This window comes from Afipia sp. GW823-FHT06G09 (genome assembly GCF_058794875.1).
In genome coordinates this window covers 228,827-285,406 of the sequence record NZ_JBXAHF010000005.1, presented here as the reverse complement: position 1 = coordinate 285,406, position 56,580 = coordinate 228,827, and the positions used below count along the sequence as shown (strand labels likewise).

The window sequence follows — 56,580 nt, the reverse complement described above, 5'->3', positions numbered from 1 at the left end:
GGAGACATCGTTCCGGTAGAGCAGTTCGACGCAGGCATCTTTCAGGACGAGAGTTCGTTGCTGCCTGACGGCGGTCGCAAACGCGGCCGCGCCTACGTCAACAACTTCTTCTTCTTCCCATCTGGGAAGGATGGATGGGCGGTTCTATCCAGCTAAACGTTCTCCCACCTTCGTCTGTAGTTCAAGCAACATGCGCTGAAGGCGCCACAATACCGGTTTGGCCGGACAGGATGATCGATGCGTATTGCCATGGTTGGAGCGGGGTATGTCGGCTTAGTTTCGGGAGCATGTTTCGCGGATTTCGGACATCATGTGGTTTGCATCGATAATGATGCAAAGAAAGTGACGGCTCTTGGCCGCGGTGAAATCCCGATTCATGAACCTGGCCTCGCCGAGCTTGTGGCAAGCAACGTCAAGCAGCGCCGTCTGGCCTTCGCTCAAGACATGGCACCGGCAATTGATGGAGCTGACGTCGTTTTCATCGCTGTCGGGACGCCGTCGCGCCGCGGCGACGGTCATGCCGATCTTTCTTACGTCTACGCTGCAGCACGTGAGATTGCTGATGCTCTTTCCGGATTCACGGTGATCGTAACGAAATCGACCGTACCTGTCGGCACAGGCGACGAGGTTGAGCGTATCATCCGGGAACAAAGGCCCGACGCCAAGTTTGCGGTCGTATCGAATCCCGAGTTTCTTCGCGAAGGGGCGGCAATCCGCGACTTCAAACATCCTGATCGCATTGTCATCGGTACCGACGATTCCCAGGCGCGGGACGTCATGGCCGAGGTGTACCGGCCATTGTATCTGAATGCTGCGCCAATGGTTTATACGGACCGCCGCACGGCGGAGCTGACAAAATACGCGGCGAATTCTTTCCTCGCGACCAAGATCGCCTTCATTAACGAGATAGCCGATCTTGCTGAAAAGATTGGTGCGGATGTGCAGGAAGTTGCCCGTGGGATTGGTCTCGATAACCGCATAGGCGCAAAATTCCTTCATGCGGGTCCGGGTTATGGAGGGTCCTGTTTTCCAAAAGACACTCTGGCGTTGATTAAAACGGGACAGGACAACGAGGCGCCGCTACGTATTATCGAGACTGTCGTAGCGGTCAACGATCAGCGCAAGCGCGCAATGGCTCGTAAGGTTGCAAATGCCTTCGGTGGAAACCTGCGCGGAAAATCCGTCGCTGTACTGGGCATGACATTCAAACCGAATACCGACGATATGCGCGATGCGCCTTCCATTCCGCTAATCACCGCGCTCCAGGACATGGGAGCAATTGTGAATGCATTCGACCCGGTGGGGATGGAGCAGGCGAAGAAGGTTCTTGAAGGCGTAATTTTCTGCGACGACGCGTATACATGCGCGAAGGGCGCTCACGCGCTGGTTATCGTTACCGAGTGGGAGCAGTTTCGCGCGCTCGATCTGAAAGAGATGGCGGCGATCATGGCTACTCCCGTCATTGTAGACCTCCGAAATATTTATTCGCCGGACGAGGTCTCACGAAATGGTTTCCTCTATTGCGGGGTCGGGCGGCCGCAGCCGGTGGCATACTGAGTCTTATCGTGCGGAAAGCGGCCTGAGATGCTGTATGCAGTGCAGCATCGGTGATCCACACTCAATCCGACGACGAATTCCGGGCAAACCAACGCTCAACTTGCTAATGTGTGGATGGAGAATCGCGAGCCCTACTCCTGCGGTTGTCACGTTTCCGCGTACCTCGATGGTGTACCCCGCCTTGCAGAAGTAGCCAGTTCACCCTCATCAACAGGTGCGAAATAGATGACAGTCTATAGCGGTCCGGTTTTTGACATGGCGGTGAAGCAGTTCGGTGTCATCGCAGATTATCTGGCGATTCCAACGGACGACCGCGACAGGCTTCTCATGCCGAAGCGTGCGATCGTTATCTCATGTCCCGTTCATCGCGACGATGGATCGACGGCTGTCTTCGAGGGATATCGCGTTCAGCACCATCTGACTCTTGGCCCGACCAAAGGAGGAACGCGGTTCGCTGCAAGCGTTGATCTTGGCGAGGTTGCAGCGCTGGCGATCTGGATGAGCTGGAAGTGCGCACTGGTCGGTTTGCCTTATGGCGGCGCCAAGGGAGGTATCGGAGTTGATCCCTTAAGCCTGTCCGCACGAGAACTGGAATCCCTGTCGCGCCGCTACATGCAGGAGATGATTCCGTTCGTGGGGTCGCATGTTGATGTCATGGCGCCCGACATGGGAACGAACGAGCAGGTGATGGCGTGGTTCATGGATACATATTCGATGTATCAGGGGCGGACCGTCACGGAAATCGTGACTGGAAAGCCAGTCAGTGCCGGCGGCACTCTTGGAAGGCGTGAGGCGACGGGACGCGGAGTTGCTCATCTGGCCAAGCGCGTGATGCTCGAGCGAGCAATCAGCTTGAACAATGCGACGGCCGTGGTTCAGGGTTTCGGAAACGTCGGATCAGTCGCCGCTGCTGAATTGCAGGCGATGGGTGTAACGGTGATCGCGGTCAGTGATCACACCTGCGCCTTGCATCGCGCTGCGGGTTTGGATGTAACCTCCTTGATCCGTCACGTCACCGAGCATGGTTGCCTTCAGGGATACTCCGAGGAGCTGACGTGCGATCCATCTTCGATCCTGACACTTTCTTGCGATGTCCTGGTGCCGGCAGCGACCGAACGCGTTATTGACGCGAATATTGCCGAAAAACTGCAATGCAAGGTTCTCGCCGAAGGGGCGAACGGTCCCACCACACCTGACGCTGATCTCGTGCTTGAAAAGCGGCAGGATGACATTTTCCTGATACCCGACATTCTGTGTAACGCCGGCGGTGTCGTAGTCAGTTATTTCGAATGGGTGCAGGATTTGCAGCAGTTATTCTGGGAGGAAGAGGAGGTCATGCGGCGCGAGTATCAGATTCTCGATCGTGCGTTCGATCAGATGTCTGTACGCGCGAAGCGTGATAAAATCTTCAATCGGACCGCCGCAATGGCCATCGGGGTGGAACGCGTGCGCGCTGCAAAGATGAGGCGCGGGTTGTTTCCATAGGCCGAGGGGATCTACCCACTGTTTCTAATAGCTCTAAATTGGCCTTTGCCCCGTTGAGGACGTGGGGGAGGGGCGTCATAGTCGTGGTTTAGAGCAAGCGGCCTCATGACAAACCTTCACAGCCTGATTATCGAAGATTACCGCATTCTCGATAGCGAGAACCGTCCGGTTGAGGATACGTTTTCCCAAAACATGATCTGGCTGGATAATCCGGGCTGTATTCTTAATCCCGGCGATCTTCACCTTCCGAGCGATCTTCGTACACAGGGGACCATGAAGCCGGGTCTCTATATGACGATCGTGCTTGAAGGCACGGGTGAGAGTTGTGCACGCGATGGCCCGGAAAAAATCCGCTATTCCGAGAACAGGTTATTGGGAATGGCGATACGTGAGCCAACGCCATGCAACGGCGAGGCTCCCAGCGGCGCCATACGCGCTGTCGGCATTGCCTTTCCCCACTCGTCCATCAAGGCGCTTGGTCTCGAACAGGAGTTTCTCGACCTGTTCAAGGCAACAGAGCGGCCTGTTCTGGCGTTTTCGGTGCAGGCCCCGCCGCGAATTCAGGCTATTGCGTCGGAAATCCTGTCACCGGGAATCGACGGTCAGGCGGCAAAGTTGCTCATGAGTGCGCAGGCGACGGAGATATTGGCGAGGGGAATGTTTGCGCTGCGCCACAATGTTGAACTGACCAATCCGGTCGATCACAAGCGTGTGCGCCTCCAGGCCGCGAAGGACATGATGGACGCGGATCTGCGTTATCCTTGGACGATTGCTGAACTGGCGCGCCGGGCGGGATCGAGCCGGCGGTCCTTTAATCTGCGCTTTCGTGCGGCATACGGCATTAGCGCCATTGACTATCTGAGAACAAGACGGCTTGAGGTGGCGCGCGAAGCGCTGGTGTATCAAAATCTGTCAGTGACCGAAGCCGCGGATCTTGCCGGCTATACGAATCCCGCGAATTTCGCGACGGCGTTCCGGAAACACTTTGGCTCGGCCCCCAGGCTCTTCCGCAGCCAGGCCTTGTCCTGAACAGAAAGAAATCGCTGCACAACTGACAGATCAGTGCGTCCTAAGTGCCGCATCGATCAGGCAACGCCGCTACCTTTGAGAGCGTCAACATACGATCAAAGAGTTTTTGCGCATACGCAAAGGCGACCGTACACCAAATCTGCTTTCTCCGTCTGCGGGGGCTGAAAAGCCTAGCAAGATGGGGAGCTTGAGATGGAGCGGCTGCTTTCGAAGGATGTTCTGCGCGTGACAATGCGGAGCGCGTTGGGTATCGCGATTCTAGGGGGTGTTTGTCAGGCCACTCCTTCTTTCGCACAGTCCTCGGAAGCGACGTCCGAGAAACAATCGGCGACGACCCTTCCCGAAGTCCGGGTGGCGGGCCGGCGTGCGCAGCCTCGTCGTGCCCCACGCGTGGCGCCAGCCCCCGCGCTTGCGCAGCCTGTTCCAGCTCCGGTCGGTGAAAGTGGCACAGGACCCGTTATTGGCTATTCCGCTCGGCAAAGCGTGACGGCGACAAAAACCGACACGCCGTTGCTGGAGACGCCTCAGTCCATCTCGGTCGTGACGAAAGACCAGATCAAGGATCAGGGCGCGCAAACAGTCCAGGACGCGCTTCAGTATACGCCCGGCGTTTCGATCCAAGGCTACGGTGCGAATGCCTTCTTCGATGGCTTCAAGATACGAGGATTCGATGCGCCCCAGTATCTGGACGGCCTGCGGCTGCCCAGAGATGGCATTCAATTCGCGATGCCGAAGATCGAAACGTATGGTCTGGAGCGGCTGGAAGTGTTGAAAGGGCCATCTTCCGGTCTTTATGGACAGACCGATCCGGGTGGCTTCATCAACATGATCAGCAAGCGGCCGACCGCGACGCCGCACTATGATGTCGAAGGTACGTTTGGGTCGTTCAATCGCATCCAAGGCGCGTTCGATATCGGTGGCCCCAGCGACAAGAGCGGTGAGTTTCTCTATCGCGTCGTCGGCCTTGCGCGCCAAAGTGATACGCAGACCGACTTCATGCAGGATAACAAGCTGTTCATCGCGCCGAGCCTGACTTGGCGACCAACGATGGATACGAGCTTCACGATCATTTCGCACTATCAGAAGATCGACAACAAGGGTTACCAGCAGTATGTGCCCGGGCAGGTGTCGTTCTTACCCAACCCGAACGGACGCGTCCCGTACGGCCGCTACATTGGTGAGCCTGGTCTGGATGGCTACAAGCTCGAGCAAGCGGCTATCGGCTATGCGTTCGAGCACCGCTTCGACAACAATCTGCAGTTCCGGCAAAACCTTCGTTACATGGAGGTAACGAACGACTTGCAGAGTGTGCGCTCCGAGGGGATGTTTTCGCCGATCTTCCCTCCAACGCCCGCAAGTACGAGCACCTCGCTTGTCAGCCGCAGCTACAACTACGTTAACTCTAAGGCGCAAAACCTTACCTTGGACAATCAGCTTCAGGGCGACTTCCGAACTGGTATCCTGACTCATAAAGTTCTTGTGGGCATGGATTATCTGCGCCAGACGGGGAATTCTGATTATCGATCAACCAGCATCGATCCGATCAACGCATATAATCCCGCTTACGGGGCTTTTGTTCCACCCGCAAGCGCGCTGCCTCCTTTTATGTTGCTGAACAACAAGATCGACCAGGTTGGCTTGTACGCACAGGATCAGATCAAGCTGGATCGCTGGACCTTGTCGCTGACCGGTCGTCAGGATTTTGTGAATACCGAGCTGGTTAGCCTCGCCTCTTATCCGAACCCGGGCACTTATCGTCGTAGCGATGCCGCTCAAACCGGCCGTGTTGGTCTGAACTATCTGTTTGACTTCGGCCTGTCGCCTTACGCCAACTACTCCACATCATTTGTTCCGAATGCCAATGCGAGCCGTAATGGACAGGCATTCAAGCCGACGACAGGCGAGGGCTGGGAGGCTGGAGTTAAGTTTCAGCCTGTTGGCGCTAACTTGATGCTCACGGCTGCTTATTTTGACATCAAGCAGAACGACGTTTTGACAGCGGATCCGGTTAACTTCCTCTTCAACGTTCAGACCGATGCCGTCCGTTCGCGCGGTGTCGAACTTGAGGCGCGGGGCAATATCACGCGGGAGCTCGAAATTATCGCGGGGTACACGCATACGGATGCCAAGGTCACTGCGAGCGCGGTCGGTGCTCAGGGAAAGTATTTAAACGGCGTGCCGATTGATCAAGCTTCGCTGTGGGCCAAGTATACCTGGTTTGATGGGCCGTTGGCGGGCCTGGGCCTCGGTGCCGGCGTCCGCTATGTAGGCGAGAGCTATGGCGATCAATTCAACACCTTCGCTCTTTCCGACTATACGCTGTTCGATGCCAGCGTGAGCTATGACTTTGCTCACGTAAGGCCGGACCTGAAGGGCTGGTCAGCGCAAGTCACCGCGAAGAACCTCACGAACAAGTACTATGTCGCGTCTTGCCTGACGGGCTTGGCTTATTGCGGCCTTGGAACGGCCCGTACGGTTCTCGGAACTCTGAAGTATTCCTGGAACTAAAGGAGCGAGACAGTGGCAAGTAGCAGCAGGTCATTACGCAGGTGGGGCTGGATTCACAAATGGTCCAGCATCATCTGCACCGTGTTCATGTTGATGCTCTGCATCACCGGCTTGCCGTTGATCTTTCATCACGAGATCGACCATCTGCTGCATGACGAAGTGCAGGCCGCGCCGGTCACCGAAGGAACACCGCTCGCCAGTCTCGACCTGATTGTGAAGAACAGCCTGTCGAAAGATCCGGGAATGGTGCCGCATTTCCTGATCTGGGATCCGGATGACGCCAATGCGCTAATGGTGAGCATCGGTAAATCATTGGAGGCCAATCCCTCCGACAATCGGATCGTTCGTGTTGGTGCTCACACCGCGGCATATCTGGATGCGCCGGATGTCACGGGGCGCTTCACCTACATCATGCTCAAGCTGCACACAGACATGTTCGCTGGTCTGCCGGGAAAACTCTTCCTCGGGCTGATGGGTATTCTCTTTTGTGTGGCGATCATTTCCGGCATCGTCGTCTATGCGCCGTCGATGCGGAAGCTGAAATTCGGCACTTATCGGCGTGACAGGGTTCGCGTGGTCAGGTGGCTCGATATTCACAATCTTTCCGGCATCGTGCTTGTGATGTGGATGCTGGTTGTCGGATTCACCGGTGTCATCAATACTTGGGCGGAACTCGTCATCAAGATCTGGCAATTCGGGCAGCTTGCGGAAATGACCGCGCAATACAAAGATAAGCCGCTGCCGTCCCATCCGTCATCGATCGACGCGGCGGTGCAGGTCGCCATCAAGGCGGCGCCGAACATGAAGCCGGCGTTCGTGGCATTCCCGGGCACCATCTTCAGCAGCAAGAGTCACTACGCGGTCTTCATGAAGGGAAATACGCCGCTGACGGCGAAGCTGCTCAAGCCTGCATTGATCGATGCGGAGACGGGAATCTTGACCGACAGTCGGGATCTGCCGTGGTATGTTGCAACGCTTTTGATCTCGCAGCCGCTGCATTTTGGTGATTATGGCGGCATGCCGCTAAAAATCATCTGGGCGATTCTCGATATCATCACCATCGTTGTTTTGATCACCGGACTTTATCTGTGGCTCAGGCGCCGCCAGTCTGGGGCAAGTATCGAGCGAGTTGTCGTCGATGCAGCGGCCTCGGATCATCGCGCAGTCTATACGTCATGATGTATATGTCAGTTCGGCCGCGCCGGCAGACCAACGTTCAGATTTTCGCAGTACCGCTCGTGCTTGGCGTGCTGAGTGTGGTTGGCCTCATATCGGCTCTCGTCGGGGATGGCCTTTGGGATGGCGTGTCGTGGCTAACGCTGACGATTCCGATCCTGTTGTGCGGGTATTTCCTTTTGAAGCGTTGATAAGATTTGGCGTCGGCAAAAATTTCAAAGGCCTTTGCCCGGTATCAGCGGCACCCTCAGACTCGTTTTAACGCGGTTCATCGCGACAAACGTATTGAAGTGCTTCACATTCCGGTTTTCGAGGAATAGGCGGCGGCTGAGCTGTTCGTACTCTTCCATGGTTGACACCGTGAGAACGAGGATGAAGTCCGCAGCACCTGTCACATAGTAGCATTGCTGAACTTCAGGTGCCGCGGCGAACTCACGGCGCGCCGAGTCCATCAGGTCCGCCTGTTCGCTGTCGATCTGTACTTCCACGACAATCGTAATGGGACGCCCAACGCTGGCGGGATCAACAATTGCCACGTTGGATTGAATAACGCGCGCGTCTTCCATCCGCCGGACTCGCCGCTGCACGGCGGCGGCCGACAGGTTGACGGATTTTCCGATTTCCTGAAGCGAGGTGTGGTTGTTGACCTGCAACTCCTCGAGAATGGCGAGGTCGAAGTCGTCCAGCTGGATGCTTTTTGAAGGTGCCATCGAGTTCTCGCAAAATTGTTGCGTCTGGGCCATAAAATCAGGGGCAAAATAGCACGTCAAGTAAGCTAATTTTGCATCTGAAAGAGGTGCAGATATGATTGAACGCAACAAGAGCATCAACCGCGGCAAGCCCCTGCTGGCCTTGGATCAGGAGATGTTTGGACCGGTGGCCGCCGAAAAGGCGCTGGCAATGCTGCGGCTGCACCCGAGTTATCGGCCGTCGCCGCTACGCTCTCTGGGCGAGGTGGCGGCCACGGCGGGCGTGCGATCGGTTCATATCAAGGACGAGAGCGGGCGGTTCGGGCTTGGCAGTTTCAAGTCATTGGGTGGGGCCTATGCCGTTGTCTGCCTCGCGCTTGAAGAAGCTGGCCGCGTGCTCGGCCGCCCCGTGCTTCCCGGCGAATTGCTCGACCCCGACGTGCGCGCCGTTGTGCGCAATATCAATGTCGGCTGTGCGACAGACGGCAATCACGGCCGGTCCGTTGCCGCCGGAGCCAATCTCGCCGGATGCCAGGCGAATATCTTCGTTCATGAAGGCGTCAGTCCTGAGCGGATCGCGGCGATTGCGCGCTTTGGCGCCAATGTTATCGAAGTTGACGGCAACTACGATGACGCGGTCGCCGAAGCAGAACGCGTCTGTCATGCCAACAACTGGATCATTGTATCAGACACGTCGTGGCCGGGTTACGAGCGCATTCCTCGTCTCGTGATGCAGGGCTACACTGCGATGGTCTCCGAGATTCTTGATGAAATCGCGGAACTGCCGACGCATGTATTCTTGCAGGCAGGTGTTGGCGGGTTTGCCGCCGCCATTGCTGCAAATCTCACGCTCCGTAGCGGCGCTTCCCGGCCTAAATTCATCGTTGTCGAGCCCGATCGCGCGGCGTGTCTGCTCGCCAGCAATGAGGCCGACACGCCGGTCAAGATCGCGCCAGTCGAGCCGACTGTGATGGCGATGCTTGAATGTTACGAGCCATCGATGCTGGCCTGGGACATTCTTTCCCGGCTGGCGGAAGCCTACATGACGGTGCGTGATCCCGATGCGATCGCGGCGATGAAACAGCTGGCTAGAGCGGAAAACGGAAGAAGCCGTGTAATTGCTGGTGAAAGCGGTGGTGCCGGGTTGGCCGGTCTGCTCGCTGCGGCGAACGATCCGCAGAGCCGCGCCTTGCTCGGACTGGACGCAAATTCGCGCGTGCTGCTCTTTAATACGGAAGGCGCGACCGATCCTTCGATCTACAAGAGCTTGACCGGCGTCGATCCACGCATTCTTGTCCCGGCCTGACCACAATTCCAGATCAGGCTTTCGCGTCGACCACGCCGTCGATCAGGTTGCAGGTATATAGTGCTTTGATGTTGATGCCTTGCGTTTCGCTCACAGGCCGAATGTCCTGAATGATATTCAGGACATTCTGATGTTCGGCACGGCGGATCGCCTCCGCTTCTTCGCGCGATACAGCCTTGAATCTGACGGTGCGTCCGGCGCCGCGGACACCAAGCAGCGGCAAGTCAGCGGAGATGACGGTAGCGATTTTCGGATAGCCGCCTGTTGTCTGTGCGTCGACCATCAGAACGATGGGAAGCTTTGAGCCGGGCACCTGGATTGATCCGGCTACAATGCCGTCAGAGACGATATTGTAGTCACTCTTGTGTACAAGAGTTGGTCCATCCAGACGAAATCCCATCCGGTCGGATGCCGGCGTGATGGTGTAGGTGCTCGACAGAAATTCGCGGATGGCGTCTTCGGTGAAATAGTCATCCTGCGGGCCGAGCACGACGCGGATCGCCTGATCGAAATGAAGATTGCGCTGTTCGCTCAGAGTGACTTCTTCACGTGCAGAGACGTCTTCGGTTGCTCCATCCAGGACGTCACCGCCTCGAAGCTGCCGTCCGAATAGTCCGCCGAAACCTGCGCGGGTATAGGTCGATCGGCTGCTAAGGCACAGCGGGACATCGAAACCGCCTTCGATCGCCAGATAAGAGCAGAACACATCTCCACCTAAGCGCACCCGCACGATCTCGCCTTTGGTCAGCCGGATGGATTGTCCTGAGCGGATAAGGGGATCTTCGCGCCCAACGATATCGAGCCCGCCGCCGCTGCCAACCAGTGCGAGTCGAACCGACGAACTCACGACCTCCAGCTCCGGACCGGAGCCGATGATTTCCAGGCATGCAGCGTTTTGCTCGTTTCCGACCAGTGCATTGGCTAACATAAAGCCATTGCGGTCGAGAGCACCGGACACCGGTACGCCGACATGCTGAAAGCGCCGCCGCCCCTCGTCTTGTACGGTTGTATGGAAGCCGGGCGCGATGACTTTGAGCACTGAAATCACGCCGCAAGCTCCGTGCTTTCCGGAACATAGTCATTGCGATCAACGGCCTTGCGGATGCGGTCAAATTCTTCGGGCGAGACCGGCTCGAATTTGACGCCATCGCCGGGGCCAAGCAGGGAGCCCTTTGCCGATGCAGCATCAAAAAAACGGACGGGGGAGGTTCCGATCAGATGCCAGCCTCCCGGGCTCTCATACGGGTAAACGGCGGTCATGCTGGTTGCGATCGCCAGCGAGCCGGGCGGAACACGCAGGCGGGGATCCGATCGACGCGGCAGTTGCAGTCTTTCCGGCAGGTCACCCATGTAAGGATAGCCTGGGACAAAACCGATCATGTACACATGATATTGCGTGCCGGCATGGAGTGCGGCGACTTCGGCCGCGGAAAGACCCTTTGTTTTTGCAACGTCTTCGATATCGGGGGCGAATTTCGGATCGTAGCAGGCAGGGATCATCCAGAGCCGCTTGTGATGCGCTGATTGTGCTGGCCGATCCACGAATGATGTAATGGCTTGTTCAAGCTCGCTGCCGGCCGTCGCCAGCGGATCATAGTTCACGCTGAGCGAGCGGAATGTCGCGACCACTTCAGTCACGCCAGGCAACCCGGCTTGTTCCAGCGCTTCAGCCAATGCGAGAACGCGGTCACTGGTTTTGCGGTCGATCGCCGATCCGAACTCAACGACAAGGGCGCTGTCCGCCGCCTTCAAGATCCGGAAATCAGCCATGCTGTCCACACTCATTCAATTGATATTATAGTACTAAAGATAGTATGATTTCGTCAAATCTTCCTTGAATATCTGTGCGGGCAGGTTGAAAATTGAATGCCATCCTTGCTTAGCGAATGGCCGAAGATTCTGGCTTTAGCTCACTGTGCCTTCAGCTAGCGCATTGCTTTGATGTCGGTGTCAGTTATGATCTTCGCTGCGAGTCCCAGATTCCAGAAGAAGTGATAATGTGTCCAGACTGTTAAAGGCATACGACCGCAGCAGAGTGCCCCTGTACATCCAGGTCGCGTCGGTGTTGAGGACGCGGATCCAGTCCGGACAGTGGAGTGCCGGGGACAAGATTTCCACCCTTGAAGAACTCGAGCGCGAGTTCGAGGTGGCGCGCGTCACGGTAAGACAAGCCGTGGATATCCTGCGCGAGGAAGGTCTGCTTCAGGCGCGCCAGGGGCTCGGTACCTTCGTTTCGAAGAAGACCCAGGACCGGCACTGGGTGAAGCTCGCGACCAGTTGGGCCACTTTGATTGAATCGCTCAAGGACAATGTGCCGCGGCGGTTGGCGATCGACGAAGGCGTCGCTCCGCCTGTTTTGGGCGAATCTGACGGCGATTTGGCTTCCAGTTACGTCAAGTTACGCAGCGTGCAGTACCGCAATGAGGATCCATATTCCGTCGTCAATCTTCTTCTGGCGCGGGAAATCTTCGACCTGAACCCCGTGCGGTTCAAGAATGCGGCGGCGCTCGTGGCTATCGATGCCATGGATGAGATTACGCTGTCGGAGGCGCATCAGACGCTGACAATCGGCAGCGCCGATCCTGAAATCGCCGATCTTCTCAAGATTTCGATCGGTGCGCCAACTGTCGAGGCCCATTGCGTGGTTATCGATGACGGCGGTATCGCGATCTATGTCGGCGATATCATTTACCGCAGCGAAAGCATCAAGCTGCAAATGGACCTTCTGGGCACCAAGCCGCTGCGCGAAAAGAAAGCCAGGAACGGGCACAAGGCCGTCAATCTGGCGCGGCGAAAGTCAGGAAAAGCCTAGTTCCAGGGCAGTGCGCGGTCTTTTTCAGCAGCTTTACTTTGTTCCTTAATTCGCATGAACGAGGTCTTGCTATCGTCCTAAAAATAGGATGAATTTGCGCAGGTGGTGTCCCGCCTTCCGTTGAAGGAAATTGACATGGTTGAGCAAGGGGTAGGCGCGCGGCTTCTTCGCAAGGAAGATGACCGTCTGATGCGCGGGCGCGGCGAATTTGTCGGCGATATACGATTACCGGGCATGCGCGATGTTGCTTTTGTCCGGAGCCCTCTGGCTCACGCGCGTATCAAGGGCATACGGATCCCGCCGCAGTATCGGGACAGCGTCTTCGTCGCGGCTGACCTTGAAGGCGTGAAGCCGATCCGGGCGGTATCGGGCCTTCCGGGTTTCAAGGTTTCCGAGCAGCCGATTCTGGCCTTCGAAAAAGTGCGTCAGGTCGGCGAATTGATTGCCATGTGCGTCGCGGACACGCGCGCTGAGGCAGAGGACATCGCTGGCGCCGTTGAGGTGGATTTCGAGGAATTACCTGCCGTTCACGACATGCTGCTGGCGAAGCGTCCGGATTCGGCGCTGCTCCATGAGCACTGGGGAGACAACATCTTCCTGGAGACATTCGTCGATGTGAACATGGAAGCGGCGTACGATGCGCCGATCAAGATCACGCGCGAGATTTCCACGGCGCGCCAGAGCATGGCTCCGATGGAAGGGCGCGGTACGGTTGCCATGTGGCACAAGCGCATGGAGCAACTGGTTCTCTATACCGGAAACCAGCAACCGCACATCGTGCGCAACGGTCTTTCGGAGTGCCTTGGGCTCGAACAGATTCAGGTTCGCATTGTTTCGCCCGATGTCGGTGGTGGCTTTGGCTACAAAGGCATCGTGTTGACGGAAGACATCTGCCTTGGCTGGCTTGCGAAGCGCTGCGGATATCCCGTGCGCTGGATCGAGGATCGCCGTGAGCATCTCACCGCTGGGGCCAATTGCCGCGAGCACCACTATAACATCACCGTCTATGCCGATCGCGACGGCAAGCTGCGTGGCGTAGAGTGCGAAGCGACGGTCGATTCGGGCGCCTATTCCTCTTATCCGTTTTCGGCCTGCCTTGAGGCCGCGCAAGTCGCGAGTATTCTGCCTGGGCCTTACGATTTTCCGTCGTATCGCTGCCGTACGTGGTCGGTCGCGACCAACAAGTGTCCGATCCTGCCGTATCGCGGCGTTGCCCGCACGGGTGTCTGCTTCGCGATCGAGCTGATGATGGACGCCATTGCGCGCGAGACCGGCCTTGAGCCTTATGAAGTTCGGCTGAAAAATCTCGTTCAGCCGGAGCAGATGCCTTTCGACAACATCACGAAAAAGCATTTCGACAGCGGCGATTATCCGGAATCACTGCGGCAGGCATTGGCGAAAATCGATTTGGCGGCGCTGCGTGATCGTCAGAAGAAGCCCGAGGCAGATGGACGGCTGATCGGTGTCGGCCTGTCGGTCTATTGCGAGCAAGGCGCACATGGAACGTCGGTTTACGCCGGTTGGGGTATTCCGATGGTGCCGGGTCACGAGCAGGCCACCGCGCGCATGACGCCGGACGGCGGGCTCGAACTGCGCGTCGGTGTCCATTCGCATGGACAGAGCATGGAAACCACGCTCCCGCAGGTCGCAAATGAGATTCTCGGGATCGATACGGCCAAGATCAAACTCGTCCACGGCGACACCGAATACACGCCGTACTCCACCGGAAGCTGGGGATCGCGATGTGCGGTGATGGCCGGCGGCGCGGTCGCGACGGCGTCGCGCGAACTCGGCAAGCTTGCGCTGGGGATCGGCGCGCACCTGCTGCAAACCGACATCAGCAATGTAAAGCTCAGTGATGGTGCTGTGGTCGGACCCAACGGCAGCGTCACATTGCAGGAAATCGCCTACACTTGGTACCGCCGCCCGCAGGATCTTCCACCGTCGGTCGATCCGCGCGGTCTGGAAGTGACTATCGGTTACAAGCCTGTGCGTGACTCCGGTACGTTCAGCTACGCTTCCCACATTGCTGTCGTCGCGGTTGACCCGGAGATGGGCGATATCGAGCTCCTCGATTACGTGATCGTCGAGGATGGCGGAAAACTCATCAATCCGATGGTGGTCGATGGCCAGATTTATGGCGGGCTCGCGCAGGGTATCGGCACCGCGTTGTACGAAGAGATGAATTTCGATACATCCGGTCAGCCGCTTGCGTCGACGTTCGCGGATTATCTGTTGCCCGGTCCGACCGAAGTACCGGAGCCGAAGCTTGGCCATATGGAAACTCTGGCGCCGTACACCGAGTTCGGTGTGAAGGGCCTTGGCGAGGGGGGCGCGATCGCGCCTCCGGGAGCTATCGGCAATGCGGTCAATGACGCGCTGAAGTCGCTCGGTGCTGAAATACGGCATTCGCCGATCACGCCGCGCAGGGTGCTGGAGGCAATCCAGGAAGCCAAGAGCACACCACGCGCAAAAGCCGGTGAAGGAGTGCTCGCGTGAAGCCGGTTAATTTCGATTACGCGCGTCCCGGTGACGTCGGTGCAGCTCTCAAGCTGATCAGTGACGACAGTCTCACGGTCAAGATCATGGCTGGCAGTCAGTCGCTCGGGCCCATGCTCAACATGCGCCTCGTGCAGCCAGATCTTTTAGTGGACATCACCGGCATCGACGAGCTTCGCAGCGTTGATCAACGGTCCGACGAGATCGTGCTTGGCGCATGCATCACCCATGCGGACATCGAAGACCGGCGCGTGCCGGACGTGACCTGCGGTGCATTGCCGACGGTGGCGCGGGGTATTGCCTACCGCGCCGTGCGCAATCGCGGAACCATCGGGGGCAGCCTGACGCACGCGGACCCTTCGGCGGACTGGCATTCGATCATGGCGGCCGTCGGCGCCAAGGTTGTGCTACGGGGTCTTGGCGGCGAGCGTACGATCCCGGTTGAGGATTATATGGTCGGCGCACTGGAAGCTGATTTGCAGCCCGGAGAGATGCTGGTCCGCGTCAAGGTTCCCAAGCTGAGCAGCACGGCGCGCTGGGGTTATTACAAGAGCTGCCGGAAGACCGGTGAGTTCGCGCATGCCATCGGGGCATTCCTTTCCGATCCGGATCGCGGGGTCAGCCGTGTCGTCATCGGGGCGACGGAGGGCCGGCCGATCGTGGTCGCTGAAGCCAGCAACATCCTTGGCGACGGACGCGCCGAGCGCCTTGGCGCTGGTTTCAACAGTCAGGCGGTTGGCGAAGTCATCGAAGCGGCGGGTATGACCGATCCGCTGGACAAGCAAACACATGTTGTCGCGTTGCGGCGCGCTATCGAACAGGCGCAATCGGCATGAATACAGTCAGCCTCACAGTTAACGGCAAGCAGGTCAGCGCGAATGTTCAGCCGCGCACCCATCTCGCCGATTTCGTGCGTGAGACCCAGAACCTCACCGGCACTCATCTTGGCTGCGAGCACGGCGTTTGCGGTGCCTGCACGATTCTGGTCGATGGTGTGCCGACGCGCTCCTGCATTACCTTTGCGGTCGCCTGTCAGCAGGCCGATGTGACCACAATCGAAGGTCTCGACAACGACGAGATCGCGGCCGAGTTGCGCATCGCGTTCACTCAGGAACATGCATTGCAATGCGGCTATTGCACGCCGGGAATGCTCGTGTCCGCTCGCGATGTGGTGCTGCGGATGCAGGCGCCGAGCGAGCATGACATTCGTGTTGCGATGAGTGGCAACCTGTGCCGCTGCACGGGCTATGTCGGCATCATTCGTGCGGTGCAGCGCGTCGTCGAAGCGCGCCGCAGCCGAGGTATTGCCGCGATTCCAAACGGCAACCGGACACGGCTTGGCCCATCGGGGTCGGGGCATGCGGTTCCGATCGCCGCAGACTCCGCGCCGCGCGCGGTCTCGGCGCCGAAAGCTGCGAAGAAACTGAGCATCCCCGCCGCGTCTGCTGCGCGGATGGATCCTGACTGGAAGCCGCAGACGACGTTCAACGAGAGTTTCGTCGTCGCGCATCCGGTCGATGTAGTGTGGGACTTCTTCGGCAATGTCGCGGGCGTGGCCTCTTGCCTTCCCGGCGCGTCGCTGGCGGGGGAGCCGATTGACGGCCACGTCGAAGGTCAGATGAAGGTCAAGGTCGGTCCGATCTCAGCGGAGTTCCAAGGCGTCGCCGACATCACTCGCGATGATGCGAAGCGGACCGGAATCATTATGGGTTCGGGCAAGGACAGGCGCAGCAACTCTGCGACGCGTGGCCTGGTCGGGTACGCTGTGAAGCAGGGCGACAACCCCGATGAAACACGCGTGGACGTCAGTATTGGGTTCACGCTGACGGGCGCATTGGCGCAGTTCAGCCGCTCCGGGCTCGTCCAGGACGTCGCCGGACGCCTGATCGCCATGTTCGTCCGGAACCTCGAGGCAAAGCTCTCCGGGAATACAGAGGCAATACAGGGAGAGGCCCCGGGCCTCGATGCAGCTTCGCTCGTATTCGACGTCCTGAAGGCGAGGCTCAAGCGCCTGTTCGGGCGACTTTTTGGCTCTCGTTAAGGCGACGATATCGATAAAAGATATTGTCTTACTAACAATAGTACCTTATGCTTGGCGGGACCTTAAAAACAAGCGCTTCCGCCAATCGTGCTAAATCCGGAGTGAGCAATGACCATCAAGATCAACCTCAACGCAGACATGGCGGAGGGCTTCGGCGCTTATGATATTGGCGACGACGACGGGATCCTGAAGATCATCGGTTCTGCCAATATCGCCTGCGGTTTCCATGCAGGTGATCCGCTGACCATGCGTCAGGTTGTTGCCGATGCAAAGCGCGCCGGCGTCAGTGTTGGCGCGCATCCCGGCTTCAACGACCTCTGGGGCTTCGGCCGTCGGCGCATCGACATGCGTCCCGACGATCTTGAAAACATGATTGCCTATCAGATTGGCGCCCTTCAAGCCCTGGCTTCTTATTCGGGCGTGAAGGTGACGCATCTGAAGCCGCATGGCGCGCTCAACAACATGTCGGCTGAGAATTACGAATACGCACTGGCGATCGGCCGCGCGATCAAGGCGGTCGATGACAGCATCATTTATCTGGCGCTCTCCGGCTCCGAAATGGAAAAGGCCGGGCGCAGTCTCGGGCTGAAGGTCGCGCTGGAAGGCTTCTGCGACCGCCAGTACGAAGAGGACGGCAATCTGACCTCGCGCAAGATTCCGGGCTCGGTCATCAAGGATCCGGCGGTTGCGACCAAGCAGGTTGTCGACATGGTGGTGAACAACACGATTACCACGCGCACCGGCAAGCAGATTCCCTGCAAGGTTCATTCGCTGTGCGTTCATGGTGACGAGCCGACCGCGGTCGCGCTGGCAAAGTCGGTGCGCGAAGGTCTCGAGAAGGCCGGTGTCAAACTGGTGCCGCTGACCGAAATGGCGCTCGACTGAACATTCCGCTGACGTTGCATCTGAAGAAGGGCCGGTTACATGAGCGCTAAGCCAAGCATTGCTATTCTCGGAGGCACTGGCGATCTCGGTTCAGGTCTCGCAAAGCGATGGCTTGCTGCGGGGTATTCCGTGGTCATTGGTTCGCGCTCGGCCGAGAAGGCGCAGGCCTTTGCCAAGGAGCTTGGCGGCGGTGCACGCGGTGACGACAATGTCGGCGCGGCGAAATCTGCCGACATCGTGGTGCTTGCGGTGCCGTTCGGCAGTCATGATGCGACATTGCGCGAGGTAAAGGACGCGGTGCAGGGCAAGATCGTGGTTGATGCGGCTGTGCCGCTGGTGCCGCCGAAGGTGTCGGTCGTGCAGCTTCCTCCCGAGGGTTCGGCGGCGCAGATCGCGCAAGCTCTGCTCGGCGAGGGTGTTAAAGTGGTTTCCGCGTTTCACAACGTCGGCGCCACGAAGCTGCATGCAGGCGGTCGCGCGGATTGCGACGTGCTCGTATTCGGTAACGACAAGGAATCCCGTGACGTCGTGATCGGACTGGCGAACGAAGTTGCCAGTGCCGGTATCGATGGCGGTGTGCTCGCCAATTCGGCTGCTGCGGAGGCATTGACGTCGGTTCTGATCGGAATCAATCGCCGTTACAAGGTTCCCGGTGCGGGCATCCGTATCACCGGGCTTTCTCCACCCGCTCCACAATGATCGTGCGCGATGGCGAAGAGCGTCACATATCATGCTGTACCCGGTATCCCGCTGATTGCTCCGGGCGATGATCTTGCTGCGCTCATCGTCGAGGCTCTGAACAAAGCGGAGCTTTCGCTGCTATCCGGCGACATCGTCGTTATCGCTCAGAAGGTCCTCTCAAAAGCAGAGAACCGCTACGTTGCATTGAAGGACGTTGTTCCTTCGGACAAGGCGCGCATGCTTGCCGATCAGGTCGGCAAGGACGCCCGTTACATCGAAGTCGTTCTTTCGGAATCCGACGAGATCGTGCGCCATCGCCCCAATGTCATGATCGTCGCGCATCGGCTTGGATTCGTGATGGCGAATGCCGGGATCGATCAATCGAACATCGAGCACGTCAACGGTGCGGAGCGCGTCCTGTTGTTGCCACGCGACCCGGATGGAGCAGCGGTGCAATTGAAGGCCAGGTTTGACGCCGCATTTGGCGCCAAGGTTGGCGTCATAATCAATGACAGTTTCGGGCGTCCGTGGCGCAACGGCGTTGTGGGTGTTGCGCTCGGTGCGGCGGGTCTGCCGTCCTTGCTCGACATGATCGGGCAGCCGGACATGTTTGGCCGCAAGATGCAGATGACCGAGATTGCGGTGGCCGATGAAATTGCCGCCGGAGCGTCGCTGGTGATGGGGCAGGCGGCCGAAGGTCTGCCGGTGGTTGTGGTGCGCGGTCTGACATTCGACGCAGCGCCGCGTTCTGCATCGGCGCTGGTGCGTCCTCGCGAACGGGACATGTTCCGATGAGCGTCCGATCATCATCGCTTCGTGGACGGCCGATCGTCGCGCTGTGCGGTGGCGTCGGTGGCGCCAAGCTGGCGCTGGGACTGGAGCGTCTCATCGGCAGCGACCTGACTGTGATCGTCAACACCGGCGACGATTTCGAGCATCTCGGCCTTCATGTCTCACCGGACATCGATACTGTTCTGTATACGCTTGGCGGGCTCAGCGACATCGAGCGGGGCTGGGGCAGGGCGGATGAGACTTGGAATTTTATGGAGTCGCTCGGTGGCCTTGGCGGCGAAACATGGTTCCGCCTCGGCGATCGTGATCTCGCCATGCACATCGAGCGCACGCGTGCACTGCGCGCCGGAGCGTCGCTCACGGATTTCACAACCGACATGGCGCGCCGACTCGGGATAGCCGCGCGGATTCTTCCCATGTCGGATGATCGCGTCGAGACCGTGGTAATGACAGCCGATGGGCCGCTGCCATTTCAGCGCTATTTCGTCGGCCTGCAATGCGCACCAGTGGTGAAACAGCTTGAGTTCAAGAATGCAGAGCGCGCCATTGCTTCCGATCAGGTTCTGGCAGCGCTCGGAAATCCGGATCTTGCGGCGGTCATCGTCTGCCCATCGAACCCCTATCTTAGCGTCGATCCCATTCTGGCCGTTTCGGATATTCGGAATGCTCTCGAGCGCGTGACCGCGCCTATTGTCGCGATCTCTCCGCTGATCGGTGGGCAGGCGGTGAAGGGGCCAACGGCAAAGATCATGACAGAACTGGGTATCTCGGCGGATTCCGTCGCGATTGCGCAGCACTATCGCCTTATCGACGGGCTGATCATCGATGAGACCGATCGTGGCGATGCTGGCAAAATCGATATGCCGGTGCATGTAACGTCTACCTGGATGCGAAGCCTGGAAGACCGTGACCGGCTTGCGGCCGATTGCCTGGACTTTGCCGCGCGGCTGCCCAAGAGAAGGAAGGTGACGTGATGGAAGCGTTTACTGAAAACCCTTCAAACGTCTGGGCTGTTGTCCCTGTTAAACGGCTGAGCCAGGCCAAGCAGCGGCTTTCGCCTGTGTTGTCGCGGAGCGAGCGGGTGACGCTTGCGCGGACGATGCTGCACGAAGTTCTGACGACACTGTGCGCCTCCGAACTTGCTGGCATTGTGGTCGTTACCAGCGACCCGATGGTAGCAAATCTTGCGTCGTTGTTCGATGCGCGGGTCGTCCACGATGGCACGGAAGCAGGTGTCAATGCGGCGGTTCAGCAGGGTTTGGAATCACTCGATGCAGCGGCAAGTGCACTGATTGTTCCGGCCGATGTGCCGTTTGCTACCGCAGGTGATCTGCAGGCGATCATCGCTGAACTTCACCACAATCCTGTGGTGTTGGCGCCGGCCTTGTCCGATGGCGGCACCAACGCTCTCGCCATGCGCGCGCCAGATATGATCGTGCCGAAATTCGGCGAGGACAGCTATCTGCGTCATCAGATGCAGTCACGGGCGAAGGGCTTTGCCTGCGGGGTCGTCAGCTCGGACGGCATCGGGCGGGATATCGATCGCCCACAGGACCTGGTCGCGCCGATCGCGAGCAGGAAGTATTCGCTGACCGCGGCGCTGCTCGCGGAACTGAACGTGCCGGCGCGCCTCGGTGTCGGCGCGCTGCCGCTTTGCGTGAGGCATATGTGATGACGGTCCTTTCTTTGTTGAAGGAATTTCCGCTGGACCACCGATTGAGCCGCGACGAGGCGTCCGAACTCATTCATGTGGGCGATCTCGATCAGCTTTTTGCCGCCGCTGCCGCACGGCGCGACGCTGTCCATGGGCATCAGGTATCGTATTCGCGTAAGGTCTTTATTCCGCTGACGCAGCTTTGCCGCGACGTTTGCCATTACTGCACCTTCGCGCATGCGCCGCGCAATGGCGAGAAGGCTTATCTCTCAATCGAGCAGATGGTTGCGATTGCGCAAGCAGGCAAGAAGGCCGGATGCAGGGAAGCGCTGTTCACCCTGGGGGACAAGCCTGAGTTGCGCTACCGCGTCGCTCGTGAAGAGCTGGACCGGCTGGGTCATCCCACCACGCTGTCATATTTGGCGGAAGCCGCGGCGGCGGTGTTCCGTGAGACCGGCCTGCTGCCGCACATCAATCCGGGCCTGATGAGCGGGGACGACATCGACGCCCTGCGGAAGGTGTCGGTCTCCCAAGGCATCATGCTGGAGAGCATCTCGGATCGCCTTGGCGAGAAGGGCAGGGCTCATCACGGCTCGCCGGACAAGATCCCGGCCGCCCGCCTCGCAACCATGCGGCTGGCCGGCGAGCGGAGCGTGCCGTTCACCTCCGGCATTCTGATCGGCATCGGCGAGACGCGGCAGGAGCGGATCGACTCGCTGCTGGCGCTGCGCGATCTCAATGATCAGCACGGACACATTCAGGAAATCATCGTCCAGAACTTCCGTCCCAAGCCTGGCACCCGGATGGCGGATGCTGCGTCACCGGATGTCGAGGACCATCTCTGGACGATCGCGATCGCACGGCTGATCTTCGAACCGCAGATGAACATTCAGGCGCCGCCGAACCTGAGCCCGGGGGCGCTGGGCAGGCTTGTAGCCTCCGGCATCAATGACTGGGGCGGGGTGTCGCCGGTCACGCCGGATCATGTCAATCCCGAAGCGCCATGGCCGCATCTGCGGCTTCTGGAAGCGGCAACCAGAGCGGCGGGCAAGGATCTCGTCGAACGCCTGGCGATCTACCCAGCTTACGCGCGCGACACCACCCGGTGGGTTGATGCGGGTCTGCGGACCGCGGTGCTCAATCACATCGACGGTGACGGCGCGCCTCGCGTCGATGACTGGTGCCCGGGCCACGTCGGGCATTTGCCTTCACGTGAACTCGGGTGGATTCAAAGAGCGCCATCGGTCACACCATCCGCGAACCTTGGACAGGTGTTGGCGAAAGCGCAGCGCGGAGTCACGCTGGGCGAAGCAGAAATCGTCAGTCTGTTTCGGGCGCGGGGTGATGACTTCGCGGCCATCTGCCGTGCGGCGGATGAACTACGCCGTGAGAAGAATGGCGACACGGTGAGCTATGTCGTCACGCGCAATATCAACTACACCAACATCTGCTCGTTCAAGTGCCAGTTCTGCGCCTTCTCCAAGGGCAAGATGAGCGAGAACCTGCGCGGCCGGCCATACGATCTGGAGATGAGCGAAGTCGCCGGCCGTGTGGTTGAGGCCTGGGAGCGCGGCGCATCCGAGGTGTGCATGCAGGGCGGGATTCATCCGTCCTATACCGGACAGAAGTATCTCGATATCTGCCGGACGGTGAAACAGGCTGTACCGCAGATGCACATGCATGCGTTCTCGCCGCTCGAGATTCATCAGGGCGCGCGGACGCTGGGGATGCCGGTGATCGCGTTCCTGCGCGAGCTGAAGGCGGCGGGCCTTGGCACATTGCCGGGCACCGCGGCCGAAATCCTCGACGATGAAGTCCGCGCCGTGCTGTGCGCCGACAAGATCAATACCCAGCAGTGGCTTGATGTGATGCGTGCCGCGCATACGGTGGGCTTCCGTTCGACCGCTACCATCATGTTCGGTCATATCGAAGGCTACCGGCACTGGGCGCGCCATCTGCTGCGCATCCGCAACCTGCAGGCCGACACCGGCGGCTTCACCGAGTTCGTGCCGCTGCCGTTCGTTCACATGGAGGCGCCGATCTATCTCAAGGGCCGCGCGCGGCCGGGCCCTACGTTCCGCGAAGCGATCCTGATGCATGCGGTCGCGCGGCTGGTGCTCCATCCGCACATCCCGAACATTCAGGCCTCCTGGGTGAAGCTCGGCGCCGAGGGCGTCCGGCAATGTCTCGCGGCCGGCGTCAACGATCTCGGCGGCACCCTGATGGACGAGAGCATTTCGCGCTCCGCCGGCGCCTCACACGGCCAGGAAATGACCCCCCAGGACATGGAGGCCATCATCCGCTCCGCAGGCCGAACCCCGAGGCAGCGGACGACATTGTATGCGGATGCCGAAGAGGCCGTCCGGCAACGTTCGTTCGATGCCGCCTCTGCGCGGATGGCAGGCAATAGCGAGAAAAACGTGCATGCCGCGAGTATTTCGTAGGATGGCTGGCGTCGGTCTGGACATCCTATTTTACTAACGTTAGTATCATTGAAATCGATGCAAGCCTGAAAGAAGCCTGACGATGTCTGCGGTCATCAATCCCGAAATAGTCGACAGCAAGCAGCGCGCGCGGGCGATCGCTCGGGTTCGTGAGCGCGGCGTGGTGATGCCGACGTTCTCACAGCTTGCCAAACCATCCAGCATTCCCGCCGCTGCGTCGAAGGGGCTGGCAAATGTTGCGCCGGATGAGCCGCATGCCGGAAATCTCTGGCGCGTCCATTGGTACAACGGGGCCGATCGGACCAGCCGGATCGACGTGCCGGGCTATCTCGTGCTCCCTGAATCGCTCACCGGTGTAAAGGCCCCCATTGTCGTGCTGCTCGGCCGGCGCTTTCCGATGATCGGCGCGCACAAGGTGCTGCCTGCCTATTCGGCGCTGGCAGCGCAGCTTGTGACGGGGCGTTTCGATCCGGAGCAGCAAAAGGCGATCTGGCCTTCGACGGGAAACTACTGCCGCGGCGGCGTCTCGGTCTCGCGCGTGCTCGGTTGTCGCGGCGTGGCTGTGCTGCCCGAAGGTATGAGCCGCGAGCGGTTTGAATGGCTCGAAAAGTGGGTTGCGCATCCGGATGATATCGTGCGCACACCGGGCACCGAGAGCAACGTCAAGGAAATTTACGACAAGTGCGCCGAACTCGCGCGCGATCCGCAGAATGTCATTCTCAACCAGTTCTCGGCGTTTTCGAATTACATCATTCACTACGCCTGCACGGGCAGCGCCGCGGAGCAGGCGTTTCTCGCGTTCAACGGTGGCGGCGGGCGCCGCCTCGCGGCCTTTGTGTCTGCGACAGGTTCGGCCGGCACTATTGCGGCGGGCGACTATCTGAAGACGCAGCATGGGACGAAGATTGCCGCGGTCGAGGCGCTTGAGTGTCCGACAATGCTGAACAACGGCTACGGCGAGCACAACATTCAGGGCATTGGCGACAAGCACATTCCCTTCATCCATAACGTGATGAATACCGACGTGGTGATCGGTGTCTCGGATCGCGTCACCGACAGTCTCAATTTGCTGTTCGGTTCGGACGTCGGTCGCAAGTATCTGCAAGGGCGTCAGAAGCTCGACAGCAAGCTGATTGCGGCGTTCGCGGATGTCGGCATTTCCGGCTTTGCCAACATTGTCGCGTCGATCAAGCTGGCGAAGCAGCTTCATTATGGGGCCGACGACGTCATTATCACCGTCGCCACCGACAGCGCGTCGCTTTACGACAGCGAGCGCGACAGCTATCGCGCGAAGCATTTCGCGTCGTTTGACGAAGTGAACGCGGGCGAAATTTTTGGCTCCTGCCTCGCGTCGGTCGCGACCGACAACGTCGTGGAATTGACCGATCAGTTGCGGCGGCAGGTTTTCAATCTCGGCTACTACACCTGGGTGGAGCAGCAGGGGGTTAGCGTTCAGGATTTCGAGCGCCGCAGGCACCAGTCGTTTTGGAATGATCTCGCATCGAGCCTTCCGGAATGGGATCGCTTGATCGAGGACTTCAACGTTGAGGCCTTCGGGCCGCAGTACAAGACCGAAATGGCAGGCAAGGCAGGGTCATGAGCGTAAGTCGGGATACCGTTCAGCCATATCAGAAGTTGCGGGAGAATCTCTCGCGCCGCGATCGCAGTCTTCGCGAGAAGGTGGTGACGCTCGAAGAAGCGGCGTCTTTCGTCAGCGACGGAGCCTCGGTGGGTATCGGCGGTTCGACCATCTCACGCACCCCGATGGCCATGATCTGGCAGTTGATCCGGGCGCGGAAGAAAGATCTCTCCTGTTCGCGCTGCATTATCTCGACTGACGGCGATCTGCTGCTGGGATCTGGCGCAGCCAATCACATCATTTCGAGCTGGTTCGCCCAGGGCATCCTGTGGGGCCTTTCGAAGGTGATGCGCCATCACGTTGAAGGTGGAACTGCGCGTTACGACGAATGGAGCCATATGGGTGTCGGTATGCGCTTCCGTGCCGGCGCGATGGGCGTTCCGTTCATGCCGATGCGTTCGATGCTGGGCTCTGATGTCGCCCGGATCCGGCCGGAAGCCAAGGAATTCGATTGTCCCTTTACGGGCGAGAAGGTGCTGCTGGTCCCTGCATTGAATCCCGATGTTGCTGTGATCCACGTACAGCGCTGCGATGCTTACGGCAATGCCCAGATCGATGGCTTGCAGTTTATGGATATCGATCTTGCGATGGCAGCCAACCGCGTGATCTTGACCACCGAGCGGATTGTTTCCAACGATCAGATCCGTCGCGCGCCTGACCAGACCAAGATTCCATTCTTCTGCGTCGATGCGGTGGTTGAGGTGCCTTATGGCTCCGCGCCCCACGAATGTTACGGCGTCTACGAGCCAATGATGAACCATCTCGATGCTTACGTGGCGCAGGTCAACGGCGATCCCGTCGGCGGAATGAAGAAGTATCTCGACGAATACGTCTATGGCCCGAAAACCTGGAACGATTTTCTCGCGAAGATCGGAATGGACGAGGTCGTGACGGCGAGCCGCAGGGGCAGGAGCATTTTCGATGACTGAACAGAATCGTCATACAGCTTCGGAGATGCTGGCGATCCTGAGTGCGCGCCAGCTTAAGGAAGGACAGGTCGTATTCGCCGGGATCGGCGTACCCCTGCTGGCAGCGACGCTCGCGCAGCGCCTGCGTTGCCCGGGCCTCACAATCCTTTTTGAAGGAGGCGTGATCGGCGCCTTTGTCGAGCCCGGCAAGTTGCCGCCATCGACCAATGACCAGCGCTGCACCAAGCGTGCCAACATGGTGCTGGGCAGCGCCGAAGTTCTGCTGCTATTGCAGCGTGGGTACGTCGATGTCGGTTTCATGGGCGGCGCGCAGATCGACAAATACGGAAATCTGAACTCATCCTTTATCGGCGATTCCGAAAAGCCGAAGACGCGGCTTCCGGGCACCGGCGGCGGCAACGATATTTCCAGCCTGACCAACATGATCGTTGCGATGAAGCACGAGAAGCGCCGGTTCGTCGATCAGGTGGATTTCATCACCAGCCCTGGTTTCATCCGCGGTGGAAAGTCCCGCGCTGAAAGCGGTCTGCCGGAAGGTGGCATGTTTCGCGTGATCACCGAGCTTGCGGTGTTCGGCTTCGATGAGACATCTCGCCGGATGAAGGTGCTTGCCCTCAATCCAGGCATCACGAAAGAACAGGTTCAGGACAACACCGGCTTCGATCTGATCTTCGACGATCAGGTCGGCGTTACAGAACCACCCACCGAGCACGAACTGACGACGCTGCGAATGCTCGATCCCGATCGTCTCTTCATCGCATAAGAAAAAAACGAGGAAGCAACATGACCTTACTGTCGAACACGTTCGGTATCGCCGCACGCAATTTTACCGCCTATCCCGAAATGCCGGACGCGAAAGCGCTGGTGGACTACGGTGTGCGCGTCGAAGAACTGGGCTACGATTCGCTCTGGGTCTGGGACCACATCCTTCTTGGCGTGGACCCGCACTTCCCGATTTTGGATTCGCTGACGACACTGACTGCGATTGCCGCGCGCACCAGCAAGATCAAGCTCGGCACCGGCATTCTCGTTTTGCCGCTGCGTAACCCGGTCGCTCTGGCCAAGCAGCTCTCCAGCATGGATCAGTTCTCTGGTGGCCGCCTGCTGATGGGCATGGCCTCGGGTTGGTACAAGCGCGAATTCGATGCCATGGGCATTCCGTTCGACAAGCGCGGCAAGCTGATGGATGAGAATCTGGAAATCATGCGGCGCCTGTGGTCGGAGCCGATGGTCGATGGAAAGTATCTGGCGCACGATATTTCAGCTGCGGTCATGTACCCCAAGCCGGCGCAACAGCCCACCCTGCCGATCCTCATCGGCGGCTACGTCGACAGGGTTCTTCAGCGCGCGGCGACCGTGGGCGACGGCTGGCTGACCTACTTCTATTCCCCGGAAGCATTCGCGAAATCATGGGCCAAGCTTCGCAATTTCGCGAAGGAAGGCGGCAAGGACCCAGACAAGCTCCTCAATGCCTCGCAGTTGCCGATCATGATCGGCCCGTCGAAGGCTGCGGTCAAAGACGAGATGATGGATTGGCTGAACAAGGAATGGGATTTCCCGGAACACAGCGATTGTTCGCGTGACAGCGCGATCATGGGGTCGGTGGACGAATGCGTCGAGCAGTTGAAGGCTCACCAGGCTGTCGGCGTTCAGAAGATCATCTTTGTGCCCTACAAGTACAGGATGGATCAGGTTGAAACGATTGCGAAGGAAATCATTCCAAGGCTGAGGGCGAAGTAACAACCGAAGCTGGAGCGGGCGATGCCCGATCACCTGTCATGATCAGTGCTTTTGATCTGTTCAAGATCGGGATCGGGCCGTCATCCTCTCACACGGTTGGTCCAATGAAGGCTGCTGCGGCCTTCATGGAAGCACTCGACAGATCCCAGCGCTCGCGATTGAGCCGGCTGAAAGTCACCTTGCTTGGGTCTCTTGCATGGACCGGTCGTGGTCATGGAACGGATAAGGCCGTGATGCTGGGTCTTTCTGGTCTTTCGCCGGAAACCGTCGATCCCGACGATGCGGACCGCCGCATCGGTGTCATTGCGACCACAACCAGACTGGTGCTGAAGGATGGAATGACGATCCATTTCGATCCGGTAAAGGATATCGTTTTCGATTTTGATGAACCGACGCCAGTTCATCCGAATACGCTTCGACTTGCGGCCTTCGATCAGGCTGGACATGAATTGCAGGCGCAAACCTGGTACTCGATCGGCGGCGGATTTGTTCAGCAGGAAGGCGAAGCTGGCTCGGCGGCGGAATCATCCGCTGCGATTCCATTCGATTACCGTAGCGCCGCTGAACTGATCGAAATGTGCGACAGTTCCGGTCTCTCGATCGCGCAGGTGGTGCTTGCCAACGAAACCGCATTTGCGGATGAAGCGTCCGTTTACGACCGCCTCGATCGTCTTACTTCGGTAATGTTCGACTGTATCGACCGCGGAATGCGCACCGATGGTCAGTTGCCGGGCGGCTTGAAAGTCAAGCGGCGCGCCCGCTCGCTGCATGCCCGGCTGCAGGCGTCCGAAAACCGTAACGTGCGGCATTCCATCGCAGCCATGGATTACGCGAGCCTGTACGCCATCGCCGTGAACGAAGAAAATGCGGCAGGAGGGCGGGTTGTCACTGCGCCAACCAATGGCGCTGCAGGCGTCATTCCTGCCGTGTTGAAATACTACACCGATCATTGCGAGGGCTCCTCCCGGGACGGCGCCAGGATTTTTCTCCTCACCAGCGCCGCGGTTGGCGGGTTGTGTAAGATGAATGCGTCGATCTCGGGCGCCGAAGTCGGGTGTCAGGGAGAGGTAGGTGTGGCATGCTCCATGGCTGCGGCCGGCCTGACAGCGGCATTGGGCGGCAGCAGCCGGCAGGTAGAAAATGCCGCGGAGATCGGGATGGAGCACCATCTCGGAATGACCTGCGATCCGATTGGCGGCCTCGTGCAAATTCCCTGCATTGAGCGTAATGCATTTGGCGCGGTAAAGGCCATTAATGCGGCGTCGCTGGCGCTGAGCGGCGATGGGTCGCATCACGTTACTTTGGACCAGGTAATCCGTACGATGCGGGATACCGGGGCCGATATGCAGACGAAATACAAGGAAACGTCGCGCGGAGGGCTTGCGGTCAGTGTGCCTGATTGCTGAAAGAACTTGACGGCGCGCGGCCTTTGCAGATGATACTAAGGTACTAAAAATAGGACTATCTGGTTTAGGGACGACAGTTAGATAAAAACATGCGGACAACTGGCACAAGCTTTGCTTAAAAAGACCTGATTTCCGCAACCAAACGGAGGAAATGGAAGATGGCGAAACATACCAAACTACTTGCGACAATCGCGTTGCTATCGGCAGGTGTTGCCGGTCAGGCAGCGGCCCAGACGATCAAGATCGGCGTGAACGAGCCGCTGACTGGACCGTTCGCGGCCTCGGGGACCTATGTGGTCAATGGCGCCAAGATTGCCGCTGATGAGATCAATTCCAAGGGTGGCATTCTCGGCAAGAAGATCGAGCTTGTCATCGAAGACAACAAGAGCAACCCGACCGAAGCTGCCGCAGTGGCTGAAAAGCTGATTACTGCCGACAAGGTGCCGGTTATCATGGGCGCCTGGGGATCGAGCCTGACGCTGGCGGTGATGCCGAAGCTGATGGAATACAAGGTCCCGATGGTGGTTGAGACGTCTTCGTCCGGCAAGATTACCACGACCGGCAATCCCTACATCTTCCGCATCTCGCCGCCGTCGTCAGTCGAAGCCGCGGCGTTCAAACCAATTCTTCCGAAGCTGTCGATCAAGAAGGCGGACTTCCTTGTCATCAACAACGACTGGGGTCGTGGCGCCGCTGAAGATTTCGGAAAAGTTTTGAAGGCTGACAACATTCAGGTTGGCCTCGTTGAGACGATGGACCAGTCCGCTCAAGATATGAGCGCCCAGTTGTCGAAAATTAAGGCAACAGACTCCGACACGATCATGGTGACGACTGCAGTCGAGCAGCTCACCCTGGTGCTGAAGCAGGCAACTGCGCTCGGCATCAAGAAGCAGATCGTGACAACCGGTGGCTCGCAGAATCCCGACCAGCTGATCGATCAGGCCGGCGTTGCTGCCAACGGAACGTTCCACTTGACCACGTTCGCGCCCTGGTATCCGGACGAGACGCCAAATCCGCCAGCGACCAAGTACTTCCTTGGCGAATGGAAAAAGCGCGGCTTCAACTTTGCTGGCGCGACCGAAAGCTTCCGCGGATATGACGGTATTCGCACGATCGCGGCTGCAATTGAAAAGGCAGGCAAGGCGGAGCCCGAGGCGATCGCTAGCGCATTGTGGCAGACGGAGCTGCTCGGCTTGAACGGCAAGATCAAGTTCGAGAAGCAGGGGCCCTCCGGTAAGGAGAGCGGGCAGAGCATGCCCAACGTCTACCTGATCAAGATCGACAACTCGAAGGTCGTTCTTCCAAAGCTGTAAGCAGAGCAGGCGCGGGCATCGTCGCGATGCCCGCACCTTTCCGCCCCAAAGCCACGGCGCTCCCGCCGAACGATGAGTTTTGACCTGGATAAGGCTCAATGACTGAATTCCTGCAACATATGATCAACATGCTGATCCTCGGCAGCACTTATGCGCTGCTTGGAATCGGCCTGACCCTGATCTTTGGCATCATGCGTGTGGTGAACTTCGCGCACGGCGAGCTTTATGCATTTGGCGCATACTTCGTCTACTTCATCGCGGTGATGCTCGGATTCAATTTCTTTCTCGCGCTGCTTTTTGCGATCGTCGCCGGATGTCTTCTCGGCGCGCTGATTGAGTTCGTTCTCCTTCGGCCAATGCGCGGCGCCGATATCGACACCACGATGCTGATCATGATCGGTGCGATGATTGTGATGCAGAACGCCGAGCAGTACGTGTGGGGTGGTGTTGCCAAGGCAGTCAATACGCCATTTCCGGAGACGCCGTTGACGATTGGCCCGTTCTCTGTGTCGTGGCTGAGACTTTTCGTCTTCTTTGCGGCGCTCGCGTTGATCGCTGTTTCATATTTCCTGATCAACCGCACCAAGCTGGGCAAGGCGATGCGTGCGACATTCCAGGATACCGACACGGCATCGCTGATGGGTGTCAACATTCAGGCAATCTACATGGCGACGTTTGCCATCGGTTCCGCGCTGGCCGCCGCTGCCGGTGCGTTGCTCGGGCCGGTCTATGTGATCTCGCCGCAGATGGGCAACATCGCATCGCTGAAGGCATTTGCTATCGTCATCCTCGGCGGTCTTGGCAGTATCGGCGGTGCAACCATCGGTGGCTTCATCCTCGCGTTCGCCGAGGAAATGGGCGCCGGATACATCTCATCGGGTTACCGGGACGCCATGGGCTTCCTGATTATCATCGCGGTCTTGCTGTTCAAACCGACCGGCCTCTTTGCACGATCGGAGCGCATTGGATGAAACGGCTTCTCCCCTGGATTGCGATTGTCGTATTCGCATCGGTTCCGTTGTGGCTCAAGGATCCGTATCTCCTGAACGCCTTTATCACGACGGGTATCTTCATCATCGCAGCCATGAGCCTCAATCTGCTGCTGGGTTACACCGGGCAGTTGAGTCTCGGTCACGTCGCCTTTTTCGGAATCGGCGCTTATGTCAGCGCGCTGACAGCGCTCGGGTTCGATGTCGAGTTGATCGGCGGCATTCGCGTCGTTCATGAGCCATGGCCAGTCTGGCTTGGCTTCGTCATCGCCGTACTCGTGTCCGGCCTGTGCGGATACATTGTCGGTAAACTGTCGTTCCGGGTTCGCGGCGCCTACTTTGTGATCGTGACGATCAGTTTTGCGGAGGTCGTGCGCCTAGTGGCGCTAAATTGGGTGGAACTGACTCAAGGCCCGCTTGCGCTGACCTCCATTCCTCCCATGACGCTTGGACTTCCGGGGCTTGGCTATTTCGATTTCTTCAGCAAGCAATCGAACTACTATCTCGTCCTCGCCGTTGTCGTCATCTCCTACATCATCATCAGCCGTCTGGTGAATTCGCGGGTCGGGCGCGCGATGGTGGCGTTGAAGGAAAACGAGTCGCTGGCGGTTTCCGTCGGCATCGACGTCACGCGTTATCTGATATTGGCGGCCGTGGTGTCTGCCGGCATAGCCGGTGCTGCGGGAAGTCTGTATGCGCACTATCTGAAGATCATAGATCCCGATGTCTTCCTCTTTCTCTACACTGTGACCATGGTGATCATGGTGATTACAGGCGGAAAGGGAACGCTGGCTGGTCCTCTCGTGGGTGGATTGATTTTCGGCTTCATCCCGGTTGTCGCCCGCTCGTTCGCAGCCCCTGAGATTCAGTGGATTCTCTACGGACTGTTCATGATCCTGATCGTGTTCGTACTGCCGCAGGGGATCGTTCCGGCCATCGAGAAATGGTTCGGGGTTGATGAAACCAAGGATAGCGCCGTTGCTCCGGAAGCCAAGATGCAGGATGCGCCATGATGCAGGCACAAGCAACCAAGGTTCAAGCAGCCAAGACGTTACCAGCGCTTTCGATTGAGCATATCGCGGTTCATTTCGGTGGCCTCGTTGCGATCTCGGATATGAACTTCGTCGTCAACGAAGGCGAAGTCGTCAGCCTGATCGGGCCGAACGGCGCAGGAAAAACGACGGCGTTCAATGTTATCACCGGCTTTCTGCGGCCGACAAAGGGCGAGGTCATCTATCGCGGGACGTCGCTGAACAATCTGAAGCCGCACGAGGTTACGGCGTTGGGTCTGGTGCGCACCTTCCAGCGGACCAGCGTGTTCCAGAGCGTCAGCGTATTTGAGAACGTCATGATCGGCCTGCATCGCCGCGGTCGCTCGCGGCTGTGGGATACATTGCTAGCGCTGCCGCGGGAGCGGGAATCAGAAAAGGAACTGCGTGAAAGGACTGCCGAGATCCTAGCGCTGGTCGGCATTGAGCGCCGTTCGCGCGAGCTGGCAGGCTCGCTCGCCTATGGCGATCAACGGCTCCTGGGTGTGGCATTGGCTCTGGCCGCAGATCCTTCGATGCTGCTGCTCGATGAACCCGTATCCGGCATGAACGCAACCGAGACAGCGCGGTTTATGCAGTTGCTCGACAAGCTGCGTGGCCTCGGTGTCACGATCCTGCTCGTTGAGCATGATATGCCGATGGTGATGGGCGTGTCGGATCGCATTGTCGTCTTGAACTACGGCCGGATCATTGCCGAGGGCCCACCGTCGGCAATTCAGGGCAATCCTGAAGTTATTCGTGCTTATCTCGGGCAAGGAGCAAAGAAACGTGCTAGAGATTAGCGATCTTGTTTGCCGTTACGGCAAGGTTGAAGCGATCAAAGGGATCTCTCTCTCGATCAAGCAGGGGCAGCTTGTCGCGCTGATCGGCGCGAACGGGGCCGGGAAGAGCACGACGCTGCGCTCCATTTCCGGAATCCTGCCGTCGGCCTCCGGCCGTATGATCTTCGAAGGGGAGGACATCACGCGCTGCTCTGCGCGCGAGATTCTTGCCCGGGGTATTGCCCATTGTCCGGAAGGACGCCGGGTTTTTCCCGATATGACGGTCGAGGAGAACCTCGACATGGGCGCGTATCTCAGACGAGATACTGATGGCGTTGCTGAGGACCGCGACCGGGTGCTCACGCAGTTCCCCCGGCTTGCGGAGCGCCGCAGTCAAGTCGCAGGAACGCTGTCGGGTGGTGAGCAACAGATGCTTGCGATCGGGCGCGCGATTATGTCCAAGCCGAAACTCATGATGTTCGATGAGCCGTCTCTGGGACTCGCTCCTAATATTGTAGAGCAGGTGTTTGAGATCATTGACGGCATTCGTAAGTCAGGCACCACGGTGCTGATGGTTGAACAGAATGCCTACTCAGCGCTGGATATGTGCGACTATGCTTATCTGATGGAAGCTGGATCGATCGTGCTCTCGGGTCGCGGAGAAGAACTGATCGACGACAAGCACATTCGTGAGGCGTATCTGGGCGGTTGACGCTCTAGCAGCGCGTTTGCATGCGCCAGCCCTCTGCGGACAGAAAATCGCCGCGCTCCTTCATTGGAGCGCGGCGAAAATTTTGGTGGGTGGTCTTAGCTGGCGCGATTCTGGGTTGATTCGCGGCGAATGCCGCCCGCCGTTTCCTCGCGCTTCACTTCTGGGAACAGCCACATCGCAAACACCATAAAGACTCCGAGGAAGGCCACCAGATACTGAATTCGATCATGGCCAAGCGTGTGCTGAATATGGAAGGCTATAGTCGCCACAACGACAACGACCAAAGATAGCGCCAACTTGATCTTTACGGGCATCGATTGCTCCTTTGGCTGTGTGGATGGAACGTTACGACAGGATTGCGAGTGCTGAACCGCCGACCTTGGCAAGTATGGCCAGCGCCAGGACTTGAATGCCAACGAGGACGGATAGCTCGACCGTCGCGCTGCGCAGAGGCCATCGCCATTCCTCGAACAGCGCCGGCGTGAACAGGAAGATAAGGCCGCTGACGACAATCAGCGTGCTCCATTGCAGTTCGGCGTATCCATAGAGTCCGGTACCGGCCATCAGCATCGCCAGCAGAACAACATTGCCAAGACTCAGCAAGATCGTGGGGAGCGATCTTGCTGTATCTGGATGGGTATCGAGCGGAAACTTCCCGGCGACAATGAGGAATGCGATACCGCACACGGTTGCAAACCCCGCAAACCAGATCAGCGACAACCAGTTCGGCTCGATACTGCTCATGTCGTGCCTCCGAATTTTGACCGCACTTACTCGGCCGGTGTTGCAAAACCCGGATTCTGGCCGGCGATATCGGGTTTCGGTGTGCGAGAGGTTTTACGCATATTCTTGCGGATATAGCGGGTATCGTAGCCGTTGAAGATGTGGCCGATCAGTCCACGATCGAGATCGGAGGTGCCAAACAGCCAGTCCATTACGGGAAAAGTCAGATTCATGTTCCTCTCCATCATGATCGACTGATTATGATGGGCAGCATGATGACGCCGGATCGTGTTTACGAATGGCATATTGCGAACGAACCAGTTTTCATCGACGTGGCAGCAGAAGTGCATGAACTCATAAATAAGATACATCGATGTCGTGGTGCAGATCAGCAGCCAGCCGACATTCGGTGACGCAAGCCAGCCCAGCACCAGCGCCGGCGGAATGGACATCAGTGTGAAGGTGACGAGAGCGTAGGGCGGAAAGAATGTCACGCGCCAGTCGTTGTGGTCAGCAAAGCGCATCTCTTCTTCGGTGAAGAATTGATGATGCATCAAGGTGTGGCGGTTGTAGATCGCGCGGAATGCCTTGATCTGTGATGGCCGGTGCATGACGAAACGGTGAATCCACCATTCAAAGAAGTTGGCTGCCAGGAAGGTGATCGGCACGATCAACCATTCCCACCAGCGCACAGCGCTGATGTTGGCGACATAGACCGAGAGGGCGGTGAACCCAATCACATAGATGACAAAGGCGTGAAGCCAGCCGTTGTACCAGCCAGCGATGCGATCTCTGTAGGTGGCCCGGTATTTCCGCTGCCGGTCGGTCATTGGGCTGGATGTCAGTTCCATGGCGCAATCTCCGTCATTTTTTAAGCGGCCGGCAATATCGTCCAGCCTTCGCCTTCTAACATATCACTAATCTATTAGTTCGGCAACCGAGCGCTGCGGCGTTGTTGCACGCAAAAAGGGCTTGCTGAAATGCGTCTGATATATTTATGGTATGGCAATAGCGCACGACAGATGCGCATGATTGACATGGGAGGACACCAAATGAAGATCACCCGTCGTGCCTTTTCCAGGCTTGCCGGCGCTGGCGTCGCTGCTGCAGCGGCGCCCCGGCTGTTCGCTCCGGCCATCGCGCAAGAGAAACCATTCAAAATCGGCATCATCGCACCGCGTTCCGGCGTGGCCGGAACCGCCGGGGAATGCGGAATCCGGGCCGTGCAATGGGCCGCGGAGCGTATGAACAAGGAAGGTGGAATTGCCGGGCGCAAGTTCGAGCTTGTCATCGAGGAAGAGACCAATCCGAAGGATACAATCGAGCGATTCCGTCGGCTGGTACTGCAGGAGAAGGTCGAAAGCGTTCATGGACTGATCTCGACCGGCGTCAGCCTTGGCGTTGCTCCGGTTGCGGAAGAGGAGCAGTCGCTCCTGGTGATGTGGGACGGCACGACGCAGGACGGCGTCAAGGAAGTGATGCCGAAGTCGCGTTACGTGTTTCGCTCGACGGACAACGAATGCGAGGCGGTGATGGCGTCGCTGCTCGCGGTCAAGCACTTCAAGGGCAAGTTCAAGCGCGTCGCAGGGATCAATCCGGATTACTCTTACGGCCGCAATAACTGGGAAGCCTTCCGGCAGATCCTTGCGCGTTATGGTGTGGAGGCTGAGTTCGTCGCCGAGCAGTGGCCAAAAGTCGGTACGCTAGATCTGACATCGCACATCGCCGCTCTCAAGGCCGCAAAGCCTGACTTGATTTTCTCGTCGATGTTGTTCGCCGATCTGCCGGTATTTATGAAGCAGGGTGCGGCAGCGGGCTTGTTTGATGGTGTAAAGGTGGTGCTGCCGGCGGCCGGGTGGCAACTCAACCAGCTTAAAAAGGAGTTCATGCCTGAAGGCGTGATCTTCGGTCACAACACCCTCTATTTCGATCATCCGCAGGCATCGCCGCTGCAAAAGGCATTCGTCCAGGATTATATGGATCGCTACAAGGAGGCGCCGCACTGGGAGGCGGACCGGGCCTATTTCGCACTGGCGAGTTACAAGGCGGGTGTTGAAGCTGCGCAGAAGGCAGCGAAGAAATGGCCAACGCCTGATATGGTCGCTGAGGCGATGCCCGGCCTCGAGGTTGAGAGTCTCGGCGGCAAGGGTCGTTTCCGCAAGGACAAGATTGCGGAACAGGTATTTTACCAAGGGCCGTCGACAAACACGAACAAGTACGACTTTCCGACACTGGCCTCGATCGACACCTTCCAGGCCGATCAGTTGCAAAAGCCCCCGGGTGCTGACTTCTGGGAATGGATCAAGACCGCCAAGATGCCTGTCTGAGCCATGACGGCGATTGTCGATATCATTCTCGGCGGGACATTCCACGCCGCCATCTTGTTTCTAGTGGCGGCGGGGCTTCAGCTCGTGTTCGGCGTGCAGCAGATTGTCAATCTCGCTTGCGGCTCCTTCTATGCCTTGGGCGCCTACTTCGGGATTACGGCAGTTGCAATTGCGATGAAGTTCGGGCTGCCGCCACTCATGTTCTTTCCCGTGCTCATTCTTGCGGGACTCGTGATTGGCCTGGTTGGGCTGCCCATTGAGCGCGTACTGCGGACAATCTACCGCCGGGATGAGAGCTATCAGTTGCTGCTCACCTTCGGCCTGCTACTGATGTTTCAGGATGTCTTCCGCTTCACATGGGGCGCGACGCCGCGCACCATGGATAACGCTTACATGATCTACGGCACGACCCATGTCGCGGGAGTGCAGATTCCCACCTACAATCTGCTGGTGATCGCGGCGAGTATCGGCATCGCTGCCGCGCTTGGGTTGTTCCTGCAGCGTACGAAGACTGGCCGTATTGTGCGGGCGACCGCGGAAAACCGCGACATGGCCGAAGGCCTCGGCGTTAATGCTTCGAAAATCTTCGCGCTGGTCTTTACGGTGGGTTGCATGCTCGGAACGGTCGGGGGTGCACTCGTGGTGCCATCCAGCGCCGCCTCGCTCGACATGGCGGTTGAGCTCGTTGTGGAGGCATTTGCCGTTGTCGTCATTGGCGGGCTGGGCAGCATGCGCGGTGCGCTTGTCGGCGCGCTCATTGTCGGGCTGATGCGGGCAGCATCGATCTCGATCATGCCGGAAATGGAGCTTCTGTCGGTCTATCTCGTTGTTGTCGCGGCGCTCATTCTCAGGCCCGCGGGACTGTTTGGGAAGGTGGCAGCATGAGTGAGCAATCCATCGATCTGTCGCTCTCCGCGACGGGGCGTCGGGCAATGCCGCGCATCAAGGGCCTTTGGGTCTTTTTCGGGTTGATCGCACTCATGGCCTTGCTGCCGCTAGTGGCTTCGCCGTACGCACTTCTGCTGCTAGTGCCGTTCTTTGCCTATGCAATCGCGCTGTTTGGATTCAATCTCCTGTTCGGTACGACGGGGCTGCTGTCGTTCGGTCATGCCCTTTTTCTTGGTGTCGGCGCGTATACGGCATCGACGCTGACCTCAAAACTCGGCGTCCTGAGTTTCGAACTGATCGTTTTGACCAGTGCGGCAGTTTCCGCGCTTGTCGCGCTTGTAATCGGCGGTCTCTGCGTTCGCTATACTCGTATCTTCTTCGGCATGCTGACGCTGGCCTTCGGCATGCTGTTTCATTCTTTCTTGTTCAAGTTCTACAGCGTTACCGGCGGCGATCAGGGAATGCGCGTGCTGCGTCCACTGTTGCTCGGTATGGAATGGCGCGGGGGCAAGACCGCATTTCTCACGGGGCCGTTCTACTATTATGTGCTGGTGTTGCTGGCTTTGCTTGGAATGACAATGTGGCGAATTACCCAGTCACCATTCGGGCTCCATCTTAAGGCAGTTCGAGAAAATGCGGGCAAGGCGGCTTATGTAGGTGTGCAAATCTTCCGTATGCGCCTTGCCGCGTTTGTGATCTCAGCGGTTTATGGCGGCATCGGCGGGACGATACTCGCGATCACCACTGGCTTGGCTGATCCCGAACTCGCGTATTGGACCCACTCGGGCAACCTTGTCTTCATGGCAGTTCTTGGAGGAAGCGGGACTTTCGTCGGCCCAGCCATCGGGGCGCTGGCTTTTGTGCTGTTGCAGGATTTCGTGATGGCGATCACGCAATACTGGCGCTTCGTGATGGGCGGCGTCCTGGTGCTGCTTGTCATCTTCCTGCCGCAGGGACTGTCTGGGGCGATCGGGATGCTTGTTTCCCGCAAGACGGAGGACAGGTAATGATCCAGCCCAGCGCGCGGTCGGACGTTCAATCGCCATTGTTCGAGACCATTGGTGTTTCCAAACACTACGGCGCCTACAGAGCGCTACAGGACGTCTCCTTTCACGTCGCAGACGGCGAGTTCGTTTCGATTGTTGGCCCAAACGGCGCGGGCAAGACAACGCTTGTTAACGTTGTCACTGGCCTGCTGCGGCCAACCATTGGCGAAGTTCGCTTCCTAGGCAATGATATTGCCGGTGTGGGACCTGTCGAACTGGCCCGGCGCGGCATGTCGCGAGCCTTCCAACTCGTGAACATATTTCCAGCGCTGACCGTGCGCGAAACCCTTGCGGTTGCCGTCGCTTCTCGGCTGCACCGCATAGCCAATCCATTCCGTTCGCTGTCAAAGGACAGCGAGCTCCAAGCTGACGTGGAGCGCGTGGCGGAAGTTCTCGGGCTTCGCGCCAAACTGGATACGATTGCGTCAACTCTGTCCCAGGGTGAGAAGAAGCTGCTGGATATTGCCAGCGCATTCGCACTTAATCCGAAGGTGATTCTGCTGGATGAGCCGACGAGCGGTGTCTCGACAGGCGACAAGCACTCCATCATGGAGGTGCTGGTGTCGGCGGCGAAGGCGGCGGGCGTGCGCGCCATTGTTCAGGTCGAGCATGATATGGATCTCGTCGCGCGCTACTCGCACCGGATTGTCGCTCTGCAGGAGGGCAGGGTGCTGGCCGACATGCCGCCCGACCGGTTTTTCGCCGATCCGGAAATGATCTCTGCGGTGGTGGGAACGCGGCCGCCGACCTTGAGAAGGGCCTCGTGATGCTCGAACTTTCGAATGTTAAAGTCGATATTCAGGGAAGCCGCATTCTCAACGGCATCAGTCTGTCGGTTGCAGCGGGCGAGCTTGTCTGTCTCGTTGGCCGTAACGGTGCCGGCAAGACCACAACGTTCCGCAGCATTATGGGCTATCGCCGTCCGCTGTCCGGGGACATCACCTTCGATGGTGCCAGTCTGACGAAGCTTCCGACGTGGCGGATCGCGCAAAGTGGCATCGGGTTCTCGCCTGAGGAGTCAGAAGTTTACGCTGATCTGACCGTGGCCGAGAATATCGAACTCTCGACATGGACACGGCCGGGTGGGCGATCTGCTTACCAGCGTATCGAGGAAGCCTATACGGTCTTCCCGAAGCTGCGGCAGTATCTTGCCCGCGGCGGCGCTCAACTTTCAGGTGGCGAGCGCAAGATGGTGTCCATTGCGCGTGCGCTGACGCTTGATCCGAAGCTTCTGTTGCTCGACGAACCGTTCGAGGGGCTGTCGCCGGCGATTATTCCGCTGATCGCAGAGGGCGTGGCGTCGATCCGCGCGATGGGAAAGGGCGTACTGATGGCGGAATCGAATGTTCATCACATCCCCGATTATGTCGATCGCCTCTATGTGCTTGAGCGCGGTGAATTGATGTTTTCCGGATCGCTGGCCGAAGCGCGCCGTGATCGCGATGTGATGCGCGTGATCGCCGGCGAGGTGGAAGTGACGCACTAGCCTGATGACCGGGCGCCGAGTGGAGAGAGCAAGATGAAACATTATGTGGGCGACCGGACGATCGACGGAGTGAAGGTAACCGTCGACGGTGTACCGTTGAATCCCCGGATCGAGGTGATGGAATTCAGCAAGAACGGCTTTGAATGGAGCTACGAGGGACCAGAGCCGCGCCAGCTCGCACTGGCCTTGCTTGCCGAGCATCTCGGTGACGCGGGTGCCGCCAAGACGGCGGTCGAGCCGTTCATGCGAGAGGTGGTCGCGAACTTTGGCAACGAATGGGAAATGACGTCATCGGATATCGATCTTGCGCTCAAGTCGCTCGGCGGCTCCGGCAAGGCGGTTGCATAGATGCCGCTCCAGTACCGCGCGGCTATTCTTCACGCCGCGAAAACACCGCTCTCCGTTGAGACTGTTACGGCAACCGTATTGAAGCCCACTGACGTTCTGGTGCGAATTCGTGCAGCGGGGTTGTGTCATACCGATCTTGAGGTAATCGAGGGATCGTTACGCTTTCCGATGCCGATTGTGCTCGGTCACGAAGCCGCTGGTGTCGTTGAGGACGTCGGCTCCGACGCGCGCGGCGTAAAGAAGGGTGATCACGTCGTACTGTCGTGGAATCCGCATTGCGGGCACTGCTTTTATTGCGATCGCGATTTGCCGATCGTTTGCGAGGAATATCTCGGCGAAGGTCCAAAGGCGAAGGCATTTGACGGCGAAAGCCGTGCCAGGCTTGCGGATGGCCGCGATCTTCAGCAGCTGATGTTTGTTGGATCCTTCGGTGAGTATTGCATTGTACCGGATCAGCAGGCGATTGCCGTGCCGAAGGAAATTCCTCTCGACCGTGCCTGCCTGATCGGCTGCGGGGTGATGACCGGTGTAGGCGCTGCGTTGAATCTGGATGCTATCAAGTATGGCGATACGGTCATGGTGATCGGTTGTGGCGCGGTGGGGTTGGCCGCGGTCCAAGGGGCGAGGTTAGCGGGAGCGGGGGCGATTATCGCGGCAGATCTCGATCCCGCAAAGCTCGCATTGGCGATGACACTTGGTGCAACCCACGCTGTTAATGCTTCAAATGATGATCCTGTCGCCGCAGCAAAGAGCGAGACCTGCGGACGGGGCGTTGATGTCGTAATCGAATCTGCCGGCAGCCTCGCAGCGTTCCGCGTTACCGCGGAGGCGGTGCGTCCGGGCGGCAATGTGATATGGCTTGGCAAGGTCGACGTGCAGCAGGACGTGGCGTTTCGCTGGGGGTCCCTGATGCAGGAAAAGCGCATTCGTCGCGTCAGTTACGGCAATGCGCGGCCTCATCGCGATTTTCCGATGTTAGCCCGCGCCTATCTCGACGGATCATTAATGCTCGATGATCTGATCTCACGCCGCATTTCTCTGAACGAGATCAATGCGGGCTTCGACGCACTGAAACGCGGCGAAACCATTCGCAGCGTTGTGATGTTTGATTGAGATGGAATCAGGTATCAAGCGTTTTGCGCGCGAAATCTTCGATATAGTCGATTAGCTTGTCGGACGCGGCGGCCGCCATTTTGGGCTTCTTTCCGGCCACGGCTTCCGCGACCGCTGCATGCAGCTTGGCGGCCAGCGGGAGATCCGCCACTTCCTGATAGTGTTGATACCAGAAGCGGCGGGAGAGGGCGTTCATGAGTCCCATTGAACGCCGGGCGAATTCATTGCGAGCAGTTGTTGCGATCAGAAGGTTGAATTTCTGATCGAGGCGCATAAATTCCATGTCGTCCGCCTGGGCCGCTGCCTTGAGCATTCCGCGCGCCACTTCCGCGAACTCCTGGCGTTCTTCAGGAGTGGCGCGTTCGGCTGCCAGCCTCGCCATTAACCTTTCAAGTTCGCGGCGTACTTCGAGCAATCGCAGTTGCAGCCTCAGATTGATCTCCGAGACCATGATCCCACGCCTCGGCATGATCACGACGAGGCCGTCACGCGCGAGGCGTTGCAGCGCTTCCCGAATCGGGGTTCGGCCGATCTTTAATTTCAATGCGAGAGTATGTTCGGACAGGATGGTGCCGGGGGTTAGTTGAAGGGTGACAATCATCTCCTCGAGTTCTCGATAGGCGCGATCTGTCAGAGTTCCGTCATCGATCTCCGGATTTGGCACCTCGCGTTTTGTAACCTTCTTGGATTTCAACTCGTTCCCCGTGAGGCATGAACCGTTCCGACCGTCCCAAGCATATATTCGTAGTATATCAATGACAAGAACCTGCAGTTGGAAGGTCTAGCAAGTGAGATCTGAAGGCCGACCAAAGGCGCCATGCTCGCGCAAAGAAATAGCATAAGCGATTTTAGAGTCCTTCATTAGCCGATGTTTGGTCGACTGCACACGGATAGCTAAGCGGCAGCTGTTGTGCAATTTCTGTTGTTGGCAAGCTTTCTTTAGGATGACATCGCCGGTTATCGTCGATCCTTCGGGTTGCATGATACTGGCGGTCTTCATAAATGCGCGATAACCTGCGCGTTCGACAGGAATGAAAACACTGATCGAGTGCTTGGACAACGATGTCGGGGGCTTGCGATGCGATCGAAAGTGTTAGCGGGTAGTTTCTGGCGAGCCAGATGGAGCAAATCACTTCTGGTGGGTGCTGCAGCTGTGTTTGGGGTCGTTCTGACCGGTTGCGAGAAGCCAGCTCAACCACCCGCCGCGAGCGCGCCACCGGTCACGGTCGCCCACCCGACCAAGCGGACTGTAACCGACTGGGACGAGTTCACCGGGCGTTTCGATGCTATTGAGCAGGTTCAGGTCCGCGCCCGCGTTACCGGCTTCGTCATGAGCGTTGAGTTCAAAGATGGGGCCCTCGTCAAGGCCGGGGAGTTACTCTACGTCATTGATCCTCGGCAGTATCAGGCAGTTGCAGAGCAGGCCAAGGGGCAACTTGCTGATGCGAAAGCGAAGATTGAATTGGCGGAGCGTGAGCTGTCGCGCGCGGAGGCGCTGATAAAGACGCAGGCTGTTGCCGAGTCCATTGTCGATCAGCGCCGCCAGCAGCTTCAGTCGGCTCAAGCAGCGGCAATGCAAGCAGAAGGCGCATTGCAGCGCGCCGATCTCGATGTTGAATTTACCAAGGTACGAGCGCCGATCGACGGGCGGGTCAGCCGTCACCTTGTAACGGTCGGTAATCTTGTGCAGGGAAGCGAAAGTGGCGCGACGCTGCTGACGTCCATCGTCTCGCTCGACCCGATTCACGTCTATTTTGACATGGATGAATCGATTTACATCAGAAACAGCAAATTATGGTTTGAAGGAAAACGGCCGAGCTCGCGCGATACTGCCAATCCTGTTCAGATCATTCTTTCCGGTGATACCAAACCGTCGCGCGAAGGAGCGATGGACTTTCTGGATAACCGGCTTGATGTGGGCACGGGAACGTTGCGTGGCCGGGCCCTGGTCCAAAATCAGGATCTGTCGATTCTGCCAGGCCAGTTTGCACGCGTCCGCGTGCTCGGCAGTTCTCCCTATGAAGCCTTGCTCTTGCCCGATACCGCCATTGCCACTGATCAGTCGCGCAAGATTGTTTTCGTCGTCAAGGCGGACGATACGGTTGAAGCGAGGCCGGTCACGCTTGGCCCGCTGGACGATGGTTTAAGGGTCATCCGGGAGGGTCTGAAGGCTGACGATCGGGTCATCGTCGAGGGGCTTCAGCGCGCGCGGATAGGCGCAAAAGTGGCGCCACACCCACCCGCAGCCAGCGGTGGTGGCAAGCCATGAATCTTGGACGCCTCTCTATCAACCAACCAATTCTGGCAATGGTTTTGTCGATCGTGCTGCTCATTGTGGGGGCGATCGCATACACGACCCTGCCGGTGGCGGAGTATCCACAAGTCGCGCCTCCAACGGTTGTTGTCACAACACAGTATCCGGGAGCTTCCGCGCAGACCGTTTCCGACACGGTGGCGACGCCGATTGAGCAAGAGATCAACGGCGTTGAGGATATGGAATATATCTATAGTCAGGCAACGTCGAACGGTCAGTTGAATATCACCGTCACGTTCAAGCTCGGCACCGATCTCGATAAGGCCCAGGTGCTGGTACAGAACCGGGTCGCCATAGCGCAGCCACGGTTACCCGAAGAGGTTCAACGCAACGGCGTCGTCACACGTAAGAACAGCCCAGACTTGCTGATGGTCGTATTCATGCTGTCGCCCGACGACACTTACGATCAGCTCTATATTTCCAACTATGCGTTACGGCAGGTTCGTGACCAGCTGCTGCGGCTTGACGGCATCGGCGACATCCAGATCTTCGGAGCACGTGATTATTCGATGCGGTTGTGGCTCGATCCAGAGAAGGTCGCCACACTTGGAATGACGGCGGGTGATGTCCTCGCGGCTATCCGTGCGCAGAATTTGCAAATCGCGGGGGGGCAGGTTGCAGAGCCGCCAATCGCCGATCGTGCTTTTCAGCCAAACCTGACCTTCACCGGGAGACTACGAGACCCTCAACAATTTGAGAACATCGTCATCAAGGCTGGTGCGGATGGCCGTACGGTGCGTCTGCGCGACGTGGCGAGGATCGAACTTGGGGCGCTGTCTTACACGACCAATAGTTTTTTGCTTCGCAAATCGGCGGTTGCGATGCTGGTGTCGCAGCGGCCGGGATCTAACGCCCTCGCTACAGCCAAGAATATTTCGGACGCCATGGTCCGGCTGAAGGCGGATTTCCCCAAGGGATTGGCGTATAATATTGGCTATAATCCGACCGAGTTCATCGCCCAGTCTGTCAGCGAACTGATCAAGACTATTTATGAAGCGATGATTCTGGTCGTCGTCGTGGTGTTGATCTTCCTGCAGGGGTGGCGGCCAGCAATTATTCCCATCCTGGCAATACCCGTCTCACTGGTGGGTACCTTTGCCGTTATGGCGGCGCTTGGATTTTCCATCAACAATCTGACATTGTTTGGTCTCGTTCTCGCTGTGGGCATAGTGGTCGACGACGCTATTGTCGTGGTCGAAAATGTGGAACGGCATCTGGCGGCGGGTGTAAGCCGGCGGGAAGCTGCGTTACTGACGATGCAGGAAGTTGGCGGCGCGCTGGTTTCGATCGCTCTCGTTCTGTGCGCGGTGTTTGTTCCCACTGCATTCCTCGGTGGTATTTCGGGGCAATTCTTCCAGCAGTTCGCTGTGACGATAGCGGTAGCGACTGCAATTTCATGCTTCTGTTCACTAACGCTTTCTCCCGCGCTGGCGTCGCTGATTTTGCGTCCGCATGAAGAAAGTAAGAAGCCGGCGAGCTGGAATTTTATCGCGCGCGGATGGGAGAAGTTCATCGGGGTCTTCAACCGCGGCTTTGACCGGTTGTCACACGGCTATGGAAGTGCCGCTGGCTTTGTGATTCGGCATTCGGTTGTGATGTTGATTGCATATCTGGTTCTGATTGCATCGGCGGTCTGGCTGATTGTGACTACGCCGCAAGGGTTCATCCCGGCGCAGGACCGTGGATATGTAATTGTTTCGGTGCAGTTGCCCGGTGCAGCCTCTTTGGCGCGCACGACGGAAATTGTTCGTCAGATTGAAAAGATCGCGCTCGACACACCGGGGATCGTTCGCGTGCCTTCATTTGCCGGGTTCTCGGGGGCAACCCGCACTCAGTCCAGCAATGCGGCCGCATTGTTTCCGGTATTCGAGGACCCGGAAATCCGGTTGAAGAAGGGGCTTTCCGCGACGGTGATCACTGCGGAGCTGCGGAAGCGGCTATCGGTTATCGAGGGAGCCTTCATTATCGTTGTGCCGCCACCTGCTGTTCCGGGCATTGGCACCGGTGGCGGCTTTGCGATGCGTGTACAGGATCGTCAGGGGCGGGGACCTGAGTTGCTGGCTGCGGCAACCGACGAACTGGTGGCTGCCGCTCGCAAGGCGCGAGGACTCACTGCGGTATTCTCTCCATTTACTGCGAACACTCCGCAGGTCTTCGTTGAGATTGATCGCCAAAAGGCGCAAATGCTACGTGTGCCCATTCAAAATGTGACCGAGTCGATCGAAACGTATTTCGGCTCCACCTATGTTAATGATTTCAATATCCTCGGGCGCACCTATCACGTTACAGCACAGGCTGACTTGCCGTTCCGCAAGGAGATATCAGATCTTGCCCGGCTAAAAACACGCAATACGGCTGGCGAGATGGTCTTGCTTGGCAGTGTTGTGAATTTCAGAGATACCTCCGGACCCGATCGTGTCGCGCGTTACAATCTTTACCCGGCGGCCGAACTCCAGGGCGACACAACTCCGGGAACAAGCTCAGCGACCGCGATCAACATCATGCAGCAGCTCGCGCATGAAACGTTGCCAAGCGGATTCACGTTCGAATGGACGGATCTCTCGTATCAGCAGGTAAAGGGCGGTAACTCCGGTCTCTATGTGTTCCCGATCTGCGTGCTGTTCGTGTATCTTGTGCTTGCAGCGCAATACGGCAGCTGGAGCTTGCCGTTCGCTGTTATTCTGATCGTGCCCATGTGTCTGCTTGCGGCGACGATTGGCGTGCGCATTATGGATCAGGATGTCAATATTCTTACGCAGATCGGATTTGTCGTTCTGGTGGGGTTGGCAGCGAAGAATGCTATTTTGATCGTTGAATTTGCGCGCGATATCGAACGTGAGGGGCGCGATAAGCTTGATGCTGTTATCGAGGCATGCCGGCTGCGACTACGGCCGATCCTGATGACCTCTTTCGCATTCATTCTTGGCGTGCTGCCGCTGGTGATTTCATCGGGATCGGGGTCGGAAATGCGTCAGGCAGTTGGCGTAGCTGTGTTCTTCGGTATGATTGGCGTAACGGTGTTCGGCCTGATTTTCACACCGATATTCTACATCCTGGTGCGCAGGCTGTTCCCGGGGAGTGTCGAAATGGAGCCGAGGACTACTGAAAGTGTTCCGGGCTAGTCCGTCTGCTCTTTCATTCTGTCGATAAGCAGTTCCGCGACGCGGAGGCCGGAGGGTGTAGTGTTACGGGCAGCGAGTTGCACCAGGGTCACCTGTGTTGCCTCCAGCCGCTTATCGCGTAACGGAATGGCAACGAGTGTGCCGCTGACCAGTTCAGGCATCGCTGCGTTTCGCGGCAGGAAAGTCCCGAGGCTGGTCTTGGCGGCCATCGTTCGCGCGAAGGCGATGGAGTTGGTCTCGCTGTAAAGATCGAGTTCGATGTTGGCCTTGGCGCAGGCACGATCGATTTCCTGACGGATGCCGAAGGACGGATCCGGCAAGATCACACGCAGCCCTGCCAGATCCTTGATTGTGCAGTGATTCATGCCCGCCATTGGATGATGCGGTGCGACCATCAGGCAGAGCGATTGCCGCATCCGCGCCAGTTCGATCAGATCGCGGCGGGGAGCGCGGCCAAAGACGAGTCCAAGATCAACTTCGTGCCGTCCGACCATTTCAGCCACGCCGCGTGATCCTACCGTCGTCACTGCGATCGAAATGCCAGGATAATCCCTTGAAAGATCGACCACAAAATCCGAGACAAAGCTCGCCAGCAAACCTTCCACGGTGGCGAGCTTCACGTGGCCGCGCTGCAACGAATCGAACTCCTCGACCTGAGCGCGAACTTGGTCCAGCTTTGCCTGGCTCTCTTGTGCATAGCGATAGAGCAGGTGGCCGGCATTGGTCAGGTTCATTCCCCGTGCGCCGCGCTCGAACAGTTTCACCGAAAGCTCATCTTCGAGCCCCTGCACCTGCCGGCTGATTGCGCTGGGTGCAATCCGCAGGGATTCTGCGGCTCGCTTGATCGACCCGCGCATGGTCACTTCGCGAAAGTACCGGATAGCTGTCGATTCAATCATGCTTTGGAGCTCACAGGTTGAGGGCTGGAGTTTGCTTTGAAACCAAGCAGGCGATGCATAGCGTTCGAATATTCAGACCTCTAGCTTCGAATTTCAATGCTTTTATTCGACCCCTTTATTTGCCAAGATTTCAGTCAGGTCGCACCCTCGGTCCCTGATGGAGAATCTGGATGGCTCGCTCCCGGCTCGTCTCGCGTGGTTTGAATTCGCTTTTGATTGTCGCTGCTTTGGGATTGTCCGCTTCGGCGGCTCAGGCGCAGGATGTCATCAAGTTTGGTGCGCCGCTTCCGCTCACTGGGCCGCTCGCGCCCGAGGCCATCAAGCAGCAGCAGGGATATGACCTGTGGGCCGAGCAGGCTAACAAGGCAGGCGGCATTTCGGTTGGTGGCAAGAAGTACAAGGTCGAGATCGTCTATAGCGACTACCAGTCGAACACGCCGCGTGCGGTTCAGACCACCGAGCAGATGATCACGCAGAATAACGTGAATTTCCTGTTTGGCCCGTTCGGATCCGGTGCCGCAAAAGCCGGAAGCAGCGTTTCCGAGAAATACAAGGTGCCGACTATTGCTGCGACCGCGTCGTCGTCGCAGGTCTACGATCAGGGATACAAGTATCTGTTCGGGACTTTCACGCCGAACGATACGCTGACCACGCCGCTCACCCAGATGGTCAAGGCGAAGGCGCCGGACGTGAAGAAGGTTGCGATCCTGGCGCGGAACGATCTGTTCCCGCTGGCGATCGCCCAAGAGATGGAAAAGTCGGCGAAGGGCAATGGTCTCGAAGTCGCGTATTTCGAGAAATATGCGATCGGGACTCTCGATCACTCCGCGACGCTGTCCCAGATCAAGTCGCTGTCTCCGCAATGGATATTCGTCACCGGCTATATCAACGATTTGCTGCTGGTGAAAAAGCAGATGGCTGATCAGCAGATCAAGGCGACGGTGGTTTCGATGATCGCCGGCCCAGCCTATCAGGAATTCATCGACGCGGCCGGTGCAGGCGGGGAAAATATCACCAGCGCCGCGTGGTGGCATCCAGCCGCGCAGTACTCCGGCAAGGATATTTTTGGCACAACGGCAAACTACGTGAAATTGTTCAAGGAGAAGTACAAGTCCGAGCCCGACTACGCGCAGGCGTCAGCTTCGGTTTCCGGTGCGTTGTTCCAGATGGCGATCGAAAAGGCAGGATCGTTGGACAAGGACAAGGTGCGCGATGAACTCGCCAAGATGGATGTGATGACGTTCTTCGGACCGGTGAAGTTTGGACCGACAGGGCAGATCAATTCATTGGAGCCGCCGGTATTTCAGCTTCAGGGCGGCAAGCCCGTCGTTCTTTCTCCCGCGCTGATCAAGCAGGGCGACTTCAAGCTCGGCGTCAACTGATCAACTGCGGGAAGGCGGGGACATCGCATGCTGGCGGCCCAGGTTCTGATCAATGCTTTGGTGCTGGGCTGCCTTTACGCATGTATTGCGATCGGCTTCTCGTTGGTTTGGGGCGTTCTGAACGTCATCAACCTGATCCACGGCTCGTTTATCGTTCTCGGCGCCTATCTGGCCTGGGGACTTTATCAATCGCTCCACATCTCGCCGTGGTATGCGCTTGTCGTCGCGGCGCCGCTGTTTTTTGTGTTCGGCTACTTCATTCAACGCCTTATCCTCAACCGGGTGATCACGGCACCGGTGTTGGTTACGCTGACGCTGACATTCGGCCTCGACCTGATCCTCAACAACGCGATGATCTACTATTTCAAGGCTGACTACCGGAAGCTGACGCTCACGCCGCCGATGGGTTCGGTCTCGCTGTTCGACGTCGTCGTGCCGGTTGACCGGTTGATCGCGACTGCGTCCGCTTTGGCATTGACCGGAGTGCTCTATCTCATCCTGCGTCGATTGCGGGTGGGGCGAGCCATCGTTGCGGTAAGACTCGATCGCGACGCCGCCACGCTGATGGGCGTCGACGTTAATTCGATCTACGCGATAGCGTTTGGTCTTGGCGCCGCCCTGGCGGGTTGCGCGGGTGTGCTCATGGCCCTGATCTTCCCGATCTCGCCCCTGACTTCAACGGCCTATCTGGGGAAAGCATTCGTTGTCTGCGTGCTCGGGGGACTCGGCAGCGTGTCAGGCGCTCTCGCAGGGGGTATCCTGCTGGCTCTGATCGAAGGCATCGGCTCGACGCTGATCGGTCCGGCGCATGCAACCACCTTGTCGTTCGTCTTGCTGATCATCTTCCTGATCGTCCGCCCTCAGGGCCTGCTTGGCCGGAAGGGCTTCGAATGACCCGGTCAAATCTGATTCTGCTTGTGCTGGTGGCCTGCATCGCTGCGCTGCCGATTTTCGGCGGTGCTTATGCGCTGCGGCTTGGCACGATCGCCTGCATGTACGCGATCCTTGCATTGTCATGGAACATCGTCGGTGGTTTCGCAGGCTATCCATCGTTTGCGACGGCAGCTTTTTTCGGTTTGGGCGCCTACACAACGGGTGTCCTGATGTCGCGCGGCGTATCCCTTGGTGTTGCAGTGGCCGCTGCATGGGTCGCATCGTTCGTTGCTGCGAGCCTGCTTGGAGCCGCGCTGCTGCGCTTGCGTGGACACTACTTTGCAATTGCCAGCCTCTCGCTGATCGAGGTGTTTCGCGAGCTTGTCAACAATGCCACGGATCTCACCGGCGGGGGTATGGGCCTGAATATTCCTTTGACGTCTGCGGCTGGCGTGCTGTCGGATGCGACGTTCTTCTTCTATGCGATGTGGGCATTGTTGCTGGGGACAGCCTTGATGGTCATTGCCGTTGCAGGATCAAAGCTTGGTTTTGGGCTGGTCTGCATCCGGCAGAATGAGACCGCGGCCAACATGATCGGACTCAATGCCACGCTCTACAAGAGTGTCGCATTCGGTCTGTCAGCATGTTTCGTCAGCGCTGCCGGCGGCATCTACGCTGCGTGGGTTCATTACATCGACCCCTCCGATGTGTTCGACATTCTTTACTCGGTAAAACCGATTGTGATGGCGTTGATCGGAGGACTCGGATCGCCGCTTGGGGTCGTTATTGGTGCGCTGGTCTACCTCGGATTGGAGGAGGTGGTTTGGCGTAACTACATCCAGATTCATAGCGGCGTGCTTGGCGTTCTGATCGTGGCGCTGCTGCTGTTCCTTCCGCACGGACTGATGTCGCTGCGCGATCGGTTGCTATCATGGAGGCCGAAGCGTGTCTGAAATACTCAGATTGCAGTCCGTCTCGCGTCATTTCAGCGGCCTTAAGGCGCTGAGCGATGTGTCGCTCGGTATCGCAAAGGGCGAGGTGCTCGGACTGATCGGGCCGAACGGTGCCGGCAAGACGACACTCGTTAATGTGGTGACTGGTGTCACACCGGCCAACTCCGGGACAGTGACTTTCGCAGGACAGGACATTACGCGTGTAAAGACCTATCAGTCCGCACGTCTCGGACTGTCGCGCACCTTTCAGATCGTGCAACCCTTCGCGGAGCTTTCCGCGCTTGACAATGTGGCTGCTGCGGCACTGTTTTCGCAACCTAACGAAAGCCTGAAGTCTGCGCGCGAGTCTGCCCGCGATCGCCTGGCATTTGTTGGCCTGGAAGCGCAATCCAGTCAGCCGGCTGCGACCTTGACTCTGGCAATGCGCAAGCGCCTCGAACTGGCAAAGGCGCTGGCGATGAAGCCAAAGCTGCTGTTTCTGGATGAGGTCAATGCGGGATTGAACAGCGCGGAGGTCGAACGCGCGACGCGTCTGATCCACGAACTTGCAGCCAGCGGCATTACGATTGTGATGATCGAGCACCTGATGAAGGTTGTGCTTAATGTCTGTACGCGGATCGTCGTGCTGCACAATGGGAAGCTCATTGCGGACGGGCTACCGCGCGAGGTGATCAAGAACCCTGCGGTGGTCGAAGCCTATCTCGGCCAGCAGTATGCCCAGAGGGCTGCTTCCCATGGTTAAGCAGGCTCTCATTCTCGAATTGCAAGGTCTTCGTGCCGGTTATGGCGAAGTTCAGGTGCTCTGGGGAATCGATCTTTCGGTGCGCAGGGGGGAGATCACGGCGCTGATCGGCTCAAATGGCGCGGGCAAGACGACCCTTATGCGAGCGCTGTCAGGCCTTATTCCTGTGCAGTCGGGCTCATATCGATCGGAAGGCGAAAACCTGGCGGGCGCGACGGCGGCGGCGATCCTCTCGCACGGCATTGTTCATGTGCCGGAAGGGCGACGACTATTTGGTGCGATGAGCATCGAGGACAATCTCCTGATGGGTGCGTATTCGCGCACAGCCACGCGCGCTGAAATCAGTCGTGACATGGACAGGGTTTACACAACGTTTCCGAAACTGTCTGAGCGCCGCAATCAGGCGGCAGCGACGCTCTCCGGTGGCGAGCAGCAGATGTGCGCAATTGGACGCGGTCTCATGAGCGCGCCGAAGCTGCTGATGATTGACGAACTGTCGCTAGGGCTCTCGCCATTGCTGGTGGAGCAGCTTGTTGCTGCGCTACGCAGCCTCAACGCCGAGGGAATGTCCATCCTGCTGGTGGAGCAGGATGTGACGACGGCACTGGATTTGTGCGACGCGGCCTTCGTCATGGACATGGGCCGGATCGTCAGATCGGGTTCGGGTGCGGAGTTGCTGGCAGATCCGATCATTCGCGACGCCTATCTCGGCGTTCTTGAAGAATAGCTCCAGTCAACCGACAAATTCCATTTGGAAAAGCAAGAAGAGGCAACATGATCAAGACTGTCGAAGCGCCCAATGGAGGCTATCGTTTTATGCCGGGCGTCAGCCAATATTCTGCTGGTGTTGCGGCGCTTCCCGGCTTTGCGCTCGAGCGCGTACGGTTCACCAAGCCGGTGCCGCTGCGTCAGGGATTTGAGCGCATCGCGCAGATTTTGAAAGATGCCGGTCGCCCCTTGAGCGCATTCGCTGCTTGTGAGCTGCGTTCGCCCGCGCCGTTTACGGAGAGCGGTTTCGTCAAGTTCAACGAAGAATACACAGGCACCTTGAAGACTTGGGGGGTGATGCAGGATGGTGCCGCAAATCCTGTGGCGCGCAGCAACGTCTGCCCGAAAATCGACCCGCCGTCGGAGCCGGGCTTTTACGCCTTCACTTATGCGGTCCCTGCTGTGAATGCGCCAACATCTTTTGTGGTCGCTGGAAGTGGAGAAGCGCCGGAGGGTAAAGGAAATTACCGCGATCACGCCGTCCGGCTCGGCGATATTTCTCCAGCGGCGATGCTGGAGAAAGCGAAGTGGGTTCTGGGTGAGATGGAACGGCGCATGAGCGCGTTTGGCGGAGACTGGAGCCAGGTAACCGCGACGCAGCTTTACACCGTCCACGACATCTTTCCGTTCATTGAAACTGAGATCGGAAAGCGCGGAATCTTCAGACAAGGCCTGACATGGCATCTCAATCGGCCGCCAGTGCAGGATCTTGAATATGAAATGGACTGCCGACGTGTGCACGTGGAGCGCATCATAGAAGTGTGAGCCTGTGTTGATGGACTACGGACCTTGACGAACGCGCTCGGATACCGTCAAACTCTTTGCGAATGGCGGCTCATTTGCATGGGTTATGCCGGTATCCAGCGATCAAGTTTTAGGTTCGGGACGGAATTATGCGGCTGGCGACTGCGACAAAGCAGGGAAGGCGGCCCAAGGTCGCTAAAGCCGTACCGCCCGCCCGGGTCATTCAGAAGCAGCCGGTATTGACCGAACGGAACTGTTCGGTCGCCCGGACGGTCGGTATTCTTTCGGATGCCTGGGCGTTTCTTGTAATCCGGGAGGCATTTTTCGGAGCCCGGCGGTTCGAGGAATTTCGCTCAGCTCTCGAAATTTCCCGGGCAACCCTGACGGACCGTCTTCGGCGTTTGACACGTGAGGGGATTTTCCGGGAAATCAGCTATTCCGAGACATCGAGTCGCGTCGAATACAAGCTGACGAAATCCGGTATCGACCTTTATCCCACCTTCATGGCTCTCATGCAGTTTGGTGATCGATGGCTGGCCGATCCAAAAGGAGCGCCGCTTCAGCTTATTCACGAAGGTTGCAATTGCGTCAGCAAGCCATTCGTATCGTGCTCTTGCTGTCATCAACGTGTTGTCGCGCGGGGCGTCAGCTATCGCGACGGGCCGGGAGCGGGGAAGACACGGGTCGAACCTTCTCGACGGTCGCGCCGGGCGGCCGACGACTTTATGCGCGGGCGACCGAGCTCGGTATCCCGGTCACTTGAGGTGATCGGCGATCGCTGGAGTTTTCTTGTTATTCGTGAGGCTTTCTTCGGCGCCAGGCGCTTCGACAAGCTCCAAACAGAGCTGAACATTGCCTCAAATATCCTCACGGACCGTCTTGCGCGGCTCGTTGAACGCGGGGTTTTCAAGAAACGGAAGTACCAGTCGTTACCGGAAAGATTTGAGTATCTGCTGACTCCGATGGGAATGGATCTTTACGGCCCATTAATCATGATGATGGCTTGGGGCGACCGGTGGCGCGCCGATGGCAAGCCACCGCTTATTCTCAAGCATCTGGAATGCGGCAAGGATTTTACGCCGACTGTCATCTGCAATCGATGCGGAGAACCAATTCATGCGACATCGATGAAATATCGCATGCGTTACGATCCGGACAAGTTCGGCGGCACGAAGAGCGGCCGGGCGGTGCCCGGCCGCGTCTGAGCGATGGTTTGTTTTACTTCTTGATCAGCGGGCACTTGCTTTCCGAGAGGGGTCGAAAAGCTTCCTCCCCCGGAACGACGGCGCGGAGCTTGTAGTAGTCCCATGCGTATTTTGATTCAGAGGGTTTCTTGACTTCATAGACGTACATGTCGTGCACGAAGCGGCCATCCTCGCGAACGCGACCATTCTTCGCAAAAAAGTCGTTCACCGGCATCTCGTGCATCTTGGCCATCACTGTCTTGGCGTCGTCGGTACCGGAAGCTTTGATTGCATTCAGGTAATGCATCGTCGACGAGTAGTCGCCGGCGTCACCCATATGCGGCATGCGCTTCATCTTCGCGAAAAAGCGTTTGGAGAATGCCCGGGTTTCTTCATCGCGATCCCAATAGAAAGCATTGGTTAGGACGAGACCCTGTGCCGTCGTCAGGCCCATCGAATCGATATCGGTAATCCAGACTAGCAATCCCGCGATGGTTTGCTTTCCGCCGTCGGTGAGACCGAAATCCTTGGCCGATTTAACCGCGTTGATGAACGTTGTTCCGGAGCCGGCAACGGCAACAACCTTGGACTTTGAAGCCTGCGCCTGAAGCAGAAATGACGAGTGGTCGGCCGTATCAATGGGATATCGGATCGAACCAACGACCGTGCCGCCGTTTGCCTTCACTACATTCGATGTGTCGCCCTCAAGCGCATGGCCGAACGCGTAGTCGGCCGTCAGAAAGTACCACGAGTTCAGACCTTCCTTGATAAGTGCTTTTCCTGTCCCCTGAGCCAGGGCGTAGGTATCATACGCGTAGTGGATGCTGTTCGGCGTGCAGGAATCGTTGGTGAGCCGTGACGAACCCGACCCGTTGACGATCGCAATGCGATTCTTCTCTTGTGCGACGTTGGTCACCGCAAGCGCAATCGATGAGTTTATCAGGTTTGCGATCAGGTCGACTTTGGCGACGTCGTACCATTCACGAGCCTTCGCGATTGCCACTTCATTGCGGTTCTGGTGATCGGCGACGACCACCTCGATAGGTTTGCCGAGAACCTTTCCGCCAAAATCTTCCACCGCCATCTTCACGGCAGTCACCGATCCTTCCCCGGACTCATGGGAAAACTGGCCGGACATGTCGGTCATCACGCCGATTCTGACGACGTCGTCAGAGACGTTCGCAGTCTGTGCATACGCCGGGCTTGCCAAACTTATACTTGCGGCAAGCGTCATGGCCACCTTGCTCATTGTTGCTCCTCCCTCTTTTTGTTCAAGACTTACCTGATCGACAGGCTTGCATAACTAGACTAATTTGATATGACGATGTCAACAGGCTCGCGAGGCTCAATGTCATTGCGACGCACAAAAATTTCGGAGGAGATGGTCCCGATGAAGGAAGCGTCGCATCATACGGATGTCGATGTGGTTCTCGAAGCGCGCGGGCTGCGAAAGGAATTCCGCGGTTATGTTGCCGTCAACAGCGTTGACCTCGACATTCGTCGCGGCACGATTCACGCGCTGATTGGTCCAAACGGAGCAGGTAAAACGACAGTTTTTAATCTGCTGACCAA

General features: G+C 58.1%; 54 protein-coding genes (2 of these 54 only partly in view). 45 read left to right on the top strand and 9 right to left on the bottom strand.

All coding sequences use genetic code 11. The features are described 5' to 3' along the window. The 7 genes from AC1Q67_RS22280 to AC1Q67_RS22250 all read left to right on the top strand — a co-directional run. A protein-coding gene (locus AC1Q67_RS22280) for an FkbM family methyltransferase (protein ID WP_492237277.1) crosses the window boundary here: on the top strand, positions 1–156 show its 3' end. The gene continues 636 nt to the left of window position 1, outside the view; only the last 156 of its 792 coding nucleotides appear in the window; the start codon falls outside the window, past its left edge; the stop codon is at positions 154–156. An 81-nt stretch (positions 157–237) separates the two neighbouring features. Continuing rightward, a complete protein-coding gene (locus AC1Q67_RS22275; RefSeq protein ID WP_492237278.1) occupies positions 238–1,557 on the top strand; it encodes a UDP-glucose dehydrogenase family protein in 1,320 nt (439 codons plus the stop codon). Between the two features lie 225 nt (positions 1,558–1,782). Next, positions 1,783–3,042: a Glu/Leu/Phe/Val family dehydrogenase gene (locus AC1Q67_RS22270; protein ID WP_492237279.1), complete on the top strand. Its 1,260-nt coding sequence runs from the start codon at positions 1,783–1,785 to the stop codon at positions 3,040–3,042. A 105-nt stretch (positions 3,043–3,147) separates the two neighbouring features. Then, positions 3,148–4,071 carry a helix-turn-helix transcriptional regulator gene (locus AC1Q67_RS22265; protein ID WP_492237280.1) on the top strand — a complete coding sequence of 308 codons (924 nt, stop codon included), beginning with the start codon at positions 3,148–3,150 and terminating at the stop codon, positions 4,069–4,071. Positions 4,072–4,263: 192 nt separating this feature from the next. Then, positions 4,264–6,579: a TonB-dependent siderophore receptor gene (locus AC1Q67_RS22260; RefSeq protein ID WP_492237281.1), complete on the top strand. Its 2,316-nt coding sequence runs from the start codon at positions 4,264–4,266 to the stop codon at positions 6,577–6,579. Positions 6,580–6,630: 51 nt separating this feature from the next. Continuing rightward, positions 6,631–7,758, top strand: coding sequence for a PepSY-associated TM helix domain-containing protein (locus AC1Q67_RS22255; RefSeq protein WP_492237482.1), 1,128 nt, complete (start codon positions 6,631–6,633; stop codon positions 7,756–7,758). After that, positions 7,758–7,946 carry a hypothetical protein gene (locus AC1Q67_RS22250; protein ID WP_492237483.1) on the top strand — a complete coding sequence of 63 codons (189 nt, stop codon included), beginning with the start codon at positions 7,758–7,760 and terminating at the stop codon, positions 7,944–7,946. Before AC1Q67_RS22255 ends, AC1Q67_RS22250 begins: the two co-directional genes overlap by 1 nt. A gap of 24 nt (positions 7,947–7,970) precedes the next feature. On the opposite strand, the gene AC1Q67_RS22245 is transcribed toward AC1Q67_RS22250, so the two are convergent. Continuing rightward, positions 7,971–8,498 carry an Lrp/AsnC family transcriptional regulator gene (locus AC1Q67_RS22245; protein ID WP_492237282.1) on the bottom strand — a complete coding sequence of 176 codons (528 nt, stop codon included), beginning with the start codon at positions 8,496–8,498 and terminating at the stop codon, positions 7,971–7,973. A 61-nt stretch (positions 8,499–8,559) separates the two neighbouring features. Here AC1Q67_RS22245 and AC1Q67_RS22240 point away from each other — a divergent pair, with 61 nt between their 5' ends. After that, complete coding sequence (locus tag AC1Q67_RS22240) at positions 8,560–9,750, top strand: diaminopropionate ammonia-lyase (RefSeq protein WP_492237283.1); 1,191 nt, start codon at positions 8,560–8,562, stop codon at positions 9,748–9,750. Between the two features lie 13 nt (positions 9,751–9,763). Here the strand turns inward: AC1Q67_RS22240 and AC1Q67_RS22235 are convergent, their stop codons facing one another. After that, positions 9,764–10,798: a 5-oxoprolinase subunit C family protein gene (locus tag AC1Q67_RS22235; RefSeq protein WP_492237284.1), complete on the bottom strand. Its 1,035-nt coding sequence runs from the start codon at positions 10,796–10,798 to the stop codon at positions 9,764–9,766. Then, the gene (pxpB, locus tag AC1Q67_RS22230; protein ID WP_492238170.1) at positions 10,795–11,520 is read right to left on the bottom strand and encodes a 5-oxoprolinase subunit PxpB; all 726 of its coding nucleotides are present in this window, start codon (positions 11,518–11,520) and stop codon (positions 10,795–10,797) included. The genes AC1Q67_RS22235 and pxpB overlap by 4 nt, the downstream gene beginning before the upstream one ends. Positions 11,521–11,785: 265 nt before the next feature. On the opposite strand from pxpB, the gene AC1Q67_RS22225 reads away from it, so the two are divergent. From AC1Q67_RS22225 to AC1Q67_RS22130, 20 genes are all read left to right on the top strand, one after another. Then, positions 11,786–12,562: a GntR family transcriptional regulator gene (locus AC1Q67_RS22225; protein ID WP_492237287.1), complete on the top strand. Its 777-nt coding sequence runs from the start codon at positions 11,786–11,788 to the stop codon at positions 12,560–12,562. A gap of 135 nt (positions 12,563–12,697) precedes the next feature. Then, a complete protein-coding gene (locus AC1Q67_RS22220; protein WP_492237288.1) occupies positions 12,698–15,061 on the top strand; it encodes a xanthine dehydrogenase family protein molybdopterin-binding subunit in 2,364 nt (787 codons plus the stop codon). Next, positions 15,058–15,897 (top strand): FAD binding domain-containing protein, encoded by an 840-nt coding sequence (locus AC1Q67_RS22215; protein WP_492237289.1) that lies wholly within the window; start codon positions 15,058–15,060, stop codon positions 15,895–15,897. The genes AC1Q67_RS22220 and AC1Q67_RS22215 overlap by 4 nt, the downstream gene beginning before the upstream one ends. Further along, positions 15,894–17,102 carry a xanthine dehydrogenase family Fe-S subunit gene (locus AC1Q67_RS22210; protein ID WP_492237290.1) on the top strand — a complete coding sequence of 403 codons (1,209 nt, stop codon included), beginning with the start codon at positions 15,894–15,896 and terminating at the stop codon, positions 17,100–17,102. The genes AC1Q67_RS22215 and AC1Q67_RS22210 overlap by 4 nt, the downstream gene beginning before the upstream one ends. A gap of 108 nt (positions 17,103–17,210) precedes the next feature. Further along, complete coding sequence (locus tag AC1Q67_RS22205; protein WP_492237291.1) at positions 17,211–17,987, top strand: LamB/YcsF family protein; 777 nt, start codon at positions 17,211–17,213, stop codon at positions 17,985–17,987. Between the two features lie 39 nt (positions 17,988–18,026). Beyond that, positions 18,027–18,686 (top strand): NADPH-dependent F420 reductase, encoded by a 660-nt coding sequence (gene npdG, locus AC1Q67_RS22200; RefSeq protein ID WP_492237292.1) that lies wholly within the window; start codon positions 18,027–18,029, stop codon positions 18,684–18,686. A 9-nt stretch (positions 18,687–18,695) separates the two neighbouring features. After that, on the top strand, positions 18,696–19,463 hold the full coding sequence (cofE, locus tag AC1Q67_RS22195) for a coenzyme F420-0:L-glutamate ligase (protein WP_492237293.1): 768 nt from the start codon (positions 18,696–18,698) through the stop codon (positions 19,461–19,463). Beyond that, the gene (gene cofD / locus AC1Q67_RS22190) at positions 19,460–20,434 is read left to right on the top strand and encodes a 2-phospho-L-lactate transferase (protein ID WP_492237294.1); all 975 of its coding nucleotides are present in this window, start codon (positions 19,460–19,462) and stop codon (positions 20,432–20,434) included. Before cofE ends, cofD begins: the two co-directional genes overlap by 4 nt. After that, complete coding sequence (gene cofC / locus AC1Q67_RS22185; protein WP_492237295.1) at positions 20,434–21,132, top strand: 2-phospho-L-lactate guanylyltransferase; 699 nt, start codon at positions 20,434–20,436, stop codon at positions 21,130–21,132. The genes cofD and cofC overlap by 1 nt, the downstream gene beginning before the upstream one ends. Continuing rightward, complete coding sequence (gene cofH / locus AC1Q67_RS22180) at positions 21,132–23,558, top strand: 5-amino-6-(D-ribitylamino)uracil--L-tyrosine 4-hydroxyphenyl transferase CofH (protein ID WP_492237296.1); 2,427 nt, start codon at positions 21,132–21,134, stop codon at positions 23,556–23,558. Before cofC ends, cofH begins: the two co-directional genes overlap by 1 nt. An 82-nt stretch (positions 23,559–23,640) precedes the next feature. Continuing rightward, a complete protein-coding gene (locus tag AC1Q67_RS22175) occupies positions 23,641–25,158 on the top strand; it encodes a pyridoxal-phosphate dependent enzyme (protein WP_492237297.1) in 1,518 nt (505 codons plus the stop codon). After that, positions 25,155–26,126 carry a CoA transferase subunit A gene (locus tag AC1Q67_RS22170; protein WP_492237298.1) on the top strand — a complete coding sequence of 324 codons (972 nt, stop codon included), beginning with the start codon at positions 25,155–25,157 and terminating at the stop codon, positions 26,124–26,126. Before AC1Q67_RS22175 ends, AC1Q67_RS22170 begins: the two co-directional genes overlap by 4 nt. After that, positions 26,119–26,889 (top strand): CoA-transferase subunit beta, encoded by a 771-nt coding sequence (locus AC1Q67_RS22165; protein WP_492237299.1) that lies wholly within the window; start codon positions 26,119–26,121, stop codon positions 26,887–26,889. The genes AC1Q67_RS22170 and AC1Q67_RS22165 overlap by 8 nt, the downstream gene beginning before the upstream one ends. A gap of 20 nt (positions 26,890–26,909) precedes the next feature. Beyond that, the gene (locus tag AC1Q67_RS22160) at positions 26,910–27,866 is read left to right on the top strand and encodes an LLM class flavin-dependent oxidoreductase (RefSeq protein ID WP_492237300.1); all 957 of its coding nucleotides are present in this window, start codon (positions 26,910–26,912) and stop codon (positions 27,864–27,866) included. A gap of 38 nt (positions 27,867–27,904) precedes the next feature. Continuing rightward, a complete protein-coding gene (locus AC1Q67_RS22155; protein ID WP_492237301.1) occupies positions 27,905–29,272 on the top strand; it encodes an L-serine ammonia-lyase in 1,368 nt (455 codons plus the stop codon). Between the two features lie 158 nt (positions 29,273–29,430). Beyond that, positions 29,431–30,585 (top strand): ABC transporter substrate-binding protein, encoded by a 1,155-nt coding sequence (locus AC1Q67_RS22150; RefSeq protein ID WP_492237302.1) that lies wholly within the window; start codon positions 29,431–29,433, stop codon positions 30,583–30,585. A 98-nt stretch (positions 30,586–30,683) separates the two neighbouring features. Then, positions 30,684–31,556, top strand: coding sequence for a branched-chain amino acid ABC transporter permease (locus tag AC1Q67_RS22145; RefSeq protein ID WP_492237303.1), 873 nt, complete (start codon positions 30,684–30,686; stop codon positions 31,554–31,556). Then, positions 31,553–32,587 (top strand): branched-chain amino acid ABC transporter permease, encoded by a 1,035-nt coding sequence (locus AC1Q67_RS22140; protein ID WP_492237304.1) that lies wholly within the window; start codon positions 31,553–31,555, stop codon positions 32,585–32,587. Before AC1Q67_RS22145 ends, AC1Q67_RS22140 begins: the two co-directional genes overlap by 4 nt. Then, positions 32,584–33,405, top strand: a complete 822-nt coding sequence (locus AC1Q67_RS22135) for an ABC transporter ATP-binding protein (protein WP_492237305.1) — start codon at positions 32,584–32,586, stop codon at positions 33,403–33,405. Before AC1Q67_RS22140 ends, AC1Q67_RS22135 begins: the two co-directional genes overlap by 4 nt. After that, on the top strand, positions 33,392–34,096 hold the full coding sequence (locus tag AC1Q67_RS22130; protein WP_492237306.1) for an ABC transporter ATP-binding protein: 705 nt from the start codon (positions 33,392–33,394) through the stop codon (positions 34,094–34,096). Before AC1Q67_RS22135 ends, AC1Q67_RS22130 begins: the two co-directional genes overlap by 14 nt. Positions 34,097–34,191: 95 nt before the next feature. Here the strand turns inward: AC1Q67_RS22130 and AC1Q67_RS22125 are convergent, their stop codons facing one another. The 3 genes from AC1Q67_RS22125 to AC1Q67_RS22115 are packed head-to-tail and all read right to left on the bottom strand — an operon-like array spanning position 34,192 to position 35,670. Beyond that, the gene (locus AC1Q67_RS22125; RefSeq protein ID WP_492237307.1) at positions 34,192–34,410 is read right to left on the bottom strand and encodes a hypothetical protein; all 219 of its coding nucleotides are present in this window, start codon (positions 34,408–34,410) and stop codon (positions 34,192–34,194) included. Positions 34,411–34,441: 31 nt separating this feature from the next. After that, a complete protein-coding gene (locus tag AC1Q67_RS22120; protein ID WP_492237308.1) occupies positions 34,442–34,840 on the bottom strand; it encodes a hypothetical protein in 399 nt (132 codons plus the stop codon). Between the two features lie 26 nt (positions 34,841–34,866). Next, on the bottom strand, positions 34,867–35,670 hold the full coding sequence (locus AC1Q67_RS22115; RefSeq protein ID WP_492237309.1) for a sterol desaturase family protein: 804 nt from the start codon (positions 35,668–35,670) through the stop codon (positions 34,867–34,869). A gap of 201 nt (positions 35,671–35,871) precedes the next feature. On the opposite strand from AC1Q67_RS22115, the gene AC1Q67_RS22110 reads away from it, so the two are divergent. The 7 genes from AC1Q67_RS22110 to AC1Q67_RS22080 are packed head-to-tail and all read left to right on the top strand — an operon-like array spanning position 35,872 to position 42,027. After that, positions 35,872–37,146 carry an ABC transporter substrate-binding protein gene (locus tag AC1Q67_RS22110; RefSeq protein WP_492237310.1) on the top strand — a complete coding sequence of 425 codons (1,275 nt, stop codon included), beginning with the start codon at positions 35,872–35,874 and terminating at the stop codon, positions 37,144–37,146. 3 nt (positions 37,147–37,149) lie between these two features. Next, positions 37,150–38,031, top strand: coding sequence for a branched-chain amino acid ABC transporter permease (locus tag AC1Q67_RS22105; RefSeq protein WP_492237311.1), 882 nt, complete (start codon positions 37,150–37,152; stop codon positions 38,029–38,031). Beyond that, positions 38,028–39,041, top strand: a complete 1,014-nt coding sequence (locus AC1Q67_RS22100; RefSeq protein WP_492237312.1) for a branched-chain amino acid ABC transporter permease — start codon at positions 38,028–38,030, stop codon at positions 39,039–39,041. Before AC1Q67_RS22105 ends, AC1Q67_RS22100 begins: the two co-directional genes overlap by 4 nt. After that, complete coding sequence (locus AC1Q67_RS22095) at positions 39,041–39,847, top strand: ABC transporter ATP-binding protein (protein WP_492237313.1); 807 nt, start codon at positions 39,041–39,043, stop codon at positions 39,845–39,847. Before AC1Q67_RS22100 ends, AC1Q67_RS22095 begins: the two co-directional genes overlap by 1 nt. Then, positions 39,847–40,566, top strand: coding sequence for an ABC transporter ATP-binding protein (locus AC1Q67_RS22090; RefSeq protein WP_492237484.1), 720 nt, complete (start codon positions 39,847–39,849; stop codon positions 40,564–40,566). Before AC1Q67_RS22095 ends, AC1Q67_RS22090 begins: the two co-directional genes overlap by 1 nt. Positions 40,567–40,599: 33 nt before the next feature. Beyond that, entirely contained in the window at positions 40,600–40,914 is a 315-nt protein-coding gene (locus tag AC1Q67_RS22085; protein WP_492237314.1) for a DUF6166 domain-containing protein, read from the top strand. After that, positions 40,915–42,027 carry a Zn-dependent alcohol dehydrogenase gene (locus tag AC1Q67_RS22080; protein ID WP_492237315.1) on the top strand — a complete coding sequence of 371 codons (1,113 nt, stop codon included), beginning with the start codon at positions 40,915–40,917 and terminating at the stop codon, positions 42,025–42,027. It abuts the gene before it with no gap. Between the two features lie 7 nt (positions 42,028–42,034). Here the strand turns inward: AC1Q67_RS22080 and AC1Q67_RS22075 are convergent, their stop codons facing one another. Beyond that, positions 42,035–42,721, bottom strand: a complete 687-nt coding sequence (locus AC1Q67_RS22075; RefSeq protein WP_492237317.1) for a GntR family transcriptional regulator — start codon at positions 42,719–42,721, stop codon at positions 42,035–42,037. A gap of 384 nt (positions 42,722–43,105) precedes the next feature. Here AC1Q67_RS22075 and AC1Q67_RS22070 point away from each other — a divergent pair, with 384 nt between their 5' ends. Both AC1Q67_RS22070 and AC1Q67_RS22065 read left to right on the top strand, forming a co-directional pair. Further along, positions 43,106–44,296: an efflux RND transporter periplasmic adaptor subunit gene (locus AC1Q67_RS22070; protein WP_492237318.1), complete on the top strand. Its 1,191-nt coding sequence runs from the start codon at positions 43,106–43,108 to the stop codon at positions 44,294–44,296. After that, complete coding sequence (locus AC1Q67_RS22065; protein ID WP_492237319.1) at positions 44,293–47,463, top strand: efflux RND transporter permease subunit; 3,171 nt, start codon at positions 44,293–44,295, stop codon at positions 47,461–47,463. Before AC1Q67_RS22070 ends, AC1Q67_RS22065 begins: the two co-directional genes overlap by 4 nt. Here the strand turns inward: AC1Q67_RS22065 and AC1Q67_RS22060 are convergent. Continuing rightward, the gene (locus AC1Q67_RS22060) at positions 47,460–48,362 is read right to left on the bottom strand and encodes a LysR family transcriptional regulator (protein ID WP_492237320.1); all 903 of its coding nucleotides are present in this window, start codon (positions 48,360–48,362) and stop codon (positions 47,460–47,462) included. The two genes, AC1Q67_RS22065 and AC1Q67_RS22060, sit on opposite strands and share 4 nt — an antisense overlap. Positions 48,363–48,532: 170 nt before the next feature. Between AC1Q67_RS22060 and AC1Q67_RS22055 the strand changes: the two genes are divergently transcribed. From AC1Q67_RS22055 to AC1Q67_RS22025, 7 genes are all read left to right on the top strand, one after another. Then, positions 48,533–49,744 (top strand): amino acid ABC transporter substrate-binding protein, encoded by a 1,212-nt coding sequence (locus tag AC1Q67_RS22055; RefSeq protein ID WP_492237321.1) that lies wholly within the window; start codon positions 48,533–48,535, stop codon positions 49,742–49,744. A gap of 27 nt (positions 49,745–49,771) precedes the next feature. Continuing rightward, positions 49,772–50,638: a branched-chain amino acid ABC transporter permease gene (locus tag AC1Q67_RS22050; protein WP_492237322.1), complete on the top strand. Its 867-nt coding sequence runs from the start codon at positions 49,772–49,774 to the stop codon at positions 50,636–50,638. Beyond that, positions 50,635–51,570, top strand: a complete 936-nt coding sequence (locus tag AC1Q67_RS22045) for a branched-chain amino acid ABC transporter permease (protein ID WP_492237323.1) — start codon at positions 50,635–50,637, stop codon at positions 51,568–51,570. The genes AC1Q67_RS22050 and AC1Q67_RS22045 overlap by 4 nt, the downstream gene beginning before the upstream one ends. Then, positions 51,563–52,312 (top strand): ABC transporter ATP-binding protein, encoded by a 750-nt coding sequence (locus AC1Q67_RS22040; RefSeq protein ID WP_492237324.1) that lies wholly within the window; start codon positions 51,563–51,565, stop codon positions 52,310–52,312. Before AC1Q67_RS22045 ends, AC1Q67_RS22040 begins: the two co-directional genes overlap by 8 nt. Continuing rightward, entirely contained in the window at positions 52,305–53,039 is a 735-nt protein-coding gene (locus AC1Q67_RS22035; protein ID WP_492237325.1) for an ABC transporter ATP-binding protein, read from the top strand. The genes AC1Q67_RS22040 and AC1Q67_RS22035 overlap by 8 nt, the downstream gene beginning before the upstream one ends. Before the next feature lie 47 nt (positions 53,040–53,086). Continuing rightward, positions 53,087–53,845 (top strand): 2-amino-5-chloromuconate deaminase CnbZ, encoded by a 759-nt coding sequence (cnbZ, locus tag AC1Q67_RS22030; RefSeq protein ID WP_024573664.1) that lies wholly within the window; start codon positions 53,087–53,089, stop codon positions 53,843–53,845. Positions 53,846–53,973: 128 nt separating this feature from the next. Continuing rightward, complete coding sequence (locus tag AC1Q67_RS22025) at positions 53,974–55,029, top strand: winged helix-turn-helix transcriptional regulator (RefSeq protein ID WP_024573665.1); 1,056 nt, start codon at positions 53,974–53,976, stop codon at positions 55,027–55,029. A 13-nt stretch (positions 55,030–55,042) separates the two neighbouring features. Here the strand turns inward: AC1Q67_RS22025 and AC1Q67_RS22020 are convergent, their stop codons facing one another. Further along, complete coding sequence (locus tag AC1Q67_RS22020) at positions 55,043–56,242, bottom strand: ABC transporter substrate-binding protein (RefSeq protein WP_492237326.1); 1,200 nt, start codon at positions 56,240–56,242, stop codon at positions 55,043–55,045. 156 nt (positions 56,243–56,398) lie between these two features. Here AC1Q67_RS22020 and AC1Q67_RS22015 point away from each other — a divergent pair, with 156 nt between their 5' ends. Next, positions 56,399–56,580, top strand: the start of a protein-coding gene (locus tag AC1Q67_RS22015) for an ABC transporter ATP-binding protein (RefSeq protein ID WP_492237327.1). 613 nt of this gene lie beyond the right edge of the window; 182 of the gene's 795 nt are visible here — the first part of the coding sequence; the start codon lies at positions 56,399–56,401; its stop codon lies off the right edge, out of view.

Excerpts from the sequence above, each read along its gene's own strand:
- AC1Q67_RS22120 (WP_492237308.1), bottom strand. The coding sequence starts at position 34,840 with ATGAGCAGTATCGAGCCGAACTGGTTGTCGCTGATCTGGTTTGCGGGG.
- AC1Q67_RS22085 (WP_492237314.1), top strand. The coding sequence starts at position 40,600 with ATGAAACATTATGTGGGCGACCGGACGATCGACGGAGTGAAGGTAACC.
- AC1Q67_RS22265 (WP_492237280.1), top strand. The coding sequence starts at position 3,148 with ATGACAAACCTTCACAGCCTGATTATCGAAGATTACCGCATTCTCGAT.
- AC1Q67_RS22260 (WP_492237281.1), top strand. The coding sequence starts at position 4,264 with ATGGAGCGGCTGCTTTCGAAGGATGTTCTGCGCGTGACAATGCGGAGC.
- AC1Q67_RS22070 (WP_492237318.1), top strand. The coding sequence starts at position 43,106 with ATGCGATCGAAAGTGTTAGCGGGTAGTTTCTGGCGAGCCAGATGGAGC.
- AC1Q67_RS22250 (WP_492237483.1), top strand. The coding sequence starts at position 7,758 with ATGTATATGTCAGTTCGGCCGCGCCGGCAGACCAACGTTCAGATTTTC.
- AC1Q67_RS22210 (WP_492237290.1), top strand. The coding sequence starts at position 15,894 with ATGAATACAGTCAGCCTCACAGTTAACGGCAAGCAGGTCAGCGCGAAT.
- npdG (WP_492237292.1), top strand. The coding sequence starts at position 18,027 with ATGAGCGCTAAGCCAAGCATTGCTATTCTCGGAGGCACTGGCGATCTC.
- AC1Q67_RS22110 (WP_492237310.1), top strand. The coding sequence starts at position 35,872 with ATGAAGATCACCCGTCGTGCCTTTTCCAGGCTTGCCGGCGCTGGCGTC.
- AC1Q67_RS22080 (WP_492237315.1), top strand. The coding sequence starts at position 40,915 with ATGCCGCTCCAGTACCGCGCGGCTATTCTTCACGCCGCGAAAACACCG.
- AC1Q67_RS22045 (WP_492237323.1), top strand. The coding sequence starts at position 50,635 with ATGACCCGGTCAAATCTGATTCTGCTTGTGCTGGTGGCCTGCATCGCT.
- AC1Q67_RS22245 (WP_492237282.1), bottom strand. The coding sequence starts at position 8,498 with ATGGCCCAGACGCAACAATTTTGCGAGAACTCGATGGCACCTTCAAAA.
- AC1Q67_RS22115 (WP_492237309.1), bottom strand. The coding sequence starts at position 35,670 with ATGGAACTGACATCCAGCCCAATGACCGACCGGCAGCGGAAATACCGG.
- AC1Q67_RS22145 (WP_492237303.1), top strand. The coding sequence starts at position 30,684 with ATGACTGAATTCCTGCAACATATGATCAACATGCTGATCCTCGGCAGC.
- AC1Q67_RS22060 (WP_492237320.1), bottom strand. The coding sequence starts at position 48,362 with ATGATTGAATCGACAGCTATCCGGTACTTTCGCGAAGTGACCATGCGC.
- AC1Q67_RS22205 (WP_492237291.1), top strand. The coding sequence starts at position 17,211 with ATGACCATCAAGATCAACCTCAACGCAGACATGGCGGAGGGCTTCGGC.
- AC1Q67_RS22125 (WP_492237307.1), bottom strand. The coding sequence starts at position 34,410 with ATGCCCGTAAAGATCAAGTTGGCGCTATCTTTGGTCGTTGTCGTTGTG.
- AC1Q67_RS22150 (WP_492237302.1), top strand. The coding sequence starts at position 29,431 with ATGGCGAAACATACCAAACTACTTGCGACAATCGCGTTGCTATCGGCA.
- cnbZ (WP_024573664.1), top strand. The coding sequence starts at position 53,087 with ATGATCAAGACTGTCGAAGCGCCCAATGGAGGCTATCGTTTTATGCCG.
- AC1Q67_RS22105 (WP_492237311.1), top strand. The coding sequence starts at position 37,150 with ATGACGGCGATTGTCGATATCATTCTCGGCGGGACATTCCACGCCGCC.
- cofC (WP_492237295.1), top strand. The coding sequence starts at position 20,434 with ATGGAAGCGTTTACTGAAAACCCTTCAAACGTCTGGGCTGTTGTCCCT.
- cofD (WP_492237294.1), top strand. The coding sequence starts at position 19,460 with ATGAGCGTCCGATCATCATCGCTTCGTGGACGGCCGATCGTCGCGCTG.
- AC1Q67_RS22055 (WP_492237321.1), top strand. The coding sequence starts at position 48,533 with ATGGCTCGCTCCCGGCTCGTCTCGCGTGGTTTGAATTCGCTTTTGATT.
- AC1Q67_RS22220 (WP_492237288.1), top strand. The coding sequence starts at position 12,698 with ATGGTTGAGCAAGGGGTAGGCGCGCGGCTTCTTCGCAAGGAAGATGAC.
- AC1Q67_RS22140 (WP_492237304.1), top strand. The coding sequence starts at position 31,553 with ATGAAACGGCTTCTCCCCTGGATTGCGATTGTCGTATTCGCATCGGTT.
- AC1Q67_RS22135 (WP_492237305.1), top strand. The coding sequence starts at position 32,584 with ATGATGCAGGCACAAGCAACCAAGGTTCAAGCAGCCAAGACGTTACCA.
- AC1Q67_RS22100 (WP_492237312.1), top strand. The coding sequence starts at position 38,028 with ATGAGTGAGCAATCCATCGATCTGTCGCTCTCCGCGACGGGGCGTCGG.
- AC1Q67_RS22240 (WP_492237283.1), top strand. The coding sequence starts at position 8,560 with ATGATTGAACGCAACAAGAGCATCAACCGCGGCAAGCCCCTGCTGGCC.
- pxpB (WP_492238170.1), bottom strand. The coding sequence starts at position 11,520 with ATGGCTGATTTCCGGATCTTGAAGGCGGCGGACAGCGCCCTTGTCGTT.
- AC1Q67_RS22035 (WP_492237325.1), top strand. The coding sequence starts at position 52,305 with ATGGTTAAGCAGGCTCTCATTCTCGAATTGCAAGGTCTTCGTGCCGGT.
- AC1Q67_RS22050 (WP_492237322.1), top strand. The coding sequence starts at position 49,772 with ATGCTGGCGGCCCAGGTTCTGATCAATGCTTTGGTGCTGGGCTGCCTT.
- AC1Q67_RS22270 (WP_492237279.1), top strand. The coding sequence starts at position 1,783 with ATGACAGTCTATAGCGGTCCGGTTTTTGACATGGCGGTGAAGCAGTTC.
- AC1Q67_RS22020 (WP_492237326.1), bottom strand. The coding sequence starts at position 56,242 with ATGACGCTTGCCGCAAGTATAAGTTTGGCAAGCCCGGCGTATGCACAG.
- AC1Q67_RS22095 (WP_492237313.1), top strand. The coding sequence starts at position 39,041 with ATGATCCAGCCCAGCGCGCGGTCGGACGTTCAATCGCCATTGTTCGAG.
- AC1Q67_RS22065 (WP_492237319.1), top strand. The coding sequence starts at position 44,293 with ATGAATCTTGGACGCCTCTCTATCAACCAACCAATTCTGGCAATGGTT.
- AC1Q67_RS22175 (WP_492237297.1), top strand. The coding sequence starts at position 23,641 with ATGTCTGCGGTCATCAATCCCGAAATAGTCGACAGCAAGCAGCGCGCG.
- AC1Q67_RS22160 (WP_492237300.1), top strand. The coding sequence starts at position 26,910 with ATGACCTTACTGTCGAACACGTTCGGTATCGCCGCACGCAATTTTACC.
- AC1Q67_RS22170 (WP_492237298.1), top strand. The coding sequence starts at position 25,155 with ATGAGCGTAAGTCGGGATACCGTTCAGCCATATCAGAAGTTGCGGGAG.
- AC1Q67_RS22090 (WP_492237484.1), top strand. The coding sequence starts at position 39,847 with ATGCTCGAACTTTCGAATGTTAAAGTCGATATTCAGGGAAGCCGCATT.
- AC1Q67_RS22025 (WP_024573665.1), top strand. The coding sequence starts at position 53,974 with ATGCGGCTGGCGACTGCGACAAAGCAGGGAAGGCGGCCCAAGGTCGCT.
- cofH (WP_492237296.1), top strand. The coding sequence starts at position 21,132 with ATGACGGTCCTTTCTTTGTTGAAGGAATTTCCGCTGGACCACCGATTG.
- AC1Q67_RS22275 (WP_492237278.1), top strand. The coding sequence starts at position 238 with ATGCGTATTGCCATGGTTGGAGCGGGGTATGTCGGCTTAGTTTCGGGA.
- cofE (WP_492237293.1), top strand. The coding sequence starts at position 18,696 with ATGGCGAAGAGCGTCACATATCATGCTGTACCCGGTATCCCGCTGATT.
- AC1Q67_RS22165 (WP_492237299.1), top strand. The coding sequence starts at position 26,119 with ATGACTGAACAGAATCGTCATACAGCTTCGGAGATGCTGGCGATCCTG.
- AC1Q67_RS22155 (WP_492237301.1), top strand. The coding sequence starts at position 27,905 with ATGATCAGTGCTTTTGATCTGTTCAAGATCGGGATCGGGCCGTCATCC.